Origin of the sequence: Nitrosomonas oligotropha (assembly GCF_900106555.1) — a bacterium.
Lineage (GTDB): Bacteria > Pseudomonadota > Gammaproteobacteria > Burkholderiales > Nitrosomonadaceae > Nitrosomonas > Nitrosomonas oligotropha_A.
In genome coordinates this window covers 1-57,671 of record NZ_FNOE01000001.1, presented here as the reverse complement: position 1 = coordinate 57,671, position 57,671 = coordinate 1, and the positions used below count along the sequence as shown (strand labels likewise).

Here is a 57,671-nt window from a genome sequence, read left to right as displayed (position 1 = left end):
CTCCCACCAGCACGCACACCGGGATGTTCAAAAATCGGGCAGAGTTGAATTGTACTTGCGGTATGCTCTGGACTGGCTGTATCCCTATCGGAAATTTAAGCGAGGCATCCGGCAGGGTATACCAGCCCGGCGCACCCAAAACGATTCTTGCGACACGTTCCGGATAGGCAAACATGTAACGATGCACAAACTGCGCTCCGCCTGAATAACCGAATAGATACAGCTTGTCTGGGGTGGCGCCCGTTAACTGCGCAACCTCGCTCGCGATTGCATTAAGCACGATATCCGCGCGGTTGCCTTTACGCCCCAGCCGCTGATAATCGGGAAAACGATCTGCGGGAAAATAGGGTGCGATCATCACAACGCCATATTTCTCAGCATAAGCAGCGAATTCTTTAGCGTGCTCGCGCACATTGCGCGAAATACCATGCACCGTAATAAAAATTTTTGCAGCATTTCCACCTTGCCGCGGCACATACAAAAAGTACTTCTGGCGCGAATCCATTTGCAGTGTGCGTTGCAACACCACGCCACGTTCCATCGGTTTTGAACGCGGCACAATACTCGTAGCCATAGTGCAAGATAGCGGTAATAGCATCAATATGGCTCCCCAAACAATCCCTTTCAAATCGCGACCGGCTTGCTAATACCGAAAAACCGCGCAACCGGACCATCATTGGACAACAGCGCAGCAGGCGGACCCGCTTCCAGCAAGCGGCCTGCTTCGAGATACCAGACTTCATCAGCGGCCATGATATGGTCTACATGATGCGTCACCATGAGAACAGTCCCTTGATAGCTAGCCAGTATGCGATCGATGACTTTACCGGCTTGGCTGTCGAGATTGGCATCCGCTTCATCCAGCAGCAACAGCGGAGGATTTCCCAGTAAAGCACGAGCCAGTGCAATACGCTGACGCTGGCCTACCGATAAATTCAATCCGCCTTCCGCAACCCGGGTTCTATCTCCTTCCGGAAACGGCGCCAGCATTTCATCAATCCCGCACAGTGCACGGACTCTGGCCACTTCCTCATCCGGTGCATTACGCCAGCGATAACGTAAATTTCTTTCGATTGTGCCTCGTAACAAAGGCAGATCTGGGCCAACCATACCAACAGCTTGGCGCACTGAATTCAAGCTATGTTCCGCCAGGTTTTGCCCATCGAGGAACACCTTGCCTTCATGCGGATCGATCAGCCTCGCAGCCAATAACAACAACGTCGATTTGCCCGCGCCATTGGGCCCTACCACTGCAACCACTTTACCCGGCGCTATGGTACCGCTCAGCCTATTCAATCCACCCGTCACGCTGACTGAATCAAACTGTAAACCGCCTGATCTTACGGTCAAATCGGGCGCATTAGTCGTTTGCGCCATCAGGGATGGACTATCCAAAAATTCCTTAATTCTTTCCCGTGCAATACTAGCGCCATGCCAATATTCCTGAATACGTCCCAAGTCACGCAAAGGCGGCAGCAGAATACCGACAATAGTAATGGCCGCGATAACCGCACCGACACTCGCAGTACCGGTTGTTACCGCAAAAATACCGGCCAGCAATGTGGTTGCGGATGTCATGGCGGCGGAAAATTCAGTAACACCCAGAATCTGACCGGCTATACGCGCGCGAGCAACCATCGAGTCCTGCAAATACTTTCCTTGACGGATAATGTGCTCACGCTCCCGATCCACTTGGCCGAATACCTGCACAACCGCGATGCTGGTTACCTTTTCATTCACATTGGCTGCCAAATTGGATAAGCGGCGCCGCGATTCTTTTGCCGCAGCGCGCATGCGCTTGCCGAAAAGGTAAGTCAACCATGCGCCCATAGCGAGCGATACAGTTACCGTAACAGTGAGCTGCCAATTGATCATTCCCAACAACAGTAATGCGGATACGGTTGAAACGCCTGCTACGGTCATGCGCGCCAATCCCATGCTGATCCAGCGCCGTAACGATGTCATGTCGCCGACAAAGCGAAGTGATACGCCGCCACGGCTGCGCTTTTGTAATGTCCGGGGAGTCAAAAAACTCAAGCAGTCGTACAACAAGATCCGCACTTCGGCAGCATAGTGCTGCCCCATTTTTTCAGCATCAATACGTTCGGCCATGCGCAGCCAGCCAATACACGCGGCTGCCATAATCAATCCTGCGACCAGCCATACCACACGCACGTCCAACACCGGCTGTTGCGCGGTCAGAAAGCCGTCGAATATTTCCCTCACCAGCCACGCCGTGCCAATCGCCAATGCCGCTTGCAATAAGCCATTGGAAACCAAGCGGATGAACAGAATGCGGCGGTAGCCGTGAAGTATCGGAGGAATTTTCATTGTGCGGACTTAATAATGTTGAGAGTGATGTACGCTTCGTACACTGGCTAGCCTGCCAATATTTTCCGCAGTGATGAAGCTTGCAGCGGAATATGCAGCGCACTGGCGATCGTTGGAGAGCTGAGCTCGGCCTTATCAAACACAGGTAATCCGGTGGCATATTCTGTCTCAATGATCGCCAGAGGAGAGGCTGTCAACCGGCCGCTGACCGCGCTTACCGGCAGATTCTTACGCTTTAAGTGCTCTATACCGGCTACTGCGCCCATGGCATCGCCCGCAGCGAAAATCATGCTATCCACGGATCGTGCAAAGACCTTGGAGTCCAGCAAAGCGGCTGTTTCGCGCTGCAACAAACCATCGGCCACTTCCAGCACAATCGCATCCACTTTGGCTGCGCTAAGATGCATAACCAACGTTTCCACGATATGGCCGGTTTGCTCCGGCGCAAGCAGATATGTCGAAGGAAAACCGGCGTGCGTGAAATCCAGCGTTAATTTGGATCCGGCATCGGTCATGAGCCAAGTATCCCTGCCGGAACCGGTGCCGGTCACTTTTGCCGCGCCTACGGTATAGCCCGCATTAACCAGACCTCGAATCAAAGTGGCCGCAGTCGTTGTTTTGCCGGCATTCATCGCCGTTCCGGTTACCGCTATTGTGTAGGGGCGTGGAAACAAACTGACCAGTTTAGGCAGTGCGGTATCGCGCAAATTGATGCGCTGATTATGGCTATCCAGCAATAAACCGATAGGTTCGATGCTGGTGGGCGCTTTGACACTGGCGTGACGGTAATTAACACGTGCTGCAATGCCGCCGGATGCCACCAGATCGCATGCCTGCAAATCATCCGGCACTTGCGCCTCAAACTGATCGGGCGCATAGCGATCGCCATAGCAGACAATGATTTCGTCACCTGCAAACAGCGCGGAACGCCGTCCGTGCGCCAATTCCAGCCCGCTATGGTGGCCAATCTTGGTGACCTTCGCCAGCACCATATCGCCAGCATCGGGAATTACTTCGTCCCCCTGCAACAACGCCGCTGCTGCGTCCAATTTTAAGTTGCGCGGCGTATAAGCAATCTTCGCTTGCAGCAAACGCTCTTGACTGATAAGTAAAGTGTTCATGGTAAATTCCTTTATCGGTAAATTCCAAAAAATGCCGGGGTAGCCAATTTTTAGAAAATAACTCCCCTGCTTCCCAAAACGGGCGCGATACGGCCTGTTTTGGGAAGTTCCACGAGAAGCTGAAATTGATAAACGGGAGGGATTAAAAACCCCTCGATGTGCGGATGCTAGCTCAGTACGCTAACATCATCCCAGCTGATGTGATCCGGTTGCACGCCGACTAGCGTGATTGATACATCGGAACCGAAGTTCACAATGAAATTGGTGCCTTCCTGATGAATATCGGTAATAAAGCTGGCCAAGTGTTCCCTCGACGTCAAGCCAAGTCCGGTATCAAAAACCAGCGTATCATGCTCCAGCGAGCTGAAATCATCGATGCGCAAATGCGATGCATCGCGGATTACAAAATCATCGGAACCACGCCCGCCAGAGCAGTCTTCACCGGCGCGCACTGCAATCGCATCATCGCTGTCGGTGGGTGAAAATCTCAGCAGCCCGGAAAACTTTGGCACCGTGCCGTTGGCACCTGGTGAAACTGTCCATTGCTCCGAAACACGTAAGTAAGTGCCATCGCTATCGACGTCGGCATAGCGGGTTATTTCCGTGCCGAAAGGTTTGACCTCGGTACGAACGACCTCGGTTCCTTCCACTACGTAGGTTTCACTGCCGTCATCATCGATCGATTTTGATTCCCACACGCCATCATCCAGCTCAAATGCAGCCGTTACCTTACTATCCACAATCGTGAACTTAAAAGCTTTGTGCTCGTGCCCGGATGAATCATCATCACGTCCGTCATGTCCTGAACTCATTTTTTTCTCCTCATTGATAAAAGTAACAAACACAGTACAACATTTAAATTAACAACATATTTCTAAAAATACCTTTCTATCCAACATTCAGTTCGAGAATTTACTGGTGACGTACGCGTAATAACCGCCGCCTTTCTTGGCTCCGTATTGCACACCATGACAACCGGGATCGCACGGCAGCATAGCCACCACTTCATCGGTTGTTGCCAAATTGGGGCGCGTATCGACGATGGTAATCGTACCGGTCAGCGTATTCGCCGTAACCATATTTTTTCCATCCGGCGATACCGGCGTTTGGATCGGTAACGCGCCGACAGGACCCGAGATGGCACCGGATAGCGGATCGTAATGCTCAATCAGGTTAATATGCTTGATAACGGTATGTAATTTCATGTCGACCACCGTGATGGTGCTATCCAGCAAATTAGCGACATAATACTTGCTGGCATCCGGCATCATGCCGGTGGCCAGCGGATGGCTGAAATGTCCGCTCACGGGCAAAATGGCATCGATGGAATTTGTTTTGAAGTTATATTGCGTGGTATCGCCGGATAGCACATTCGGTGTCACCATGGTTTTGCCGTCATGACTCATCCAGTGCGCGTGCGCATTGTCCCGTCCAATATCCATCCGGCGCAGCACTTGAGCAGCCAGTGGACTCAATTCCATCACGGAATCCGTGCGGGTATCGCCATTGTTAGTAATATGCAACCTATCCGTATCGGTCAGCGTCATCACATGCGCTGGCGCTTCACCAACGGATACGTTGCGGATCAGTGCGCCGGTCTTGCGGTCATAAACCGTCAGTTTTTTGTCAAACCATTGCGTTACATAGATCACGTTCTGATCCCTATCCGTCCACATATTGTGCGGATTGTTCATTTTGATCGAAGGCAGCGCCACCTTGCGTGTTACTTGCCAGTTAGTGCCATCAATGCGGACACGGTTCCCGGTTTGGATTTTCCCGAAGTCATCTCAAATTGCGTCGCCGCCCAGATTTCCCCAACCGCCGGGATTGCGGGATTTTGCAACGCGGACAGATTGATGTCATTGTCATAGCGCGCATTCAATACGGCTGGCAAATTGACGACACCGATATCGACACGCACATCAACGTTGGGATAAGTGATATGCCACTTTGCATTACTGGCGTAGTTCTGCCAATTGGCTGGATTGGTCGCAATGAAGAATGTCCGTAACAACCGTGTAGCGAGATCGCTGCTGCTTGGAACCGTAATACCGTTGATCAGGCTGAGTGAAGAACCCAGATCCAGTCCGGTAGTTGCCGGATCGTCCACAATCACCGCGCCAAACATGTACGGGTGAATACTGCAAGTAAAGACATACAATCCCGGCGTCGTCAGTGTCAGACTGTCGCCGCCTTTCTTGGGATCGGTATTAAATGGCATGCCTGCCGCGCCAGTGGGGTAAATCAAGCTGGTTCTGGTATGTACCGTATTTGAGTTACCGGAAAAATTAACTTGCACGCCCGGTGTGGCGACGGCTATCGAACGGTTACCTGCAATCGCCGATCCGGTGTCAAACCAGCGGCCCGGAATATCGGTCAGCGAAAAATTAACTTGATTGCCGTCAGCCCAAACATTGCTTGCTGACAAAACCAAGACTGTTGAGCAGCAAGCAATGACGCCCGTAATCTTTCTGACGACTGATTTCTGAAACATATCAAACCCCTCCTTTGATTTAACTAAAAACTGCAGCTTTCACCTTCAATTTAACTCTTCATTCCTGAAGGCTATCTTTCTCTATCTTTATTTTTGTGTGATATTTTCCCGCATGGAAAGAACTATACGTGGGAAAAATTTCCATGTCAATATTTTGTGTGATATTTTCCCACAACATGCTAAAATGATTTGCAATCATTAGTTAATGGCGTTTTACTTCCTCGTGGACAATTGTTATGCATGGTGTTCATTCAACCAATTCAAATCTTTCACCGGCACTGATCACAGCAGTGCGCCGGGTATTACGTCCATTCATCAAACTGATGCTGGCCAAAGGAATCACCTATCCCTTTCTGACGGAAATGCTGAAAGATTTATATGTCGAAGTGGCGGCAAACGACTTCAAAATCGGTGATAAACCTTCCACGGATAGTCATCTCAGTTTGCTGACCGGTATTCACCGCAAAGACATCAAGCGATTGCGCCATGGCAGTTATGCCGACACCGAAACCACGCCACAAGCGGTTTCACTCGGAGCCCGGCTGGTCAGTCTCTGGAGCAGCGATCCCCGTTATCTGGACGAAAACAATCAACCCAAACGGCTGCCACGATTCGCCCGGGAAGGTGGTGATATTTCTTTCGAGGGATTGGTCGCCAGTGTGAGCTGCGATATCCGTTCACGGGTTGTGCTGGATGAGTGGTTAAGGCTTGGCGTTGCTCACTTCGACGAAGAAAACCGCGTTTGTCTCAATACGGCGGCGTTCATTCCCGCTCATGGCTTTGACGAGAAAGTTTTTTATTTTGGCCATAACTTACACGATCACGCAGCGGCGGCAACCAGCAACCTGCTCGGTCACAGTCAGCCTTTCCTGGAGCGCAGTGTTTACTACGATGGATTGAGCGCCGACTCAGTCAAAATACTCGCTGAGAAATCCGCGCAACTGGGCATGGAATCCTTACTTGCAATCAACAAGACCGCCTTGGAACTGGAAAAAAGCGATGCGCAAAAATGCGAACCGAATTACCGCATGACATTTGGCATTTATTATTACAGCGAGCCGGTCGAACCGGAAAAAGCCCCCGGGCCAACAAGCGATTCGCATTCCTAGCACAAGAACTTGAATCTATCCGAATGAAAAAAATTTCATTAGCGGCGATATGCCAAACCAGCTTGCGTCAATTCGGCATCATCGCTTTGACATTCTCATGCGCGGTCAGCGCATTCGCGCAAAATAACTGCGACAGCAACGCTTCTCTCGTTAATCCTGCCATTCTTGCCCACTCCGGAATCGGCGGTACCGGCGCGGCTCAATCCGGCATTGGCGGGACTGGCTTGCACGATGGTGGAATGGGTGGCACCGGCAATCCCCAAGGCGGAATCGGTGGAACCGAAAACATCGCAGACGATGGCGGTATCGGCGGTACAGGAATTGTGGGCGTTATCACCGGATTCGCCAGTATTTGTGTCAACGGCATTGAAATTCAGTACAGCTCCGGCACAACCATCTCTATGGATGGCCAGCCAACCACCGCACGCGAACTGGCCGTAGGCCAAGTCGTTGCCGCCCGGGCGCTCGGTACAGGCGATAAACTCACTGCGCGCAACATTGCAGTGATCCATGCCGCAATTGGTCCGGTCAGCCACTTCGATGCCACGAAAGGAGAAATGCAAGTATTGGGGCAAACCGTAAGGGTCGGACAAGGCGGCGAGCACGGTAATTTCTCCCATCTGAAAAACGGCGATTGGGTACAAATCAGCGGTCACCGGCTTTCCAGCGGCACGATTGCCGCCTCGCGCGTCGAGACCATTGCACCGCGTGCGGAAGCCAGATTAAACGGCCATATCACACAAATTGACGAACAAGGCATTGAAGTCAATGGCACCCGTATCCATCACGACGCCAAATTAATGCCGCAAGGTCTGGCAAAAGGCATGGAAGTGTCGATCGCCGGCCGTTGGGATGGCCTGCAAATGAAGGCGCATCAGGTTCAAGCGGAACCGACCCGCCAGAGTATCGGCAATGTCGATCATGTCGTGATCGAAGGCTATATCCATGCGCTGGATGGTAACGAATTAAACCTGAGTAACCGGATTGTCACGTTGGATCCGGGCAGCTCGGTTGCCGGCAACGCAAGGAGCGACCTCAGACTAGATCAACGCATTCAGATCAGCGGCCGGCCCGGTGCGGATCAGCGAATCAATCCCGAACGGATTGAACTCAAGCAAGAAGTGCCGGTGCAACTGCAAATTCTGGAAAGAATCGGCAACGATGGAATCGACACCAGCGATCACGGCAAAAAAAATAACTCCGGTAACGAGCATGAGGCCAAATCGCTTCAAAATAACAAAAGCGAGCAGAACCAGGGCAGCGGTTCTGGCTCGGATCATAAAAGTGAATTAAAAAAGGATACCGGGGACCATTCAGGCAAGAATCACGCATCCGGAGGCGATTCTCATGCCAAAGACGCAGCCATCCCCGCCAGCCGTGAGGAGAAAACAGACCATTCCGGCTCTTCCGGAAGCGATCATGGTGAAAAGCCGCAAGATAACCGCGAGCAGAATCTTTCCGGTCACGGCTCCGTGGATAAACCCGAGAAGCCCACGGAGATGCCGGATCGCTCCGAAAGACCAAGCGACCACAAAGACAACCTCCGCGACATTGATACCCCGGATAGAGATCATACCCGCGATAGGGATCATATCCCGGATAGAGATCATGTCCTGGATAGAGACCAAATTCGCGATCATAGCGGTCATCAAGACAGGGACTTCAGTCATCGCGACAGGGATTTTGATCGCTGAGCAAGCACGCGCGATCAATGGTTTCTCAAATCTAAATCAGTAAAATACTTATTAATTTTTCAAATTGTTAGTTTTATCCTATGTAAGATAATTACACTCAACAATGTAGGAAATAACCCCATACATGTCGAGCACGAAACTAACCCCAACCATAGCAAGTCTCCATGCGCCGATTCCTATCATTTCAGCCATTTCAGTTCATTCTCTTTCTATCCATTGCCTGTAATTCCCCCGCAGTATTTGCGAATGGGTTCAGCTTCAGCACTGCAACCGACTTCACAACGGGCAAATACGGCGGACCATCCGCAACCGATATTTGGTATGTCCCTTTCACGGCTCGCTACGACAAGGGCCGGGCATCCTTCCGGGTAACCCTTCCGTATCTCAATATGACCGGGCCGGGCAATGTGCTGGGGCCCGGGATCGGCGGGATCGATGGCAGAGGAACCATAATTAATGGAGGTGGTGTGAGCGGAGGCTCCAGTGGTGGCGGTATTGTTATTTGCGATGAACTAAACATCAATTGTCCGGTGATTATCTCCGAAAATGGAAACAACTCAGGCTCAGGTGGAAACTCCGGCTCCGGCGGGGGTGGTGGAAGCGATGACGATGATGATGGCGGCGGTAGCGGTAGCGGCAGTGACGGTGGTGACGACGATAGCGGCAGCGGTGGAGGCAGCGATGACGGCAGTGGCGACGACAGCGGCAGTGGTGGCGGGGGCAGCGATGACGGCGGCGGAGACGATAGCGGCAGTGGTGGCGGAGGTATTGACGACGGCGGCGGTGTTGACGATGGCAGTGGCGGAAGTGATGTTGGCGATGATGATTCAACGGATGCTATTGGCAAATTAAGGCAACTTAAAGTAGGCGCGCTCGGCCTGGCGGGCGGCATTCCGTTGGGCGGTTCCGCGCTTTCAAGCACAAGCCGCTCGGGGCTGGGCGACATGGTTACCGCCTTTAGCTACAACTTAATCGATCATGCGCCGACCGGTATCGCCTTTGATATCACCGCCCGGTTAAAAATCCCCACGGCCAGCACCAGCCAGAACCTGGGTACCGGCCAGGTCGATTACGCAATTCAAGGAGATCTGTATAAAACCATCTCGAATTTCACACTCAGCGCAACTTTCGGCTACCGGATACTCGGCAATCCGTCCAATGTAACGTTTCACAACGTATTTTATGGCGGAGCCGGAATCGGTTACCGGCTATCCGGAACCGTCACTGTGGGAACGAGTTACAACATGGGACAATCGCCCGTGCGGCTGCAAGACAGCAGAGACCTCACGCTCTATCTTTCCCAAAGAGTCAGCAACAATATCAGACTCAACATTTATGGCTTGAAAGGTTTCTCGGAACGCAGTCCGGATTGGGGTGGCGGTATTAATTTACGCTATGTTTTTTAAGCCACCCGGTCAAATATGCAACAACCCATCCGCTTTGCGTTTCGCCAGTAAACAAATCAGATCGCAGGCGATATGCGCGGCGGCGAGCGCCGTGATCTGGCTGTGATCGTAGGGCGGCGACACTTCCACGATATCCATGCCGATCAGATTGATACCGGTAAAACCGCGAATAATCGCCAGTGCCTGCGCGGTAGTCAATCCGCCGCACACCGGCGTACCGGTGCCCGGCGCATACGCCGGATCGAGGCAATCGATATCGAAGGTAAAGTAGGTCGGACGATCGCCGACGATACGTTCAACTTCGGCGACCACCGCATCGGTGCCATGCCGATGCACCCAGGTCGCATCCAAAACATGTATGCCCATGAAGTCGTCATTCCAGGTACGGATACCGATTTGTACCGAATGTTTGGGATCGATCAATCCGTCCTGCACGGCTTTATAAAACATCGAACCATGATTCAGCGAACTTGGCGTATCGTCTGACCAGGTATCGCTATGCGCATCGAAATGAATCAACGCGAGCGGCGCACCAAACTTTTCCGCATGCGCTTTCAGCAGCGGATAACTGATATAGTGATCGCCGCCAAACGTCAGCATGCGCGCACCCGATGCCAGAATATGCCGGGCATGAGCGGCAATCGTTTCATGGATCGTCATCGGATTATGCACATCGAGATAGCAGTCGCCAAAATCGATCACGGCGAGATTCTCGAATGGATCGAACCCCCACGGATAAGGTTTCATTGACGCCACTTCCGCCGACGCCAAACGAATGCCCTGCGGCCCGAAGCGCGTACCGGAGCGGTAAGTCACCGCCAGATCGAACGGAATACCGCTGATCACCAGATCGGCCCCGGTAATATCCTTGCTGTAATTGCGCCGCATGAAGGACAGCACGCCCGAAAATGTCGGTTCGCGCAGCATGGCGTAAGGATTCTCGCGTGCGATCGCGCCATTGATTTTGATGTGGCTGTTATCCGTCATAGTTCAATCCCTCTTCCTTTGTCGTTGAATGCGCTGGCGCAATCTTGTCACTTCAGCACCAGCTGGCGATGATAATATGATTGGTCACTGCAAATTCAAGATTTTGTGATGCGAACAAAAGCTCATGCCATCGATCATAGCTAATGGCAGCCGGATAACGTTATAATCCAGCGCGTTTTGGAAACACTTCTGTATGAAAGATACGATGCAACAGTCAACCTATCGCAAGCATTTGAGCGTCATACTGCTGACCGCCGGTTTGGTCAGCGGTTGCGCTTCGATGTTTTCCGGCACTTCGCAGCGTTCACCCGATGCGGGCAATCAACGCTACCCCAATCTCACCGCACCGTACAACAAACCTTACAAGATAAAGGGCGTCACCTACTACCCGATGCGCTCGGCCGCCGGCTATCGTGAGATCGGCCATGCTTCCTGGTATGGTTCGGAATCGGGCAATCGCACCGCGATGGGAACACGCTTCGTCCCGCATGGCTTAACCGCCGCGCATAAAACATTGCCTTTACCATCGCGCGTCCGGGTGACCAATTTGCAAAACGGCCGTCATGTCGACGTTCTGGTCAATGACCGCGGACCGTTCAAGAAAGGCAGAATCATCGATTTATCACACGGCGCGGCCAAAAAGATCGGCTTGCACGGCGTAGCCAAAGTCAAGGTCGAGCATCTCGACGAAAAAATCAGCCAGAAATAGAACCTTCAGCGCATTACCGCTACGCCGCACAAATGCCGTAGCGCGGCAGCAATTCATGAATCACATAAAAGCGGTGCACTTGCAGCGCGTCGTGAAACAGTTTCCAATGGCTGGTCAGAAAGTCAGGTTTGAGTTCAAACTTCTGACTTTTATCGTTCGCAACTCTGATCGTGCCCAGCGCCTTGTGTTTCCAAGAGCCGGGCCCTTTAGCGATATACGTGAGATTGACCGGCGGGAAATTGAAATAACCGGTTGAGATACGTTCCAGCCACGCCTGATGCCGGGCATTTTCCTCTTCGTGTTTGATATTGCGGAACAACGCTTCGATTCTGGCTTTATCGGTAGCCTGCAAACCGGGAACATCGGCATTCGCATTCCTGAGGCGGAAACGCTGCATAGCCATGACCATTTTTTCCGCAGCCTGTAGAAAAATCGCCGCGTTATCTCTAACGACTTTGTTCTTATGGTGATCTTTGTAACTCCACTTTAAATAGGGACGATCCGGATAGGAAAGCGCGGCGCCGTGACCCAACGGCAAGGTATCGCCCACCAGCTTACTGGCGACATCATCAAACGCGTCGCCAAAGAAATCCTTCAGCCGGGCCGCCAAGTAATTGCCGGGATTGTCCTCATCGTTCAGCTTACTGATATCGTTGTTCTTGTGATTAACTCCGGCGAAACCCTGATGCGACCAGGTATCGGAATAAACATGCAGGGTAATGCCGAGCCGCTGCAACGCGTGCGGACTGTTCTTGCTATTGATGCACGCGGCTACCATGTCTCTGGCAATGGGGCTATCCGGTTTGCAGACGATTTTGTCCATGAAGGTATCCAGCGGATTCTGTCCGGCATTCGCCTCATTATTACCCGGCAAAAAATGGAACGGCAGCCATGCCTGGTGGTTGGCCAGCTCGTCAAAATTTTTGTAATCGAATGTTTTATGCGCCGAACTGATATGTTCATACATGGAACCGTCGGTGAAGCGAATCACACCGGAATTTGTTGCATCATCGACATATTGCGAAGCATAGGCAATGATATCCGCTTCTGGGTGATCAAAACCGGCCAATCGCGCCAGCACATAAGTGGTCGCATGATGAAAGTCTTTTTGCATGATTGTCCTTTTACTCGATTGAATTATTCTGCTTTCGTAAAATAGCCGATGCAGGTTTTTTGCTCGGCAGGGGTCATGAAGCCTTTGTGCTCGTAACGAACCGGCAAGCCTAATTGCTTCAGCTTATCGCTCCACAACGGGTTGTAGGGCATCAACGCGCACGACTTGACGCCTTGTTGATCGAGAAATGCGGCGATTGCGCGGAGGTTGTCTTCAGTCGCCGTTATTCCCGGAATCAGCGGAATTCGTGGAATCACCGGGATTTGCGCATCCTTGAGCAGGCGGGAGAAATTATCCAGAATGCGCTTGCTCGAGTGCCCGCAATACTGTTGGCTGGCCGCCTCATCCATCAGTTTGATATCGTAATAGATCAAATCCAGCCACGGCAGCATTTCATCCCTGAAGCGTTGATAATCGAAAAACCCGCTGGTTTCTATCGCCGTGTGAATGCCTTCGCGCTTCAAGGCTTGCAGCAATTTACTGGCGAACCCCATTTGCAACGTCGCTTCGCCGCCCGACAGCGTGACACCGCCGCCGCTTGCAGTAAAAATCGGTTTGTCTTGCAACAAACGGTACATCAGCTCGTCCACCGTGTACCACGTGCCAATGTGTGTGCCATGAATATCGGTTTCGGGCTTGACCGCTCTGCCTTCGGGATTCTGGCACCAAACGCAGGAAAGCGGACAGCCCTTCAGAAACACCGTGGTGCGGATACCGGGGCCGTCTTCGCTGCAATCGCGTTTGATGTCGAAAACCAGCCCTTTTTCGTTGCTCATAAAAAATCCTTCATGGCCATCTGCACGTTCATGCCAATCGCACCGAACTTGAACATATGTCCGAAATTGCCGGTAATCTGCACCAGATTTTCAATCAGTAATTGCGCGACATCGACATTCGGACGCCCGGCCAATCCCAAAATCGCCTGGGTATCCTTAAAGCGGATCATCAGATCCACTTCGTTCGGATCGCGCTCAATCCGGTCCGCTTCCGTTTCGCTGAGCGCTTCGGTCGTAACGATCGCCGCCGGGTTCAGTTGCCGGCCAAAAGGCGTTTGAATATAGAGCGCCTCCGGATCGGGGCAGAATTTGATCAGCACATTCATGTCATCCTGCGGTTTGCGGGTGCGGATCAGGATTTTTCCCTGATAGTAGCGGATACCACCGGCAACATTGGGATCTTTGATGACGAAATTGTTTTCAAAAAAATGCTGCGCTTTTTTCGCTTGTGATTCACTTAAACCCGGATTGATCAAGAAGCCAAAACCGAGCTTGATCATTACGGCCATGCCCGCAGCCAGCATCGTGCCTTCCATGCGGTTCAACAATCCGCTCAGCGTGCCGTCCGCTTCGCCCAACTCGATGCCGGATTTCAGAATATAGTGAATACCGCCGGGTAACGCGGGAATAGTGGCATGCATCGTTATGCTCCTATGGTTTCATGCTGCTCAACACCGCTTTTCATATCGAAATTGGCGCGATCGATGATTTCCTGCCGCATCAACGGACTCAAGGTGACATAGTAAGCGGAGTAACCGGCCACGCGGATCATCAAATCTTTGTATGGTGCCAGCGCTTTTTGCTCGGCTTCGCCCGCACCGGCCTGGCTTGCCGCCGTTGCGGCGGCGTTGGCCGCAATGAAATCTTCGATCGAGGTCACGCACAGCTGCACCAGCACACCGTCCTGATCCATAAATGTTTTCATATGCGTGGCAAAAAGCTCTGTATCTTCGTTGAAATAAGGTTTGCCGCGCGGCGTCAGACTAAGATTGTAGGTGTAGCCATTCTGCACCGTGTCCGCGTCGACGCTCGCTACCGACAGCATGTGATCCAACAGCATGACCGGATCGCCATTGGCTTTGACGATGCCGGGGCACGGCGTGATACCGCTGGCGAACGACGCGCCATTGCTACGGCCGTTCGGCGTGGCCCGGCTCAGCATGCCGAAACCGGCATGGTTGGTCATGCTCCAGTAACCGGTCAGGTAGCGTCCGCCACGGTGCGTGCGGTACTTGAAAAATACCTCCTGGATCATTTTAGTCAACAGGCGTGTGTATTTAACCGCCATCGCGTTGTTGTAGATACCGCCGGGCGTCTCATCGACTCCGGCGCCATACTTCGGCGCTAAGCGGATCAAGCGCATGCACTCTTGCAGCCGTTCTGACGCCATCGCCGCCGGATGCGTGCGGGAACCGCTCGCCAACTGCCGGATACGGTCCAGCCAGGTTTTGACAAAATTGTGCGCTTCCGCCTCATTACTAACCGATGGGCTGCGGCCGAAATCCGCATCCAATACCGCGATCAGCTCCTGCGCCGACATTTTGCCGCCGAACACCAGCGCATCGATCACACAGAACGAATCGATCACATCGGCAAGCCCGATAATAGCCACCCCGGAAGAATTATATTTTGCACCGCCGGAAGCAACGTCGCGAAATTTGGCGCCGTTTTCCCCTGGTTTGTTCGTGGGGCCGTCGAATAACCCCGACAGCAGCGGCGATGGCCGGACTTTTTCCAGCGTGCGCCCCAGATAATTGTTGAATTGCACGCAATGACGCGCCATTTCGTCGAGCTGAAAGCGGAAGCTGTCGATGAAATCCTGCATCGATGTCATTGCCGTCAACGGCGGGGACGTGTAATCCGTCTTGCCGTAAAACAAATTGGGATCGTTTTTGCCGATGCCATCGCTACGGTGCTTGCCGCCGAACATCGCCAGTTCCAGTACTGCCGGGAGCACCAGCAAGGTGGAACCGGTATGACCGTAATGTTTATGGTCGGCATTCTGTTCGATGCAACCAATCGATGCGTAATCGTGCGCATCCGCCAACGCTTCGTCAGCCGTGACATGATCGTGCTTGGCATAATAATTCGCCATGCTGCGGATCACCGGCACATCGCCGTGCAACGCGGGCGTCGCGCGGGTAACCAGATTCACCTGGCAAATGCGTTTCAGATAAGGGGAAACCTCATGCGCCGCCAAAGGCGTGCCATCCGGCGCGCGATGATGAACATCCTCATGATAACGGGCATGCACATTCGGATCTCGGATGGACAGCATTTCCGTCGCTTTCAGGATGATGTAGGTCATGTCGTTGACCGCATCGACCGTCTGACCATTTTCCCAGCACGTACCGCCCACGGTCAGAGCTTGATTCGAACCGCTACCGGCAAACAACACTTCCGCGCTTTCTGGCGACAATGGCACATGATCGGAGCAGCGCAAAAAGAAGTGACACATCAACTCAACCGCCCGCTTTGTATATGCCGTTTTCGCCGCTTCATCCGGTTGCGACTGCCAGTCACGCAGATAGAACTCATTCAGCGTCTGATCCAATCGTCCCAGCGAGAGACCGAAATTGGTATTTTCCTGCAACAGCAAATGGTAGCAAATCCAGACGACGGTCATCGCTTCCGCCAGCGTGCTGGCTGGTTCTGCCGGAACCTTGCGGCAAATGGCGGCGAGCTCGTTATTTCCGGCTTTTTCGGCGGCATCGGCCAAATGGCCGACATAGATCTTGGCGCCCTCGTACACGGCGATAACGCTGCGCGCAAATTCAATTTTTTCCGGCGTATCCGCAACACCGCTCGCGATATCCTGCTGCAACTGCGCAATCAAACCATCAAAACCGAACTTGAGCACCCGGCTGAAATCCGGTGCGGTATGCGACACAGCCGTAGCTTTATCGGATAGATAAAACGCAACCCGCTCAAACAGCTCCTGGCATTTAGGCGTCTCACCGGCTTCTTTTTTAAGTGGAGGATCAATGGACGGTTTGCCTTCGCACATTCCGCCGTCGACCTCATCGCGCTGATCGTTCTTGTAATCCGCGGTATCGTAATCGCTATAACGCGCCGCCTCTTGTACCGTGCGCCGCTCCAGCCAGAAAGGAAAGATTTCTTCATTCAGCCGCTTGGCCACTTCCGGTTTGATCTTGAACGGATTTTGCGGCCGTTTCGCCAGCGTTTCCAGCTCAGGCCAGATGCAATAGCCACTCATATCCATATACACAACCGGCCCGACAAAGCTGGTGGTGGTTTGTCCCGGCAGCAGATCGGTGCTGCGCACCAGCGGGGTTTTGTGGCTGAATACATGTTTCAACGCCTGCGCGCGGCGCGTCACCGGCGGCAGCGCCGCACGATCGGGCTGGCGCAGAAATTCAGTCAGTAAACGCGGCAGTTCATCGCAAACCTCCGGTATCCATTCCGGATCGAACAACTGATTGCGCCAAGCCTGCACCACCGGGAAGTCGCCGAGTTGGATATCGCTCAACGCAAGATCGTGCAATGTCTTGATCTTATCGGGTGTGGTATTGGGAATAGGAAAAATAGCAATATTGCCAAGTGCGGACGTATCGGCCGTTCCGTGTTCCAGATCGATCCGGATGCCGCCTTGGTTGTATCTGTCATTACTCATGATCATCCTCCGCGCTGATTAACTCAATGTATCCAATCCGATTGCCAGCCGGTGATACTGCCATGCATCATCAAGCAGCAAAAAATAGCCAAACAGCTGATAGTGATACTCTGCAGGATCGACGGACGAATGGAATGGCCTATCCAATGCCGTGGAATAAATCAATTGCCCCAAATAAAGGCCATCGGCGATCTCAACAATTTCATCGAGACAAAAACCGATCGGAACCGGACCGCCGATCATGGGAAAGCGGTAGTGAAACTGAAACACTTTTTTCTTTTTTCCATCGCCATTATTCATGGGTAAAATCGACTCCCGGTCGTCCACACCGAGAAAAATGTAGCCTTGCCGCGCAAACGGCGATGGTCCAGCCGCCGATGCCGCTTGCAGCGCTGCATCCGGAATCCGGTAATTCATATCGACAATCCGCATCAACGGATCCGCCGCAATGACACGCTTGTCCTGAATATTGTAGCCATCTACCCAATGCGCAGCCGCTTCATTTTCCCAGAATGCCTTGTCTTCACCGGACATACCACGATCCCAAGCGCCGCTTTTCAAATGCTGAGCGTACACACCTTCAGCATCCCAATAATGCGCTTTGTTTTTTTCCACCAGCGTGTAATGCGGCGCGCTGGCCAGATGTGTTTTCAGCGCATGCACACGCTCGGGATAGCGCTCGGCCAGATCACTGCTCTCATCAAGCAGCATGCTCAGTTTCCGCCCGGAAATTTTTTCATACGATTTGCCCGCCCACGGAAAAATATACTTGCCGATGCTGTGCCAAATCAGGTTGAGCACATTGGGTGTACTGTGTCCCAGTGCCAGATCGCTCGCAAGCCGGCCGGGAAAAAGATATTCATCGTCCGGTTTGGCATTGAGATCGGGACAAAAGGTTTCAGTAAAACCGCAATGCAGATTCAGCGTAGCGCCGTGGTAATAATCAAAACCAACCGTGCGTGTTGTTTCACCGTACCAATCCGCCGTTTCATCGCTGTCGATACGGATGTTAAAACCACGCGCGCCGTGCCCCTGAAATAAGCCATTTTCCACCGTTGGCGCAACGCCCCGGCGGAACAGGCGGTTGAGTTTCTCGAAATGTTTCAGGTTGTCTTGCGGATTGCTCTGCGCGGAAATTTCAGCGCTGACGCGTTGCAGCATTTGCAAAATCGACTCGCCTTCGCGCAGCAATTGAGTCACATCGCCATCTTCCGCGCCTTTGGGCGACTCTTCCAGAATGAAAGTAGTGAATTTATGTTTGAGCGCTTCATTCTGCTTCCAATCATCAACCCAATCAGTGATTTCCGGGCAGTGCTGCACCCCCGCCGCCGCGGCTTTCTCACCCTCAGACACGCACGCAGTGGATGCCGTTTGCGCATATCCCAGCTCGTTGAAGCCGATTTCGCCCGGGCGCGGGCGCAATTGCGGAAATGCATCGTCTGCATAAAATGCCTTGGCATATGCCGGATCGACCATCAAGAAAAACCCGTTATTCTGATAACCGTACGGATCCTTTTCATCCATCCAGCCCATGGGAAAAATTCGTTTGATATTGTCGATCATCGAGCAGTATGGGTAGTTATCGCCGATCGATACGACGTGGCCATTTGGCAAAACCAAGGCTCCCAAGCTGTAATGCTGCGTGGCGAACACCAATTGACCCAAATAAATACCATCGTCGATGCGAACGATTTCATCGATCAAGCGCGTCATGGGGTACACCGGACCGAGGTCAGGCCAGCGGTAATTCAGTTGATACACTTTCTTACCTTGCATTTCCGGAACCACGGAAGTGCCCATGTTGCAAAGAAAATAACCGCCGGTTTTACTATAGGGAATGGCTTTCTCTTTGGCCAAATTTTCCGTCAGCAGCTGGCAGTCAAATCCGCGCGCATCGGGACGCATCGGCCGGTCTTTCAGTTTCCATAATTGCGTCAGCGCGGGCAATCCGATCGCTTGCAGCGCAGTGGGATCGGGCGGTTCACGGAAAAAATTGCGCCCGATACGCACAGTAGCCGGATCATAACCGCTCATTGTTTTCGCATCGTTATGGGTTTTTGCTGCCACTGTTTCGCGCGATACCGGCTCAAAGGTTTTCCCCATCCACAAACCGGTATCGGCATACGTCGCATTCCAAGCGGTAGCCATCCATTCGATAGTGGCCATCATTGATCTTTCCTTGCCGAGCAACTGGGCCGCTTCCTTGAAATAATCGCTATCCCGTATGGAAACGGGGATGCCGATCATCGGCCCGCTGATGACTTCCGCACTGCCGCATTTAAATAAGGTATCGAGCTTTTTATGGACTTCCGGCCAGCGCTGACGCTGATGGTTATCTGCCAGGATGCGCTGGTACTCAGCCAGTAGCACGAAGAAACTGCCGTGATACTCGTTTTTCAGAATATCGCTTAATGCCTGAGCCAGTGATTGCTGTTCATCGCTGGAGCCCGTTGAGAAATTGCTACTGTTCAGAAAAGCTGTCATGGATCTTCCCCTTACTATTTCCTAGTTAAGTGAGACTGAACGGCACGAATCTACATGGACAACAAACCCATCAAACTACAATTTCATCTTACCAATCTTTCCAAAAACTTTTGTAATTATGCAAATGAACATTGATCATTATCAACAAATCCTAAGTGTTTTGTCGATAGCAATGCTCTTTTTCATTGCTTTCCAAGGCTTTTCTGTTTTCCCGGTTCAAATAAGAAGTCTTTTTACCTTATTCCATTTTGATATATCATTATCCCTATCAGGGGATAGAAGAGTTGCTTAAAATCTGAAAATGGACAAAGATTTTTTAGAAAACCGGGAAAGGATGAGCATGCGGAATATACCGATTGACCGCGCTACGGCTATGTTGTCAGTTATTAGAGAGTTTCAACATCTGCCGCCCAAGGACATTGAAATGGTCGCAGCCGCTTGCCAATGGCACCGCTATGACGCGGGGAATGAAATCGTGCGCTATCACGATCACACCAATAGCGCATTTTTCATTGTTCAGGGTGAAATCCGCGTGATGTATCACAGTCTCTCCGGACAGGAAGTGATCCTGTGCGATTTACCCACCGGCGAAATGTTTGGCGAGCTGACGGCAATCGACGGCCACCCCCGCTCCGCCACAGCCATCGCCAGAACCAGCACGTTGCTGGCATCGATGCCAGCGCTGGAATTCAAAGATCTGGTGTATTCCAACCGGCTGATCGCCGAAACCATATTGAAACGTTTGACCGGACAAGTCCGCCGTCTGACCGAACGTGTGTACGATTACAGCACATTGGCGGTACGCAACCGGATTCAATCGGAATTGCTGCGTCTGGCAAGAAATCACATGACTTCGACGAATGTCGCGATCATTTCTCCATCACCCACTCAAACCGAAATCGCCAATTTGGTCAGCACCCACCGTGAAGCGGTCTCGCGTGAACTGAATAATCTCGTCAGAAGCAACCTCATCCTGCGCCAAGGGCATGATTTACATGTGCTCGATATCGCCAAACTGACTCAAATGGTCAATGAGGCCCGCGGCAGCTTCTAACTGTCTTCACTGTTGTAACATTCCCGGCGTACCATGCCCGATTATTTGTTAAGCCTTGCTTAAATGTGGCAAACTTCGCAATTGAACTTATTACGGGTACTTTAATTCGTGTCTCCCTACGAGCTTTTCATTGGATTGCGTTATACGCGCGCCAAAAAACGCAACCACTTCATCTCGTTTATTTCACTGATCTCCCTGATGGGCATTACCTTGGGGATGACTGCGCTGATTACCGTCATGTCGGTCATGAACGGCTTTCAGAAAGAAGTGCGCACCCGCATTCTGGGCGTTGCATCGCATGTGCAGATCGGCAGCGTGCATGGCAATTTAAGCCATTGGCAGCAAACTGCGGAAGAAGCGGCTAAACATCCCGCCGTCGAAGCGGCCGCCCCGTTCGTCCATGCGCAAGGCATGCTGTCGCATAACCAAGTGGTGCAAGGCGTAATCGTGCGCGGTATTTTGCCCGCAATGGAAGATAAAGTGGCTAATTTCTCCCATTCGATGGTCAGCGGCGCGCTGGATAACCTGGCGCCGGGAGAATTCGGCATCGTGATCGGCATGGAGCTGGCGCGCATGATGGGCACTTTCGTCGGTGACAAAATTGTTTTGATTTCACCGCAAGGCCAAGTCACGCCCGCGGGCATTTTGCCAAGACTGAAACAATTCACCGTCGTCGGTATTTTTGATGTGGGGCATTTTGAATACGACTCCGGCTTGGTCTTGATTCACATGTTCGATGCGCAAAAATTGTACCGCATGGAAAACGACGATGTATCCGGCGTGCGTTTGAAGCTGACCGATTTGTTTCAAGCCCCCAGAGTGGTGCAAGAATTACCCGCGCTGCTGACTATCGACAGTCATATCAGCGACTGGACCAAACAGCATGCCAATTACTTCCGCGCCATCCAGATCGAAAAACGCATGCTGTCGCTGATTCTGGCGTTGATCATTGCAGTTGCGGCATTTAATATCGTTTCGACTTTGGTGATGGCGGTAACCGATAAGGAATCGGATATCGCGATTCTGCGCACACTGGGCGCCAGCCCGCGCAGCATCATGAAGATTTTCATCGTGCAGGGAACGTTTATCGGCGTTTTCGGCACGGTACTCGGCGTGGCCGGCGGCATGCTGCTGGCCTACAACGTCGGTGAAGTGGTGGCGTTCATTGAAAGCCTGTTCAACGTGCAATTCCTGTCGCGTGAAATTTATTACATCAGCAAGATCCCAACCGATCCGCAGATGGCGGACATTACCACTGTTGCCGTCACTTCGTTTGTTTTGAGTCTGCTGGCCACGATTTATCCCAGCTACCGGGCGTCCAAAGTAAATCCGGCGGAGGCCTTGCGCTATGAATGATGTGGTTATTTCCTGCCGCAACCTGACTAAGCAGTTTTCGCAAGGCGATCTGGCCGTTCCGGTGTTAAAGGGCGTCAATTTGGATTTGATCAAGGGCGAGATGCTCGCCATCGTCGGCTCATCCGGCTCCGGCAAAAGCACGCTGCTGCATGTGCTCGGCGGATTGGATGCGCCGAGCAGCGGAGACATCCGGATTCTCGGACAGAATATCGCGCAGATCAGTGAAGAGCAACGCTGCCGCTTGCGCAACGGTTCACTCGGCTTCATTTATCAGTTTCATCATTTGCTGCCGGAATTCAGTGCGCTGGAAAATGTCGCCATGCCGCTGCTGATCCGCCGCCTACCCAACCAGGAAGCCTACGACCGCGCCGCCGATATGCTCAAACTGGTCGGCTTGAGCCACCGCCTGACGCATACCCCCGGCGAACTCTCCGGCGGAGAACGCCAGCGCGCTGCGGTGGCACGCGCGTTGGTCACACAACCGGCCTGCATTCTGGCGGACGAACCGACCGGGAATTTGGACCGGAAAACGGCCGAGCATGTATTTGATTTGATGCTGGAGTTAAATCATAAAATCAACGCCAGCCTGATCGTTGTCACGCACGATACGCGCCTGGCCAATCGCGCTCAGCGCATCCAGCAATTGATCGACGGCGTTTTATGCGACATATCCGATGCGTCATGATCCTGTAAACAATCCAATGATTTCTGATTTATTTTTGTAACCGGCTTATGCGGACTTTATATACGTACATTATGGTCTTCCCCCAGCGCAGCGCCTTTGTGCTCGTTGCGCTGCTGATTGCCGGTATTGCTGAAGGGCTGAGTCTGACCGCTTTACTGCCTTTGATATCGATCGCAGTCGGTGAATCCGGCGGATCGGGCGATTCCGGCATCGGCAAATTCATGGAAAAAGCGCTGCAAGATATTGGCATCGATCCCACGCTGGATACCATTCTGATCATCATCGTCGGCGGCATGTTTTTCAAGGGATTGGTGCTGCTATTGGCCAACCGTCAGGTCGGTTATACCGTTGCGCATGTGGCCACCGCATTGCGTCTGGATCTGATCGAAGCCTTGCTGGCCAGCCGCTGGCAATATTATTTGCGCCAGCCAGTCGGGTCGCTCGCCAACTCCATCGCTTCGGAAGCTTACCGCGCCGCCAATGGTTTCGAGCATAGCGTCAATGTGCTGTCACTCATGGTGCAGGTGCTGGTATACGCCATTGTCGCATTATTCATTTCATGGGAAGCCACACTCGCCTCGCTGATTATCGGCTCGTTTCTATTGTTTGTGCTCAACAGTTTAGTCAGCGCCACGCGCCGCGCGGGCACGAAGCAAACCCATTTGTTGCGCGATTTGCTCGCCTACCTGTCGGATGTGCTGAGTTCGGTGAAATCACTCAAAGCGATGGCGCGCGATAACGTAGCCGATGCTATCTTGCGCGAACAAACGCAGCAACTGGAAAAAGCCACGCGCCGCGAAGTGATGAACCGGGAAGCATTGAACGCGCTGCAAGAGCCTATTCTGGCCGCCCTGACCGCTAGCGGTTTGTATCTCGCCCTGGTGGTATGGGAGTTGTCGCTGCCGGAAGTCATGCTGATGGTATTTTTGCTGACGCGTATCCTCGGCTTGTTGAACAAGACGCAGCGGCGGCACCAGCAACTGGCCGCGCAAGAAAGCGCCTACTGGGCGTTGCGTAAGGCCGCTGAAGGCGCGCGCGCAGCCGCCGAAAGAGCGACTGGAACACTGCAACCCACTTTGCAACAAGGCATTACGCTGCACCATGTGCGCTTCAATTATGATCGCAAAGTGATATTTAGGGACCTAAATATCGAAATACCGGTGAATACTTTTACCGCCGTGATGGGGCCATCTGGTGCCGGCAAAAGCACACTATTGGATTTACTGTGCGGCTTAACCGAACCACAATCCGGCGAAGTCCGCATCGACGGGGTTTCACTGCATGACATCAATCTGCGCCAATGGCGCCACATGATCGGCTATGTCTCGCAAGACACCATTTTGTTGCACGACACCATACTGAATAACATTCTGGTCGGCGAACCAACGCTCACCGCCGACGATGCCGAACGCGCACTGCGCCAGGCCGGCGCCTGGGATTTTGTCAGCGCGCTGCCGGATGCCATGCTGACCGTAGTCGGTGAACGCGGCGGATTGCTCTCCGGTGGTCAACGCCAGCGGATTGCAATTGCCCGGGCGCTGGCGCACAGCCCGTCGTTCCTGATTCTGGACGAGCCCACCAGCGCACTGGACCCGGAAAGCGAGCGCACCATCTGCGAAACACTGCAAAATCTATCCAAGGATTTGACAATTATCGCGGTCTCGCACCAACCGGCAATCATCAACGCCGCCGACCGCGTGTTCATGCTTTCCAATGGGGAAGCAGAAGCGTTGTCGCAGGAAGTGCAGGTGTAATCAGATTCCGAGGTTTTAACGCGAACGCTGGAGAAGCTCTGAAAAAGGTAACGCGCGCGATGATCAGGCAAGGCGAAATCAGGTAAAAAAGCGCAATTTACATTGGGTAAATGAGCATTTTGAGCCTGATTTCAACACAGCTTGAGCGAGCGCAGTCGTTTTTCAAAGCTTCCCTAGGTTATTGCACCGGAATCGTGCGCGCTGATAGCCGATAGCTTAGCTGCAACTCCCGTAGTTCGAGCAAGCGCCACTTGTAGCCGGTTTCTTCGATCAGCCTGGCTGCTTTGGTGATATGTTCATATAGTAAATCCCTTCTGGCTCAATCTTTTCTAAGGGAAATCGAAGAGAATTCTCTCGCTCCGCAATCTGCAACCGCGCCATCATCACGCAATGCCATGAAAACAAAAACGGCGAACGAAGCACGTGCTTCCAATTCGCCGTTCGCTGGAAGTAACATTCACTCCCAGTTTTTTACAAAGCGCTAGAAACCATCCCCGCAGCCGGGTTTGAATTTCCAGCTGTATGCTTATTTTGCTTTTTTCAGTTCATCGCATTTAGCGATAAAGGCTTCGCGTGCAGCTTCGTCGTTCTTGAATTCTGTCAGCGATGATTCCATGCCTCTTCCTGAACAATTTTCCGAACTTGCTTCGGGAACTCCGCCGCAACCGATCAGGGCGATACTCAGGCCAATAATACAAACGATGCTAAATTTAAAATTCATTTACAATCTTCCTCTAAAAATCTAAAAATACACTATGGCTTGATGGTTATATCCGATTTCTCAATCGTTTGGCGTTGGCCCTGCCACACGAACCTAACAGTGCAATTCTACCTGAATTCTCATGGTCTTAGTATTTCTCCGTGTCCATTTCAGGCAAAACGGAACAAAAGAAGGTATTATTTTCATCCTCGCTAGACCGCCTTTATATAACCCGTCCAAAGGCATAAACACAAGATCACCGCAGTTTCCCGGAGATTATTCGCATGTCATGGAGCTTAACGAATTGGCACCGTAACCGGATCCTTCAGCACGAGGGCATTGCCGATGCCGTCTGGCAAAAATTGATTCATTTGCGTTGCCTGAAGGGACTCAGTCTTGAAGAGCTCTTGCGCTTGCGCGAGTGCGCCACGTTATTTCTGCATGACAAGAAATTTTACGGCGCGCATGAATTGGAAATCACCGAGGAAATTCGTGCCACGATTGCGTTGCAAGCGTGCATTCTGATTCTTAATCTTGACCTGGATTACTACCGCAGCTGGAGCCAAATTATTGTGTATCCCGGCGAATTCATGCTGGATTACGATTACGAGGATGAATTCGGCATCGTGCACCATGTGCAGCACGCGGCGTCAGGCGAGGCTTGGTCTGACGGGCCGTTGATTCTTTCCTGGCAAGATGCACTGGAACCGGTTTCACACTTGGGAGAAAACGTGGTGATCCACGAATTCGCGCACAAGATCGACATGCTGTACGAGGGCGCCAACGGTTGCCCGGAACTGCACGCCAATATGAGCGCGTATACCTGGCACGAAGTATTCAGCACGGCCTACAAGAAATTTTGCCGCCAGGTCGACCGGCAACAGGAAACCGTGATCGATCCGTACGCGGCGGAGAGTCCGGCGGAGTTTTTCGCGGTGCTGAGCGAAGCTTTTTTTGAACTGCCGCTCGTCACGCAGGAACATTTCCCGTCCGTGTACGAGCAGCTCGCGCTGTTTTACCGTCAAGACCCGGCAAAACGCTGGCGCTGATACCTGCTGGTTATTTCATCGGTATCGATGCGTATTGATCCACGGCGGCAAGGTCAATTTCCGCGTATGCATTGACGACAAAATCCGCTTTTTGCAATTTGCCTGGATCATACGTTGTACTGATCGCGATGCAACACATCCCGGCGCTTTTTGCGGCATCGATCCCATGCGGCGCATCTTCGATGACGACGCAATGTTCCGGCGCTGACCCAAGCTGTTGCGCAGCATACAGAAAAATATCCGGATTCGGCTTGGAGCGGTAACCGACTTTGTCGAGCGTATAGATTCTGTTTTCAAACAACGCTGAAAGATTGAGGTGCTGATCGACGAGTTTCAGCAGATCCTGATCCATCGCCGTTGCGACACAGGTTTTGTAGCGGCTGCGCACGGATTCGTAGAATGGCAGAAAGCCCTCGATAAAAGCAGTCTCATGAATAAAAAGCTCACGCACGATATCCGCACGCTCGCGCGCCAAGGCTTCGGTATCACCATCGAACCGGTACGCTTGCCTCATGACTTCCACACCTTCGGCCAGCGTGCGCCCAGTAAGCAAGGGTTTGATCCGTTCCCGATCATAGACAAAGCCCCGGCGTTGTAGAAAAATCGCCTGCCCCTTGTCCCAGATCGTTTCAGTATCAATGACAATGCCTTCCGCATCGAAAATGATGGTATCAATCATGGCACCGTTCTCACATTACAGCCGTTCATGCAGCGCAGCTCATCGTTTGTTTTCTATTTACCCTTTTTTAATAAACCGCCGACGCTGCCGAATAGCTCGCTGAAGGTTTTCTCGCCGATGGCACCGTACGCCAGCAGCGCCGCCAGCATCATCGCGACAAAGAAGCTGAATTCAAGCAAGCCGAATTTATCGTTGACCATCAGATAAAAACCCAGTCCCGAAAGCAAAGTCACGAAACCGATAATGACAGGGCCAGTTTTCCAGCCGCCGGACTCGGTACGGGATTCTGGCGTCCGCGCGGGGAGATCGGGATATTCAGCACCGGCGTGCTTCTGCATCACCGCCAAAGCCGATAATGCTTTTGCCGTAGCCCAGGAAAATAACCGCGGGCCGTAAAAAGCACCGCTGCTTTCATCAATCTTGTCTTTGAGGCTATGCATGGCTTCATGCGCCAATGCGCTTTTTTTGTCGTCGACGCTTTCCGATCCCAGCAACAGCTTCATCAATAAGGTATCGGCCATCACCATGAACCCATAACCGCCGGTTTGGCCATCCGTAACCTGGATTTGGTCAATCTCCACCCATTCTTCCCGCAACCGGATGGCTTTATCAGGGTTGCGCAGCAGCCATTCGATCGCTTGCTTCTCCTGCTCCGGATACCGGCTCAGGTTATTAGCGCGGGCGATTTGCAATACCAGTGCGGCATAGATGGTATGAATGCCTTGCAACGGCCCCGGCGCGCCGAATGAGCCACGCACTTCATCTCCACCCTCGTGATAGTAAGCCTCCACCAGATGTTGCAGGCTCTCCTGAATCTGGGTCTGATACGCGCCGGGGTAGGCATCGTAAGCATCGAGCAAGGCGTTCAGCGCAAAACACGTGGGCATCAGCGCATCGGGTTTGCCGCGCGCATAACCCCAGCCTTTGGTATTTTCATTTCGGCGGCCCAGCAACCACACGAACGCCAATTGCAGAGGCTGTTCGTCGATTCCCTTACCCGCCTTGATGAGTGCCTGGATCGCATAGGTAGTTCGCACCAAGTCCGGAATATCAACAGTTTCACCTTCGTCCGTGGTTAATTCCCGTGGCCATGAACCGGCATCCGGACCATCCAATGTCTGATGTTTCAGCAGAAAATCAACCGCGCCGCGGATCGCGCCGGTGCCCGCATTGCAAACCCCGCTATCGATCAACGCAATCACAGCCTCGGCTGTATTTAATACATTGACATGACTGCCGCGCCGTTCGCCCCATCCTTTGGATTCTTTATCCTGTTGCTGCTCCAGCCATCGGCCCGCATGATTGATAATTTCAGTGATCCGAGTCATGGAATTCCCCTTTCAATTTCTTAGCCCCCGGTATGTCCGGGCGCACACATGAAGTTATTGCCGGAATGATGTCAACCAATCAATTTGCAGTATGGCAGGATGTACGAATGCTGGGAAGTAGATCACGCAAGCGATAATTTTTACAGAAATCGCCATGAAATGACAAAATACCGGTTTGTGCAGGCTCACTAAACCTTCTGGACTAACAGCAGAATATGAAAAAAACCGGTTGGACACTCATCATCGCCACGCTGGCGCTGACTGCGTACCTCATCTTATGGCCGGTACCGGTAGAGCCGGTGAGCTGGCAAGCACCCGCCGCGCCGGGGTACAGCGGCCCGCATGCAGCGAACAACCGGCTTAGCGGCATCCGGTTAATCGATCTGGGCGATGAAACCGGGCCGGAACATGTCGCATTGGCGCGTGACGGCAAGCTGTATGCCGCAATGGCTAGCGGCAATATCGTGCGCATGAATCCCGACGGCACGGCGCAAGAAGTATTCGTCAACACCGGCGGGCGTGTGCTGGGTTTCGGCTTCGATGCCGCCGGCAATCTGATCGCCGCCGACGCCATGAAAGGATTGCTGTCGATCGGACCGGATCGCGCTGTCCGCGTTCTGATTAACACCGTGAACGGTGGTCCGATCCGCTACGCCAATGCGGTCGTGGTCGGGGCCAACGGCAAGATCTACTTCACCGACGCCTCAACCCGGTTTGCGCCGAAGGACTGGGGCGGCACTTTCGCAGCTAGCATTCTCGATATCATGGAGCAATCGTCCACCGGGCGCGTTCTCGAGTACGATTCGGCGCGCAAAACGGCGCGCATCGTGGCCAGGGGATTGAGTTTCGCCAACGGAATCGCACTCTCGCAGGATGAACAAACGCTGTTCGTCAACGAAACAGGCCGGTATCGCGTGTGGAAGATCGCCGTAACCGCCAACGATCTCGATGTTACACAAGGTTCGCCGCAAGCTGCCGTGCTGCTCGACAATCTGCCCGGCTACCCGGACAACCTGATGCGCGGCCTTGACGGCAGACTCTGGCTCGGCTTCGCCAAACCGCGTAACCCGGTCATCGACGCCATGAGCGATAAACCCTTGCTGCGCAAAGTCACGCTGCGCTTGCCGCGGGCATTGTGGCCGGTGCCCAAGGCTTATGGCCATGTGATCGCATTTAACGAAGAGGGCACGGTAACCGCCGATCTGCAAGATCCCATCGGCGCTTACCCGGAAACCACCGCCGTGACCGAAACGCCCGAGCGGCTGTATATCCAAAGCCTGCACGCCAAAGGATTGGGCTGGCTGGCGCGCTGAACCGGTGAAACCAGAATTAGCGGTGCAAAACGTAACGCCGGTATTCGCAATTCCCCACATGAATATCCCGCAATTGAGAATCTGCGATGCCGCCCTCAAAATAGGCGACGAATACCCGCATCGTTTCTTCGTGGGCGACTACTAGCAGGGTTTTCTCCGGCTGCGCTTTTAGCCAATCGATAAAGCGCAGCACGCGCTGCTTGTGATCCAGCAACGACTCGCCGCCATTCACGCGCGCCCGCAGCGGATCGTGACTAATCGCGGCAAAATAATCCGGTACCGGTCGGCTCTCGAACCCCGAGCGGATATCCGCAAGATCGGCGTGCACCTCGATTGGCAAGGCATGATGGCGATTGACGATTTCCGCCGTCTGACGCGTGCGCGGCAACGGTGAAACGATAATGCGCTCAAACGCCGCATCGCGCAGCTCATGCGCCGCCGATTGCGCTTGCGCGATGCCGGTTTCCGTCAAATACACATCCCTGCCAGGATCGTCGTTACACAAGCCGAGGTCGTTGTAATTCGTGCGCCCGTGGCGCATGCAGTAAACATTCATACACCGTCTACAAAAAATTTATATCATCAGTGACACTTGCGTAAAACATTTTATCTCTATCCTATTAGAGAGTAGTATGAAACGTGCAGTTAAATGATTTTTCACAACAAAGGAGTAAGATGATGGGTTCAATCAATCAAGTTAAGCAATATTTCCATTCTTCTTTAGTTGCACTATCTCTCGGCGCTATCGCACTGTCCCCAGTGTCAGCAGCGGCAGAAACCTTTGGCAGCACCACGGACACATTGCTTCGGGGTAGTGTCGGCGGCAGTTTTCCAGGGGATTTTTATGGCGGTTCTCTGTCAGGCGGCTTTCCAATTGTCTTGACAGAAGCAGAAGCGCGCAGCTCGGTATTGGGAGCACCCGACGATCGTTTTTTATCGCTACCGGGTGAGCCTGGCGTTTCGGGCACAGCTTTCACCGGCGCTTATATTGAAGTAGGCTTTGGTGCCAATTTTAGCGCGAACAACATACTCAAAATCTGGGAAACCGGAGATAGCGGTGAGAGCGCGCAATTATTTCTCTGGACTGACAATGGCGGTAATATCCAACCGACCGTTACCACCAATGCAGCCGGTGTAATTACCTTGGATCTATCCGGTTATGCGGGTATCCTGGCTGGACTCGGAGCTACGGCATTTACCAAAGTAGGCATCGGCGGTCTTGACGTATTGGGCGCCAGTCAAGGATTCGACCTCGATGCGATTTCTATCTCACCGATACCGGAACCTTCCACCTATGCGCTCTTACTGGCTGGTATTGCAGTACTCGGCTGGAATGTTCGTCGTAATAAATTAAGTTAATTTGCAATACCTCATATCCCGCAGCCAAGCTGCAGGATAGCGCCAAAGATTACACGCAGCTCCTGAATTCTCAGATCATCTTTCACAATATTTCTCCGATTTGCTTGAAACAAGCTACCCGCAACTCATTGTTATTAATATTATCAGTGATCATCTGTATTTGAGCGGTGACGTAGAAACTGCCGGATGCGAATCAAAATATCCATGCATCCGGCTACCGCATGTATCGTGGTAGCTACCGCCATTTCTTGCAATTATCTTTTGTTGTAAATGGCTACCCCCCCACCCGGGCGATAAACCGAATTGCCACTCACCGGTCATGGCCGGTATTTTTCCATTTCTGTTTTCAGCGCTGTATGTCGTCAAAGCAAGTTGGTAGCTTAGGTCGGATAGCAAAATGATGTAATGGTGCATAGGGAAAACTATCGAGATGCCCAACTAGAATTAGACGTCTGAAATGACGCAATATAATACGTATTAATTTGAGTTAATAAAATAAATCATATTCTTATTTCATATTTTTCTGTGAAATTGGGTCGTTCGATTTTCAATATAGCACATATCACTAAATTCATAAGTCGCTGGAAAAAGCCATTCTCAATTACTCACCCCAACTTCTGCATCAATTCCTTAATCCTGATCACCCGCTTATTCACATCTTCTATTTGTACCAGAACTTTCAGCCGGTCCTGGCCGGAGAGGGAGTATTCGCGACTGCTTTGGATCAGTTGGATGATTTTCAGCGGGTCGATCGGCGGATTCGGGATGAATTGCACTTGAATGCTGTCGGCGCTGGCGTCGATGCGGGTGATACCGAGCGGTTTGGCGGCGATGCGCAGGCGGTGGCAGTCGAGCAGGGCGCGAGCGGGGTTGGGCAGCAGGCCGAAGCGATCGATCAGTTCGCGTTGCATGTCGTCGAGCTGGTCGTTGTCGGCGCAGTTGGCCATGCGTTTGTACAACACCAGGCGTTCGTGGATGTCATGGCAGTAATCCTCCGGCAGCAGCGCTGGCACGTGCAGGTTGATTTCGGTGGCAACACCCAATGGGTGCTGCATGTCTGGTTCCTTGCCTTGCTTGAGCGACTGGATCGCGGTGTCGAGCATGGTGCTGTAGAGGCTGAAACCGATTTCCTGCATTTCACCGCTTTGCGATTCAGAGAGTACCGCACCGGCGCCACGGATTTCCAAGTCGTGCATTGCCAGGTAAAACCCGGAGCCGAGTTCTTCCATCGCTTGAATCGCTTCCAGGCGTTTTTTCGCTTGCGCGCCGAGCGCTTCTTCCGGCGGGGTCAGTAAATACGCGTAAGCTTGATGGTGTGAACGGCCGACGCGGCCGCGCAACTGGTGCAATTGCGCCAGGCCAAATTTGTGTGCTTCGTTGATGATGATGGTGTTGGCGCTCGGAATGTCGATACCGGTTTCGATGATGGTGGTGCACAGCAGGATGTTGAAGCGCTGCTGGTAAAAATCACGCATCACATGTTCCAGTTCGCGTTCCGGCATTTGCCCGTGCGCAATGTTGATGCGCGCTTCCGGCAGCAAGCCGCTGAGTTTTTCATACATTAATTGAATGCTGCTGACTTCGTTGTGCAGGAAATAAATCTGCCCGCCGCGTTTCAGTTCGCGTAAGCACGCTTCGCGGATGATGCCCATCGAAAAGCTGGTAACGAAGGTGCGGATCGCCAGACGGCGCTGCGGTGCGGTGGCGATAATGGAAAAATCGCGCAAACCTTCCAGCGACATCGCCAAGGTGCGCGGAATCGGCGTAGCCGTCAGCGTCAGTACGTCGACTTCGGCGCGCAGTTTCTTCAGTTGTTCCTTTTGCCGCACGCCGAAGCGGTGCTCTTCGTCGATAATGACCAACCCGAGATTCTTGAAATGCACGTCTTTCTGGATCAGTTTGTGCGTGCCGATGATGATGTCGATCTCGCCTTTGGCCAACCCGGCAATCGCTTGCGTTTGCTCCTTGGCAGAGCGGAAGCGGGACAGCTCGGCGATCCGCACCGGCCATTGATCGGCGATCAGACCGAAGCGGTCGGAGAAATTCTGGAAGTGCTGCTCGGCAAGCAGCGTGGTCGGCACCAGCACCGCGACTTGCTTGCCATCGGCGACGGCGATGAATGCCGCGCGCAACGCCACTTCGGTTTTGCCGAAACCGACATCGCCGCAGATTAACCGGTCCATCGGTTTGCCGGAGGTCAAATCCGCGATCACAGCCTGGATCGCGGCGGCCTGATCCGGTGTTTCCTCGAAGCCGAAGCCTTCAGCGAACGCTTCGTAATCATGCTGCTGCAATGTAAACTGGTGGCCTTCACGCGCCGCACGCTGCGCATACAGATTTAACAATTCCGCAGCAGTGTCGCGCACTTGCTGCATCGCCTTACGCTTGGCTTTGTCCCATTGGCTGCTGCCGAGCTTGTGCAACGGCGCGGACTCTGGTGCGCCGCCGCTGTAGCGTCCGATCAAATACAGTTGCGACACCGGCACGTACAGTTTGTCGCCGCCGTCGTATTCCAGCGCCAAGAACTCGCTCATCTCGCCCGGTCCGCCTTCGCCGACATCCATGCTGACCAAGCCGAGGTAGCGGCCGATGCCGTGCTGTTCGTGTACCACCGGATCACCGGGTTTGATTTCCGATAAGTCGCGCAAGAGGTTGTCAGTCGACGCGGATGATTTGCGCGAATCCCGCTCGCGGCGGCCGTGCACGTGCGTGGCGTACAGTTCGCTTTCGGTGATGAACGCGATCTTCGGAGCTTGACCGACAAAGCCGGTATGCAGCGGCGCGACGCCGAGCATGAACGGTTCCTGGCTGCCCAGAAATGCGGCGAAATCCTGGCAAACCACCGGATGCAGATCGTATTGCTGCAAATATTCGGCGACCAATTCGCGTCGTCCCATACTTTCCGCCAGCAGCAGCACGCGCCCGCCGGTCATCTTGAATTGCGCGGTGAACACCGCCAGTTTTTCCAGCGGATTCTCCGCGTGCCGGTTGACCTGCACCGAAGGCAGCGGCGTGGTGGTTCTGGGCGCGGCCAGTTTGACATCCTGCGCATCCGCCAGAATCTCAATGCGCGCGTACGGTTTTAATTGACCGAAAAAGCTATCGCTGGATAAAAATAATTCCTGCGGTGGCAGCAACGGACGATCGCTATCGCCGCGCAGTAATTGATAGCGCGATTGTGTGTCGTGCCAGAATTCATCCAGCACCGGACGGACATCCTGATGCAGGCAGAGCAGCGTGTTTTCCGGTAAATAATCGAATAGCGTTGCTGTTTGCGTAAAAAACAGCGGCAGATAATATTCGATTCCGGCGGGCGTCAAGCCTTTGCTGATGTCTTTGTAGATCTGTTTCTTAGACGGATCGCCTTCGAATTTCTCGCGAAAATTGCCGCGAAAGCAGGTGCGTCCGGCTTCGTCGAGCGGAAATTCACGCGCCGGTAGCAGGCGGATTTCGTTGACCGGATAAATGCTGCGCTGCGTATCGACATCGAAGGTGCGGATCGTGTCGATTTCGTTGTCCAGCAAATCGATGCGGTACGGTAGCGGGCTGCCCATCGGAAACAGATCGATCAAGCCGCCGCGCACACTGTATTCACCCGGCGAGAAAACCTGCGTGACATGCGAATAACCCGCCAACGTCAATTGGCTGCGCAGCGCGGCGACATCCAGCGTTTCGCCTTGCTTGAGGAAAAACGTATGCGCGGCCAGATATTCGCGTGGCAGCATGCGGTACAACGCGGTGGTGAGCGGTGCTATTAGCACATCGCAAGCGCCGCTCATCACTTGATACAGCGTCGCTAGCCGCTCGGACACGAGATCGTGATGTGGTGAAAACGTGTCGTACGGCAGTGTTTCCCAGTCCGGTAATAAATGTGTCTTGAGTTCGGGCGCAAAATAGGGCATCTCTTCCAGCAGTCGCTGCGCATCCAGCGCGTTTGCCGTGATGATGGTGACCGGTTTGGCCTGTCGCGCCAGTTGTGCGAGAAACAGCGCGTCACTGGAGCCATCAAAGTGAGCGTAACGTAAAACGGTGCCGGGTGCGGGTAGGGTGTGCTTTTGTTGCATAGTGAATGTGCCAGTTGCCATGCCGGAAAATGGAGCGCGTGCGCAGAAACCGGCGTGAAATCGAAAGCGTCATATTATATGCCAGTTTCAAGATGCCTTTCTTTTAGGAACAAATTGCGGTGGCAGATTGATTATAAAAGTGCAAATTGTTGTGTTATTTGTCATTTGAAATTGTTTTGGATAGCGCTATTCTTAATACGCTGGTCATAAATGGCTGGTATTTATCGTAGAATGATTGTTAATCAAGAAAATAGCTTAGTTGGCGGAAAGAATATGAGCGCTTTCATGAAACTGAATATGTGGCGATTGGAACAAAAAATAATGCTGTTTACGTACAGGATAATTGCGGTGGCGTGTTTGACGGCACCGGCTTTTGCGCAAAATGTTTCCGTCACGGCATTAACCACCGAGAATCAACAAAAAATTGAATTGGCCGTATGGAAGTACGCCATTGATACACCATTATTGTTGAATACCATTGACTGGTTTCGCGACCTGACGCGCAATTCGCGCGAATCGGCCGCCGTTGCCGAGCTTTCCCGTCTGGAGTTTATGCGCGCGCAGCTCGAGCTGGATAAAAACCGCCGCATTCAATTGTTTGAGAATTGCATTGCGATTGCTAACCAGTCACTGGCGCTGAACGCGAATGACGTGCGCGGACTTTTCTGGAAAGCCGCCGCGATGGGAAAAATGGCCGAGGATAGCGGTATTGTGCATGCGTTGAGAATGATCGGGCCGATGGAAAATTTGCTGCTTAAAGTGGTCTCATTGGACGAGAAATACGAGAACGCCGGGGCGCACCGCGCGCTGGGCCGTATTTATCACAAACTGCCGGGATTTCCCATCAGCTTTGGCAGTAACCAAAAAGCCCTGATGCACATGAAACGGGCGCATGAACTGTTTCCGCGCGATGTCATCACACGCGCTTTTTACGCCGAACTGCTGTATGACGTCGGCAGGAAGGAAGAAGCACGCAAACATGCGGATTTTGTGCTGGCAACGCCGATTGCCGACGAAGATGCGCTGGAATTTTCCGAATATGTCGACATCGCGCTGGATGTGATCAAGAAAACCGGCGGCTCTGAATTCAACAGAGTAGGCAATTACTAGTTTCCGTCCGAACACCGGCTATCGCCCCACTGCGGCGCTACACCCGGTTTTCTTTTTTGCTCGAACTCACTTCTCCACTGAGCAAATCAGCTACACTACTGCATCTCTCTAATATCCTGGCAAAGTTTTATGACAGAAACAGTGATCGATTTGATCCGCCACGGGCAGCCTGCTGGTGGACGCCGTTATCGCGGCCACGGTGTGGACGATCCGCTCAGTGAAAAGGGGTGGTCGCAAATGTGGCATGCCGTCGGAAACTATAATGATTGGAACCACATCATCACTTCTCCGCTGCAACGCTGCCAGGCATTTGCATTCGCTCTCGGAGAACGTCACGGCATCAACGTCACGGTTGAATCGCGTTTCAAGGAAGTCGGATTCGGCGAATGGGAAGGGCTCAGCCACGATGAGATCAAAATCGGCCGTGTTACTGACTATCAGGCTTTCCTGCGCGATCCGGTCAACTGCCGCCCGCACGGCGCGGAACCGCTCGATGATTTTATCCAGCGCGTCAGCTCCGCCTATGAAGAAGCGATTGAACGATACCACAGCAACCATTTTCTGATCGTCGCGCATGCCGGCGTGATGCGCGCGATCATCGCCAAAACCGTGCATGCCTCACCGGCTGGGCTGTATCGAATCAAAATCAGTAACGGCGGCATCACGCGCATTCGCCAAACCGAAACCGGCGGCGTGCTGGAATTGCTGAATGGGAAGTTGTCCGGTTGAATAGCAATCATCATCTTTGATGAGCGATATGGATCTCCCATAAGATCCAGAGTCTGACAGCAATAAAGTTTAAGTAATAGGCATTTCTTACTTTCTAATATATTGCTTTATATAATAAAATACCTATAATGTACATATCTTATGTACATTATAGGTTCTCCCATGACTTCAGTGAATGTGACCGAATTACGCCAGCATTTACCCGAATACCTTAAACAAGTGCAAGCAGGCGAAGCAATTGCAATCACTTTGCACGGTAAAACCATCGCCCATATCATTCCCGATCACGCAAAAAGCGAACGAGAAGCAGCACTGAGTCGTCTGGATGCACTGCGCGGCACGGTTATTGTTGGTGACATCCTCGCGCCTCTGGATGAAGAATGGCTGGGCGATGCTGATCATCTGTGATACGCATATTTTGTTATTCTGGGCAGATCGCCGCGAGCGCTTGACGATAGCCGCTCAACAAGCTGTCGAGCATGGCTTGGCGGGTGGTAAGTTGGCCTGCGCCGCCATCAGTTTCTGGGAAATCGCTTTGTTGTTCCGTAAGAACAGATTGGTATTGCCTGCGCAATATACACCTGCCTCGTATATGGAAGATATTGTTACGTCACTGGAGTTGCAGGTTATTTCGATTACACCGGCAATCGCTGCGCTAGCTGAGAGCGGTATTATTCCACATGGCGATCCGGGCGATAGGTTGATTGCTGCGACTGCCATTGCGCATCAAGCGCCGCTTATTACGGCTGATGAGAAACTCCATGCACTACCGGGTTTGCGCTGCATTTGGTGATACTGTTTCTAAATGAACAACAACCCCAGCCCAAGCCCGGCGGCGGTCGCCAGCAAGCCGAAAACGCATTGCCGGGCGAGTAATCTGCTGCCGATGAAAAAAGTCAGCCCGAGTTTGAAGCTGACGTTGGAAATGAACGCCAGCGAGATCGCGGTGATTGCTTGCGCGGCTTCCAGTTTGCCGTGTTGGTAAAAGTGCAGGCTGGAAAGCGTGATGGCGGCGGTATCGGTGAGGCCGGAGACGAGCGCCACGGCGTATAGTCCGCTGCTGCCGGCGATATCGGACAGCCAGGCGGAAAAAAGCAATACGCTGCCGTAAATCAATCCGAATGCGGCGGCGGCGCGGATTTCCGCGGGGTTTTTGATTTCCGGCAGCGTCACTTCATACTGCTGGCTGAGTTTGCGCCAGCCGAATATCATGACAACCGTGCCGGCCAGAAAACCGCAGCCCAGCACCGGCAGCAATTGCGGCAATATAACCGGGGAAGCGGCAGCGGCGAGAATGGCCAAGCGCAGCAATACCGTCAGGTTAGCGATCAGAATGACGGTCACGGCCAAGTTCGTGAAACTTTCGTTTTCCATGCTGCGGCGCGCGTATACCAGCGTCGTGGCGGTGCTCGACACCAAGCCGCCGAATAGGCCCAGCACCGCGCCGTGGCGCTGGCCGATCAATTGCAGCGCCACGTAACCGATCAAGCTGACACCCGATATCAATACCACCATTAGCCAGATCTGGTAGGGGTTGAGGGCTTCGTAAGGCCCCATATTTTTGTCCGGCAGGATCGGCAAAATGATGAACGTCAGCACGCCGAATTGCAGCATGGAAATCAAATCCCGGCGGCTGAGTTTTTCGGTGATGCCGTGCAGCTCCGTCTTGAAGTACAGCAAAACCGTGGTGATGATGGCGAGCATGATCGCCAGCGTGCCGTTGTCGTACCAGACCGAGGCGCCAAGGCAGTAGCACACCAGAATCGCGGCGATCGTGGTGGTGCCGGGATCGGCGTTGTCGTCCTTGACGCGGGAATACGCAGCCACCATCATCAAGCCGACGATGAATAAACCACCGAGCAATAACCACGGCGTGGCTTTTTCCGACAGCATTGCAGCTAACGTGCCGAACATCGCGACCAAGGCGAATGTTCTCAATCCAGCGCGTGAGCCGGGATTGCGTTCGCGTTCCAGCCCGATCAATAAGCCAATCGCAAGGCTGGTCAGGAAATGCGGTAAAGCGGCCAATTCGCCATTCAACGTGAATTCAGTGTGCATCGCCGGTCACCGGGTTATCTGCATGGAACCAATGTTCCAGCAGGAATTGTAAGGATGATTTGCCATTATACTCATTGATCTGCAATCGATAAACCGCATCGATCACATCCGGCAGCGGGTCGTTGTGGAAAAACAGAATGCCGTCGTAGGTTTCAGCCGATTTCCGCGCGGCTTGCGCTGCGTCACCGGCAGCAGCGGCATGCAGTTTTTTCAGCTTCAATTTCAAATGTTTTTCCCCGACGATGCGTTGGCTTTCGACATAAAAGCGCGCATTAAACGATGGCTGCGGGAAACCTTGGCCCCATACTTGCCGCTCGAGCATTTCCACCAGCTCCAGTTTGATTTCGGAAAGCTCCAGATCACCGTCGGTTTCAATCACACGAGTTAAGTCGGCGGGTGTCAGCAGCGTTTGCGCAACTTGCTCAAACGCCGCGCGGAATGCTTCAAAAGCATTGCTGTGAATGGTTAACCCGGCAGCGGCTGCATGGCCGCCGAATTTGCGGATTAACTCCGGGTGATGTTTGGATACCAGATCGAGTGCATCGCGCAAATGGAAACCGTTGATCGATCGCCCCGAACCTTTGATTTCGCCGTCGTTGCCGGGTGCGAAAATGATTACCGGGCGGTGATATTTATCCTTGATGCGCGACGCGAGGATGCCAATGACGCCTTGGTGCCAATCGGCATCGAACAGGCAAATGCTGTGGGCGCTCTGGATGTCCGGCTGGCACGCATTGAGCGTATCTTCCAGCTTGGCGAGCGCGCTTTCCTGCATGGCCGATTCGATTTCGCGCCGTTGCCGGTTCAGTTCGTCCAGTTGCTTGGCGATGTCAGTCGCATACGCTTCGTCATCGGTGATCAGGCACTCGATGCCGAGCGACATATCGTCCAGCCGCCCGGCGGCATTCAACCGCGGCCCCAGCATGAAGCCGAGGTCATAGGTGGAAATCTGCCGGGCATCGCGCCGCGAGACCTGCATGAGCGCATTGATACCGGCGCAAGACTTGCCTTTGCGGATACGTTGCAAACCTTGCTGCACCAGAATGCGGTTATTGCTGTCCAGCTTGACGACATCGGCGACGGTTCCCAGCGCGACTAGATCGAGAAAGCTGGCGAGATTGGGTTCCTGGCCTGCTGCAAAAGCGCCGCGCTGACGCAGCTCAGCGCGTAGCGCCAACATCAGGTAGAAAATGACGCCTACTCCGGCGATATTTTTGCTCGGAAACGGACAGCCGGGTTGATTGGGGTTGACGATCGTCAACGCATCGGGCAATTGGTCGCCAGGCAGATGATGATCGGTGATTACCACCGGCATGCCGAGACGGTTGGCTTCTGCGACCCCGTCGACGCTAGCGATGCCGTTGTCGACGGTGATCAGGATATCCGGTCGTTTGGTTTCGTATGCCAATCGCACGATTTCCGGCGTCAGGCCGTAGCCGTATTCAAACCGGTTTGGCACCAGATAATCGACGTTAGCGCCGAACTTGCGCAAGATGCGCATGCCGGTGGCACACGCCGTTGCGCCGTCGGAATCGTAATCGGCAATGATCAGAAGGCGTTTTTCTGCCGCGATGGCATCGGCTAGCAAGGCTGCCGTTGCGGTGATATTTTTCAGTTGACCGAACGGGATCAGGCGCGTCAGTTCGGTTTCGAGCTGGCCGGAATCCTCAATGCCGCGCGCGGCGTAAATGCGCGCCAGTACCGGGGGTAATCCGCTACCGCTGAGTATTTGGAAACTGTGCGGATCATACGGACGGATGGAGATTTTGGGCATGCGCCTGACTGTAAGAAAAAATTTCGAATGGTATTCTGTAAAAATTCAAAGTTCTAAACAAGGCAAGGCGCGAGTGAAAAATGCCGACGCAGCCTATAAAGGATAGGTGAGGAAGCATTTTTTGCGCGCAACGCAGCATGGTGACGAAATTTGAATTTTTATTCTGCTGGAGTTTCCACGGTTGCCTCAAGCTTTTCCACCTTGAGCACATGCAGGCGGCGGCTATCGGCGCGCTGTACGGTGAATTTAAATGGGCCAATGATGGCCGATTCGTTACGCACCGGTAAACGGCCGAACTTGCTAAGGACCAGGCCGCCAATCGTGTCGAAATCTTCGTTGCTGAAGTTTGCGCCCAGCACTTCATTGAAATTATCGATCTCGGTAATCGCCTTGACGCGATAGCGTCCGTCGGCTTCCATGACGATATTGTCCTCTTCTTCATTGAAATCGTATTCGTCCTCGATTTCCCCGACGATCTGCTCGAGCACATCCTCGATCGTCACCAGTCCGGCCACACCGCCGTATTCATTGACGACAATCGCCATGTGATTGCGGTTGCTGCGGAAATCCTTGAGCAGCACATTCAGTCGTTTCGATTCCGGGATGAATACCGCCGGGCGCAGCATGTCGCGGATATTGAATTCTTCCGGATCGGCGTAATAACGCAGCAGGTCTTTCGCCAGCAGAACGCCGATGATTTCATCCTCGGAACCTTCGATAACCGGAAAACGGGAATGCGCGGTTTCAATGACGAACGGAATGAATGTTTCCGGTTTCTTGCTGATGTCGACGACATCCATTTGCGAACGCGGCACCATGATATCGCGTGCCTGCATTTCGGAAACTTGCATGACGCCTTCGATCATGCTCAATGCGTCCGAGTCGAGCAGATTGCGCTCAAAAGCGGAGTGTAATAGGGTAATCAGTTGTTCGCGGTCTTCCGGTTTGCGGATCAGCATGGCGCCTAATCGCTCTAACCAGCCGCTTTTAGGTGAAGGGTCATCCATAGTATTTAAGAAGTTGAATGGGTAAAAATAAAAAAAGGAGATACATGATTATTGCGCTGCAACGGCACTGGCGGCTGCTTCACTGTAAGGATCCGCGTAGCCCAGCGCCGCCAGTATGCGAGTTTCCAGTTGTTCCATTTCCGCTGCATCTGCGTCTTCAATATGATCGTAACCTTGTAAATGCAAAATGCCGTGCACGGTCAAATGCGCGTAATGCGCCAGCAGGTCTTTATGCTGTTGCTGCGCTTCTTGGCTGACAACCGGCGCGCACAGCACGATGTCGCCGGTCAGCGGTTGCATTTCGTCATAAACAAAGGTCAATACGTTGGTTGCGTAATCCTTGCCGCGGAATTGCTGGTTTAGCTCTCGCCCTTCGGCTTCGTCCACCAGCCGCAATACGATCTCGGCTTCTTGCATCAGCGCGGCTTTGACCCAGCGGCGGAACTGCGGCCGGGTGGGGGCAATGGAACTGTCCGTTGCATATTGCACCATCAGTTTGAACGGTTTCTTTGTCTGCAAGGCGAATCAGGGTTCCTGCTTGTGTTTGTCGTGTTTCTCATAAGCATTGACAATGCGTTGTACTAAAGGATGCCGCACCACGTCCTCGGATAGAAAACGGGTAAAAGCGATGCCGCGTATGTCCTTGAGCACTTGTTGTGCTTCCACCAATCCGCTTTTCTGATGTTTCGGCAGATCGACTTGCGTCACGTCGCCAGTAATGACCGCTTTCGAGCCCAGGCCCATGCGCGTCAAAAACATTTTCATCTGCTCCGGCGTGGTGTTTTGCGCTTCATCCAGAATGATGAACGACTGATTCAAGGTGCGTCCGCGCATGAAAGCCAGCGGTGCGATTTCAATCGTATTGCGTTCAAATTGTTTGGCGGTTTTATCGAAACCCATTAAATCATATAACGCGTCATAGAGAGGGCGTAAATAAGGGTCCACTTTCTGGGTCATATCGCCAGGTAGAAAGCCCAGACGCTCTCCCGCTTCCACTGCCGGGCGCACCAGAATCAAGCGCGACACCAGGCCGCGCTCCAACGCATCGACCGCGCTGGCGACCGCCAGATAGGTTTTGCCGGTACCGGCTGGGCCGATGGCGAACGTAATATCGTGTTCCTGGATTTGTTGCAGGTATTGTGACTGACGCGGAGTGCGGCCATGCAAATTGCTACGGCGGGTTAACAAGGTGAGCGCGGCGGGTGGCTTGGCGCTGGCGCCGTCATCGTGGCCGCTGATTTGATCCGGTGTATCGTGCGGATTCAGAACTTCAATCAAGCCAAGCTGGATTTGCTCCAGACTGATATGCTGCTGCGATTGATTATAAAAATTGCGCAACGCCTGTGCCGCCAGTTGGGTTTGCCCGGATTTTCCCGATACGCTGAAATGTTCGCCGCGCCGGGAAATGGTGACATCCAATGCGGTTTCAACTTGCTTGAGATTCTCATCCAGTGCGCCGCACAAATTGGCGAGACGCTGGTTGTCGGCGGGTGTAAAAGAAATTTCCAGGGGTGTCGGTTTCAAAGTCGGCTGTTGCAGTTACGATAATGCGATTCTCTCAGCGGGCGCGATTCTTTGCAAGTGCAGAACCTTGCCGCGGATGTGTTTTTATTCATGCACAATTTCGCCGCGTAGCGTATGCGACCGTGCTTCGGTGATGCGCACGTTGACAAAACTGCCCACCAGCGCGGGATCGCTGGCCAGATTGACGACGCGATTGTTATCGGTACGGCCGAAAAACTCGCCGGCATTTTTTTTGGATACACCTTCCAATAACACACGCTGTATCGATCCAACCATCCCCAGGCTGATTTTGCGGGCTTGCTGGTTAATTTGCGCTTGCAAGCGTTGCAGCCGCTCCAGCTTCACTTCCGGTGGCGTATCGTCGGGCAGATCGGCGGCGGGTGTGCCGGGGCGCGGGCTGTAGACAAAGCTGTACGATTCGTCGAAATTCATGTCTTCGATCAGTTTCATCGTCGCGTTAAAATCCGCTTCGGTTTCTCCGGGGAAACCAATAATGAAGTCGGAGGACAACGAAATATCCGGGCGGATCGCGCGCAACTTGCGGATGATCGACTTGTATTCCAGCACGCTGTAGCCGCGTTTCATTGCCGCCAGAACCCGATCGGAACCGGATTGCACCGGCAAGTGCAAGTGGTTGACCAATTTAGGCAGCTGGCTGTAAGCCTGAATCAAACGCGCGGTGAATTCCTTCGGATGAGATGTGGTGTAACGGATGCGTTCAATCCCCGGAATTTCGTGCAGATATTCCAGCAACAGGGCGAAATCCGCAATCTCGCCGTCGTCCATGGTGCCCAGGTAGGCGTTGACATTCTGCCCCAGCAAGGTAATTTCCTTGATGCCTTGATCCGCGAGAATAGCGATTTCGGTCAGCACATCGTTCAATGGGCGCGACACTTCTTCGCCCCGCGTATACGGTACTACGCAGAAACTGCAATATTTGCTGCATCCTTCCATGATCGAAACGAACGCCGTAACCCCTTCGGTGCGGGCAGGCGGCAAATGATCGAATTTTTCGATTTCGGGAAAGGAAATGTCCACTTGCGAGCGGCCGGTGGCTTTGCGCGTTTCAATCAGTTGCGGCAAGCGGTGCAGCGTTTGCGGCCCGAATACCACGTCGACGTACGGCGCGCGGCTGACAATCGCTTTGCCTTCCTGGCTGGCGACACAACCGCCGACGCCGATCAGTAAATTGGGATTGTTCTCCTTCAGATGCCGCACCCGTCCCAGATCATGAAACACCTTTTCCTGCGCCTTCTCGCGCACCGAGCAGGTATTAAACAGAATGATATCGGCCTGCGCCGGATCGTCGGTGGATTCCATGCCATAAGCGGCGTGCAGGACATCGGCCATTTTCTCCGAGTCGTACTCGTTCATCTGGCAACCGAAGGTTTTGATATAAAGCTTGTTACTCACGAATGATTTAGCGCTGGGTTAAAAAAAGAAAAAACGTTTTTTCGGTTTCGGTATCTGTTGCCCTTCGCTTTCCGCTTCCTTGACTTCATTCGGCGTCAAAATCCAGACCCGGTGCAGATTGCCCATTGTATCCAATTGGTAGCGGATCAAACCGATATAGTTCGCCGTCGAGGGCAGAATAATCATATTATCGATCCCGCGGATCTGCCCGCCCGCGCCCATCGTCATTTGCTGCCCATTGATGGTGAAGTGCGGAAAAGCCACCGCTGTCAGGCTGCCCAATTGACTATTGGGAGGAAATTTCCGGGTTTGCTGGCTAAAAGCGGGGTGCGATAGCATGCTCAATACAAAAATCAATAGCAAGGATATCGCCTGCGTTTCTTTCATAGTTTTACTGAATGGCAACAGGATAAAAACAAACGATAAACGGTACGAAACAGGGGTTTGAATCTTGACCGGCGCCTGATGTTTCCGAGGGCCTTATGATACGCTAAAGAGAAATTCCGTATCAACGAATTTGTAGCTTTCACATTTATTGAGATCAATTTATGGGCAATCTCCAGCGAATCTATCAATTGCATCGCATATTGGCATCCCGCACTCTGCCGGTGTCGCACCAAACGCTCGAACAACTGCTGGAATGTTCCCGCGCCACGGTCAACCGCACCATCGAATCGTTGCGGCTGTATTTCAATGCCCCGATTCTCTATGACCGGGAACGCACGGCTATTACTACGAATCGCGCGATGCCGGTCTATTTGAATTGCCCGGTGTTTGGTTTGATGCGCAGGAATTGCACGCGTTGCTGACCATGCAGCAACTGCTGGAACAAATTCAGCCGGGCTTGCTTGCCCTGCAACTCAAACCGATGCAGGAGCGGTTGAAAAAGATACTGGCAACTCAGCAACTGAACGATCCGGATGCGGTCAAGCGCATCCGCATTTTGACCATGTTGAGCAGGCAACCGGCTTTGCAGCATTTTCAGTCTGCCGCCAGCGCGGTGTTGCAACGCAAGCAACTCGACATCGTCTACCACAGCCGCGGCCGCGATCAGCAAACCGAACGCATCGTTTCACCGCAACGTCTTACGCATTACCGCGATAACTGGTATCTCGACGCTTGGTGCCACAAGCGAGAAGCGCTGCGCAGTTTTGCCGTGGAACGCATCGCCGCGTGCCAGATGCTCGATCACACAGCCCGTAACATCAACGACAGCGAACTCAATGGCCATTCCGCTTCCAGCTACGGTATTTTCGCCGGTCAGGCAAATAGCGCCCGGCCCCAAAGCCGGGTGAGGATCGAAATCGCTACAGATTGATTGCATTAGTGTGCGCTTTCATAGCGGTTCGTTTCGGATGTATAGTTCAGGGGTGCGCAAGCGTGCTTTAATCCCGCTGTCAAATCTTCTCTTTTGATTACCTTAATTCCTAATCGCCATCAATTTTAGTGCAGCGGTACGGATTGTACTTCATGGTCATATTTCTACAAGCTTGGCGACCTCGTTGGTGCCCGGTCTCAAAATCGGAAGTAAAACGAAAAAATTAAGCAGCTGCAGCGAGGAAGATTCGATGCTTTGAATCGATGGAGGAGTTGATTTTTATTATCAGTTTGATGGTTTTAATGATGGCGAATCAGGGATTTGAACCCCGGACCAACGGATTATGTTCCGCATATAAAACCATTGTCACACAGCCCTAAATTTGGGAATTTATAAATGGGTGTGACACAAATTTGACGCAATGAATTTGGTATTTTGTTTGATCTGTCATTGCACAAAAACGATATCAATTTTACTCAGTAGAACAAGGTTATGCTTCACGTCGCCAGTCGATCCTTAAGTCTTTGCATGAGATTCATCCGCTCATGCAAAACCGCCAGGATGATTGGCTTTTCTCTGCCTTTTGGCTGCCAATAAAAAATATAGTGATGTTCACAATGCGTAAACAATAAATCTTATCTGTTTTTTAGAAATACTCTTGGTGTGATGCTGCCCTGGGCAATCTCTTGGAATCGTCTTAACAACAAGGCTTCATAATGTTTTGCCTGTTCAATTCCCCACGTATTAACCGTATAAAGGGCGATCGCTTTCAAATCCTCTTCAGCAAGAGCAGTAAGTTCGTAGCCGGGCATTACTTGGTGTTTTCGCTATATACTTCTTGAAAGATTTCTTCTACAGATTTCTTGCTGATTTTTCCGGCTCTAGCTGATTTAATGCGTTCGTCTAAAAGCATTTCCAATTCATTCAAAGCCATGTTCTCATCAGAAGATGTAGGCAGAATTTGAGCAAGCACATATTCTTTAATTGATTTTCCTTGTAAGGCAGCAACAGCCTTAATCTTTTGATGCTGTTCTGGTGTCAGATCGATAGACAAGCGGCTCATGTTATTTCGTCCTTTATTATTGAACAAAAACGAATATAGTATATGATAAACAAATACACAAATGTTCATATGTGTGGATAAAGTAACAACCCTAAGGGATTGGGAAATTTGTATATAACATCTTTATAGATGCAGCAATTTGTCTAGAATGGTTTTGTTTAATGGATACTAATGAAGACTCATTGCCCGTTTCTTTAGAAAACTTCTTAGCTGAGATTCTTCCAGATATTGATTCTGCACTTGCTAAAAATAGTGTACCTCTCCAACAGCGCATTTACCGTGCAACCATAATTTTCACCGAGCATTGTTTAGTCAGCATCGAAGGTGACTCAATAGCTAATTATCATAACAAACCATGGTTTAAAACATTTTTTGAAGCCATATATGCATGGTATGAAAAACGCTATGGAAATACATTGTTTTTATGTAGTGAAAGTACTTTAACTGGTGTGATCTCAATTTTTGATACACCATTTCTCGCCAAGATTCCATTAACTATAAAGGAATCCTCAGATTCGGAAAGCGCTTTTTGGATTTGCTTTCCTATTGAAGTGTTTCCCACAGAGAATTATCTGGATTGGGTAGAACAACCACCGAACTTTGATTCATTAACAATACTCGAGAAAAAACAACTTTCCTCAGACATAGTGACTATTGCCTCGGAGCTTCGGAGGATTTATGTCAATTTCATGACTGCCACTTATCAAAATGAAAGATTAGGTAAACTCGCTCAATGTGTATTACCAAATCTTGAAAAAGGTGCCGCTGAAGTTGCAAAGTGCAATCCGATTAGTTTATCTATGTCGATATGGGATCTGAATTTGGCTTGCGAAATGATTCTTAAAGTAATGCTACTGCAGAGATCTATTGATCCACCTAAAATACACGATGTTTATAAGCTTCATCAGATGATCGCTAGTGCTACATCTATCGAATTAAGCAATTTAGATAAATTCGTATCACTACTACCAAGTGAAAAAATTGCTATAAGACATCGCTATTCAGAAACATCTCCTCCATCACTACAGGATGCAATGTCGATATATCGTGCTGCACTATCTATAGTTAGTGGCTATAGCCATTGTTTGCAAAGAAAGTACACCTTTAACAATGCAAGATTTAAATTTAAATCACTTTTTCAATAGTTTTTATTAGTTAAAAATTACTCTTCTCTTATGGTAACTATAAATTAAGTATCCGATTAAAATGAAATCGCTTCCTGGGTACGCCGATGAATGTACTGCAGGAACTCGGCGGTTGGGAATCGGAAGAGATGGTAAGCAGATATGCACACCTATCGAAACCGCAACTCATGCAACATGTTGAGTTGGTTTCAAATTTTCTTGTTCTTGATGACGTAATTTTGTCACATCAGAAAGAAAAAGCGGTTGGGGATTAATCTAACACTTTGTTTTATTGGTGGCGAATCAGGGATTTGAACCCCGGACCAACGGATTATGATTCCGTGTGTTTTGCTATTTCTTGATGTTGATTGGCGTTCGTGAAATTGTAAAATACAAATAAAAACAACAAAGTTACAAAATGTAGCATATTATTAGTGTTGATTGATATTCCGCTATTCTGATATTATTTCCTTACACCAGCCTTACACGGAAATATTCAAAATGAAATGGGATAACTTCACCGCTGACAGAGTCGCTTCATTCAAGTGCAAAGAGGGTTCCAAGCAATCTATCTTTTGGGATGGAAAACAACCCGGTTTGGGATTGCGAGTCACTGCCAGCGGTGCAAAATCTTACATATTCCAAACCGAACTACACGGCAAAACCTTACGTATAACCATTGGCAATTATCCATCGTGGAGTATTTCAGCCGCACAAGAGAAGGCGGCTAGCCTTAAAGTAATAACTGATCAAGGCGTAGACCCGCGCCAAGTGGAGACAGAAAAGAGAGCTGCAAAAGAGGCAGCAGAAACCGCCAAGAAAGCGCAGGAAACACGCGAAACCGTGACGCTAGCAATGGCATGGGAAAAATATTTGACCGAACGTAAACGGTTCTGGAGCGAACGGCATTATTCCGATCACGTAAACATGATGCAACCTGGCGGAGAAAAGAGAGCGCGTAGCAGCAAATTGACAGTTCCAGGCGTACTAAGATCACTAGCTAATGTGCGTCTTATAGACTTAACCCAAGAACGAGTCCAAGAATGGGCAAACGAAGAGGGGGCAGTAAGAGCGGGACGCGCACGGCTTGCTTTCCGCCTGTTAAAAGTTTTTTTAACATGGTGTGGTGAACACGCAGAGTATCGAGATATGGTAGTAAGCAATGCCGCCAAAAATAAAAAGGCACGCGAGATTTTAGGCAAACCTGAAACAATGAACGGTGCTTTGCAGAAAGAGCAATTGCCGGCATGGTTCAATGCGGCAAAGCAACTGAATAGCCCTGTCATGGCGGCGTATCTGCAAGCCTTGCTTTTGACCGGTTCACGGCCTAATGAAATATCCACCCTAAAATGGGAGGATATAGATTTTCAATGGTGTCACATGACTATAAAGGATAAGGTGGAAGGATTGCGAGTCATTCCGCTGCCGCCTTATTTATCACATTTGCTGGCAATGTTGCCAAGGCGCAACCAGTGGGTATTCAGCGGCAATTCAGCAAGCGGGCACATCATTGATGCGCGCAAAGCGCATGAAAAGGTTTGTGCTATTGCAGGCGTGAAGCTGGATATATATGGATTCAGGCGATCATTCGCTTCTTTTTGCGATTGGGTACAAATGCCCGCCGGTATCTCGGCGCAGATACAAGGGCACAAACCAAGTGCATTGAGAGAAAAGCACTATATCCGCCGTGAGCTTGATTTGTTGCGCCTGTGGCACGTCAAAATTGAGCGATGGATATTAGAACAAGCGGGGATTGAATTTGTACCCACGCAAGCAGGATTGCAGATTGTTAAACAATAATTTTTATTACTTTATATTGATAAGTGTTAATTAACTATTTACAATATTTGCCGATGATAAAAACTTTCCGACATAAAGGAATCGAGACTTTCTTTTTAACGGGTAAGAAAGCAGGGATACAGCCAGCCCATGCCGAAAAATTACGCATATTGTTGACTGCATTGGATAGCGCAAAACAACCGGAAGATATGAACGCGCCAAGCTGGAAATTACACGGATTAACGGGCGATCTTGCCGGACATTATTCCGTTAAGGTTAACGGCAATTGGCGTATGACATTCGCCTTTGAAGGTGAAGATGCTGTTTTGGTCGATTATCAAGACTATCACTAAGGAATTTAACATATGAGCAAAATGCACAATCCAGCGCACCCCGGCGAAGTTTTAAGGGATTGGCTGCCGGAAGAGATGACAGTTACCCAAGCCGCCAAGGAATTGCAAGTTTCACGTGTCACACTTTCCAAGCTATTAAATAAAAAAGCCGGTGTAACCGCTGCAATGGCATTGCGCCTTTCAGCATGGCTTGGAACATCGCCGGACACTTGGCTAGGAATGCAGACGCAATGGGATTTATGGCGGGCAAAGAAGCAACCAAGGCCGAATATTAAACCGCTGGAACGATTACAAGCATAGCAGAGCAACCCCACCCCACCCCTAGCCGACGGGACGAAAAGCGGAGACCTTCACCGCCTGGGGTGACACCTTCATGAAGGGCATTTTTGAAGGAGTGTAATGGATAAATTCGCTGCTCTAAACAATATCGAAAATTATACTGATAAATTCAACGAAACAGGTTTTTTCCCTCATGCAATGCAGGTTTTTATCTTGGCGAATAGTAACAGCTTGCCAATACCAAAAGAGATATTGGACGCAATTGAAAAGGGGTTCGCAGAATGGTGGAAGTGTGACGGTAAGAAGCCACTTGAAGAAATCTTCAACTTGAAAGCAGGAAAAGGAAATACAACCGTACTAGCGAAAGGTTGGAAGAATTTGCGTAACAAAAGACTATTTACGATTATGGCCAAGCTGATGTTTTTGGGCTGGAAAGATAGAGATGCTTCAGAAGTAGCTTGCAGGTGGTTAGAGGAACAATACATAGCGAATCCAGAAAAATACAGGTGGTTAAAACATGCAAATACCGGGAGAAAGGGTGATAACGATACACAAGAAAAGAATTTTCTTTCGTCTGATTCTCTTTTGAAAGAAAAACGTAATAACAAAAAGCTATTCGCAGAATCGCAACGAGATGCAGCGGAAAGTATGATTTTTTGGGACGATCAGAAAAAACAAACGGTTGAAAAATTTTACCGGCAATTAGTTAACGTAAGTATCGAAAAAGAAAATCCGAAAACCACCGAAGAGCTTCTTAAAATATTGGTTAACTGAATCATTCAGCTTTCATTTCACGGAAATATAAAGCATTTCATTTCCGTGACGCTACAAAATATATGTGAATAATAGCGAACTATCTTCAATCAAGCCGAAAGGCAAAGGATAGTTTAACTATGGAAACAACCCCTTCTTCATTAAAGACAATCGGTTCTCATATTCAGCAATTTCCCCCGCTGGAACAGGTAACACGCCCAACAGTCCCAACAGAACAAGCAGCTTATTACTTCAACAGAAGACCCCAAACACTTCGCGCCTGGGCATGCCTAGAAAACGGGCCAATACGTCCATTAAGAATTAATGGTCGTCTGGCTTGGGGAGTAAAAGAAATAAAAAAAGCGCTAGGGCTGGGGGAATAACCATGACCACAAATACAAATGCCCTGCGGGAACAGGGCACTTGCGATACTGCTAATGACGCTGATCTGATTGTACCGCATCAAGATGTAGATAAAAATATTTCTTCGCCAAATTTTGATACTGTGGCAAATGAAACCGACAAAACCGATGAAACCGACTTTTCAACGATCAATAATGAAGAATTCATCAAGGGTATTTTTGGCGAAATAGTAGGAACTGAACGCCCGATTGTAGTCAGCTTTGCTGGAAACCCTGCTACTGTTGGCAAGAATTCATGGTTTGGAAAGCCGTGGATTGAAGGCAAAACGCAGCTACCCGATGACTGTAATAATTACATCAGCTTTGCAACTTTCAAACCGGATGACGATGGCAGATATAGACGGCTAAAAACGCAATTTTCCGGATTATTCGCCGTCATGCTGGATGATATTGGCGTCAAAGTTGCATGGGAGCGCGTCACGCTCGACCCAAGCTGGATGATCGAGACTTCGCCCGGCAATTTTCAAATTGGTTTTATATTGGACGCACTAATCACCGATCCAAAAGAAGCCGACATTTTGCTTAAATCAATCATTGATGCTGGTTTATGTGATCCAGGATCAAATGGAGCCTGCGCAAGAATAGGCCGCACCCCCATCGCTATTAATGGCAAACATAAAAATGCCGATGGCAGTCATTGGCGTTGTCAGTTAAAGGGATGGAATCCAGCGCGTCGTTATTCAGTTCAGCAAATTGTTGACGGTTTGCAGATTGAGCTGAAAGATTATTCGCAACAACGCCGGACGCAAGGCCGGAAGACCAATCAGCAAGCTGATCCGTATCAAGACGATGTTCATATCCCCCGTGCCGATGAAAATCCAATTATCACGGCATTAAAAAATTCAGGCCGCTATAAACAACCTTTAGGCAGTGGGAAGCATGATATTACCTGTCCCTGGGTAAATGGGCATACCGATCAAGTCGATCACGGCAGCGCTTATTTTGAGCCAAACGAATCGTACCCATTAGGCGGCTTTAAATGTCAGCATGGGCATTGTTCTGATCGACGTGTAAGTGATTTGTATGATTATTTTGAAATCAGCAAAAATGAAGCCAGGCATAAACCGATAATTCGCATTCAAGCAGGCGAGATACCGCATATCTGTGATGCGGCTGAGAGCGAAATGGCTAAAACGCTCAGGCATTATCAGCGCGGGGGGATTATCGTCACAATTGCCACCAATCCGGGAACGAAAGAAACAACCGTCAAACCGCTAACTTTATCAAGTTTGACGCGTGTGCTGGCAGGTGTAGCAATATGGCAGCGCTATGATAAACGCGATCAGGCATGGTATGTTTGCGATCCTTCCGAGCGGCATGTCCGAGTATTGCATGACGCAGACAGTTATCCGCATTTGCCAGTTCTGAATGGCATCGCCCGACAACCCTATTTAAGGCCGGATGGCAGTCTGATGATGAATGCTGGCCATGATGCGGTGACCGGCATGTTCGGTGTATTCAATGCCAAAAAATTTAACGTGCCAGATAAACCAACCAAACAGCAAGCGGAACAAGCGCTGGCCGAACTATCCGATCTGTTAAGTGAATTCGCATTTAAAACTGAACATGACCGAGCCGCTGCATTATCAGGTATTCTGACTGCCGTCGTTAGGCCATCATTATCACAAGCGCCGATGTTTCATATAAAGGCACCCAGTATCGCCAGCGGCAAAAGTTATCTATGTGAACTACTGACCGCCTTTGCCACACCACAACGAGGAACACCTCATGCTTTCCCTGCCGAAGATGAAGAATGCCGCAAGCTATTACTGGCTGAATTGCTGACTGCGCCTGCTGTGGTGGAATTCGATAACCTGACAAGTGACCTGATTCCGCATAAGTCATTGTGTACTGCGCTCACCAGTGAATTTATTTCCGGGCGCATACTAGGACAAAGCAAAACCGCTGAAGTCGGTACTCGCACGCTGTTTTTATCCAGCGGGAATAACGTTGACCCCGTGCGCGATATGACAAGGAGAACCGTGACGATTACCCTTGATCCAGCCTGCGAGACACCGGCAACCCGTGATTTTAAGAAACAGCCTGTCAGTGAAACCAGGGCTGACCGTGGTCGATTTGTTTCACTGGCGTTGACTATCGTGCGTGCGTGGATTTGTGCGGGAAAGCCTAAAACTGATTGCAAACCCATTGCCACCTATGCCGACTGGTCGGGTTATTGCCGACAATCTTTATTATGGCTAGGATTACCAGACCCGGCAGCCTGCATCTTTGAATCCATGAGTGACGATCCAGATCGTGAATTATTGGGTGAGTTCTTGCGCGTTTGGTTTGAACGTTTTGGTCATGCCCCTACCTCGGTTAAGGATGCAACCAACCGATTATATTCAAGTGATGACCTGCAAGAAATCATTCAGGATATCGCAGGTGAGCGCGATGGTAGTGTAAATCGTAAACGTCTTGGATGGTGGATCAAACGCCATGCGCGCCAAGTAGTCAACGGCTTGCGGTTAGTACAAGACACCGCAACATATAACGCAGCCAAATGGAAGGTGGAATCGGTTTAGTCGGTTTAGTCGGTTTAGTCGGTTTAGTCGGTTTAGTCGGTTTAGTCGGTTTAGTCGGTTTTATTCCGGCAGTTTGCGAAAAGTGTCACATGAAAAATAATAACCAGGAAGATGAAGCATTCTTCGGGATGTTTTGTCCTGCTGGTTTTTTATATCAGCGATTAAGTATGTCATTTGGCACAGATTGACACTACACTATGCGAACTTTTTAAACCTACTAAAAACATGACCGAAGAACAACGCCGCCAGCTTCAGCAACAGCTTTGGAACATCGCCAATACCCTGCGCGGCAAGATGAATGCGGATGAATTCCGTGATTACATTCTGGGGTTCATTTTTTACAAATACCTGTCCGAGAAAGTGGTGCGTTTTGCCGATTCGATTCTGGAACAGGATGGATTGAAGTTTGCGGCACTGGACGAGCACACCGAAGACGGCGCGGAAATCGTGCAAGCGGTGCACGATGCCGCCGTGTCCGAGCTGGGTTACTTTCTGAAGCCTTCCGAGCTGTTTCACGCCATTGCGATGAAAGGCAACAGCCAAGCGGATAGCGATGCGGATGGCGAACAGTACAATTTCATTCTGCCCGATCTGACGCGCATCCTGAAAAACATCGAGCAAAGCACGCTGGGCACCGATAGCGCGGACGATTTCAGCAATTTGTTTGAAGACCTGGATTTGACCTCTTCCAAACTGGGTGCCACCGAAAAAGCCAAAAATGCGCTGGTGACCAAAGTGCTGGTGCATTTGGACAAAATCGACTTCAGCCTAGCCGATGGCACGGCGGACGTGCTGGGCGATGCGTATGAATACTTGATCGGCGAATTTGCCAGCGGCGCGGGCAAAAAAGCCGGTGAGTTTTATACTCCGCAGCCGGTTTCCACTTTGCTCGCCAAACTGGTGACCGCGCAAAATAAGAACATCAAAAAACTGTACGACCCAACTTGCGGCAGCGGTTCATTGCTGTTACGCGTCAAACGCGAAGCCGATCACGTCGACAAGATTTACGGCCAGGAATTGAACCGCACCACGTACAACCTCGCGCGCATGAACATGATCCTGCACGACGTGCATTACGCCGATTTCGACATCTGCCAGGAAGATACGCTGGAACACCCGCAGCACCGTGATCTGCGCTTCGATGCGATTGTCGCCAATCCACCGTTTTCTGCGCATTGGAGTGCCAACCCGCTGTTCATGAGCGATGACCGCTTCAGCGTGTACGGCAAATTGGCACCGAGTAGCAAAGCCGATATGGCATTCGTGCAGCACATGGTTTACCAGCTTGCGGAGGATGGCGCGATGGCCGTGGTATTGCCGCATGGCGTGCTGTTCCGTGGCGCGGCGGAAGGCCATATCCGCCAGTATCTGATCGAACAAATGAACTGCCTGGATGCGGTGATCGGCTTGCCTGCCAATATCTTCTACGGCACCAGTATTCCGACCTGCGTGCTGGTATTCAAGAAATGCCGCCGCAACCCGGACAATATCCTGTTCATCGACGCCAGCCAGGCATTCGACAAAGTCAAAACGCAAAACATGCTGCGCCCGGCGCATATCCATAAAATCGTCGAAGCGTATCTGGCGCGCACCGGTCAGGACAAATTCAGCCATGTCGCCAGCCTGGAAACTATCAAGGCCAATGATTACAACCTGAACATTCCGCGCTATGTCGACACGTTTGAGGCTGAAGCGGAAATCGACCTGAACGCGATTGCCGGACAGCTCAAAGCGCTGGAAGCACAAAGCCAACAGACGGATGCGATCATTGCGGCGTTTTGTCAGGAACTGGGGATTACGCCGCCGTTTGCGGAATCAGGGAAATAAGCATGGATGTGCCACGGCTACGGTTTGATGGGTTCTCAGAAAACTGGATTAAAAATACAATTCAATATTTTATTGATAATAAATCAATAATTGGTCATTTGGATGGAAATCATGGCGCTTTATATCCAAAAAGTAATGAATTTTCAAAAGCTGGAATTCCCTATATTACTGCGAATGATTTTATAACTGGAAGAATTGATTTTAATAAATGTAAATATCTTCCAGAGGCAAAAGCAAAGCTATTTAAAAAAGGGATTGCAAAAAATGGTGATGTTTTGTTTGCTCATAATGCAACTGTGGGGCCTTGCGCTATTTTACGAACGAGTTTTAGTTATGTAATACTCAGTACGACAGCAACGTACTACAGATGTGATCTGAATAAAATTAACAACATATTCTTGTTATATTTTTTTCAGTCTGATTTTTTTGTTTCTCAGTACAGCAGCATAATGTCTCAATCCACAAGAAATCAGGTACCGATAACTACCCAACGAAAATTATCGTTAGCATTACCAATTCTTCCAGAACAAACCAAAATCGCCAATTTCCTCACGGCAATCGATGAAAAAATCACCCAGCTCACGCAAAAATGTGACTTATTAGCGCAATACAAAAAAGGCGTGATGCAGCAGATTTTCAGCCAGAAGTTAAGGTTTAAGGATGATGATGGGCGGGAGTTTCCAGATTGGGAAAGTGGTTTACTTGGAGATTTTTCTGAATTTATACAATCCGGGAAATCTAATAAGAGAAACGAAAATGGCGATTTTGTTCTTTATGGTTCAACTGGTGAAATTGGATTTTGTAGTCAGTTCGATTATCAAGGAAAAAATATATTAATAGCACGGGTCGGTGCAAACGCTGGTTATTTATATGAAGTTGATGGCAATTATTGTGTGTCCGATAACACGCTTATTATTCATTTAAACAAGCCCAACAATTATTCATTTTTTTACAATCTACTTAAATTCTTAAACTTAAATAAGCTTGTGTTTGGTTCAGGCCAACCATTAATTACTGGCGGACAATTAAAAAATCTCAATATACTTGTTCCATCAATACACGAACAAACCAAAATCGCCAACTTTCTCACCGTCATCGACAACAAAATCGCCCAAGCGCAAGCCCAGCTTGATGCCGTGAAGCGCTACAAAAAAGGCTTGTTGCAGCAGATGTTCGTTTGACGATTTGCTTCCTGCTGCGGTTGTGTTTATACTTTAGTTTAAACATTTGGTGGGTGGAGCATAATCATGAAAGACGTTATTCTGGACATTAAACAATGGGGCAATAATCTTGGGGTGCGCTTGCCCGCTGCGATTGCACGGGAAGCGCATGTGCACGTGGATCAACGAGTGAAGCTCACCGCCTCCAATGGCCAGATCATCATCACGCCGGTGCGGGATGAACCACTGACCC

Annotated in this window: 56 protein-coding genes (1 of these 56 running past the window's edge); 29 read left to right on the top strand and 27 right to left on the bottom strand. The window is 51.1% G+C overall.

What is annotated here, in order from left to right; genetic code table 11:
* The 6 genes from BLU57_RS00265 to BLU57_RS16385 form a co-directional block, all read right to left on the bottom strand.
* Positions 1-574: the 5' portion of an alpha/beta hydrolase family protein gene (locus BLU57_RS00265; RefSeq protein ID WP_256206045.1), read on the bottom strand. 245 nt of this gene lie to the left of the window's left edge; the window shows 574 of its 819 coding nt (coding positions 1-574); the start codon lies at positions 572-574; its stop codon lies beyond the left edge, outside the window.
* Positions 575-624: 50 nt separating this feature from the next.
* Positions 625-2,331 carry an ABC transporter ATP-binding protein gene (locus BLU57_RS00260; protein ID WP_090314815.1) on the bottom strand — a complete coding sequence of 569 codons (1,707 nt, stop codon included), beginning with the start codon at positions 2,329-2,331 and terminating at the stop codon, positions 625-627.
* A gap of 47 nt (positions 2,332-2,378) precedes the next feature.
* Positions 2,379-3,452, bottom strand: a complete 1,074-nt coding sequence (locus tag BLU57_RS00255) for a P-loop NTPase family protein (protein WP_090314813.1) — start codon at positions 3,450-3,452, stop codon at positions 2,379-2,381.
* Positions 3,453-3,619: 167 nt separating this feature from the next.
* The gene (locus BLU57_RS00250; RefSeq protein ID WP_090314809.1) at positions 3,620-4,264 is read right to left on the bottom strand and encodes a hypothetical protein; all 645 of its coding nucleotides are present in this window, start codon (positions 4,262-4,264) and stop codon (positions 3,620-3,622) included.
* Between the two features lie 87 nt (positions 4,265-4,351).
* Entirely contained in the window at positions 4,352-5,146 is a 795-nt protein-coding gene (locus BLU57_RS16390; RefSeq protein WP_256206046.1) for a YncE family protein, read from the bottom strand.
* 29 nt (positions 5,147-5,175) lie between these two features.
* Positions 5,176-5,946 carry a cupredoxin domain-containing protein gene (locus BLU57_RS16385; RefSeq protein ID WP_256206047.1) on the bottom strand — a complete coding sequence of 257 codons (771 nt, stop codon included), beginning with the start codon at positions 5,944-5,946 and terminating at the stop codon, positions 5,176-5,178.
* A 236-nt stretch (positions 5,947-6,182) separates the two neighbouring features.
* Between BLU57_RS16385 and BLU57_RS00240 the strand changes: the two genes are divergently transcribed.
* From BLU57_RS00240 to BLU57_RS00230, 3 genes are all read left to right on the top strand, one after another.
* Positions 6,183-7,055 (top strand): DUF6502 family protein, encoded by an 873-nt coding sequence (locus tag BLU57_RS00240; protein ID WP_090314807.1) that lies wholly within the window; start codon positions 6,183-6,185, stop codon positions 7,053-7,055.
* A 23-nt stretch (positions 7,056-7,078) separates the two neighbouring features.
* Complete coding sequence (locus BLU57_RS00235; RefSeq protein ID WP_090314803.1) at positions 7,079-8,749, top strand: DUF5666 domain-containing protein; 1,671 nt, start codon at positions 7,079-7,081, stop codon at positions 8,747-8,749.
* Positions 8,750-8,913: 164 nt separating this feature from the next.
* Positions 8,914-10,155 carry a hypothetical protein gene (locus tag BLU57_RS00230; protein ID WP_090314802.1) on the top strand — a complete coding sequence of 414 codons (1,242 nt, stop codon included), beginning with the start codon at positions 8,914-8,916 and terminating at the stop codon, positions 10,153-10,155.
* Between the two features lie 9 nt (positions 10,156-10,164).
* On the opposite strand, the gene speB is transcribed toward BLU57_RS00230, so the two are convergent.
* Positions 10,165-11,142: an agmatinase gene (gene speB, locus BLU57_RS00225; RefSeq protein ID WP_090314801.1), complete on the bottom strand. Its 978-nt coding sequence runs from the start codon at positions 11,140-11,142 to the stop codon at positions 10,165-10,167.
* A 193-nt stretch (positions 11,143-11,335) separates the two neighbouring features.
* On the opposite strand from speB, the gene BLU57_RS00220 reads away from it, so the two are divergent.
* Positions 11,336-11,851: a septal ring lytic transglycosylase RlpA family protein gene (locus BLU57_RS00220; protein WP_256206048.1), complete on the top strand. Its 516-nt coding sequence runs from the start codon at positions 11,336-11,338 to the stop codon at positions 11,849-11,851.
* Positions 11,852-11,870: 19 nt separating this feature from the next.
* Here the strand turns inward: BLU57_RS00220 and BLU57_RS00215 are convergent, their stop codons facing one another.
* From BLU57_RS00215 to BLU57_RS00195, 5 genes are read right to left on the bottom strand one after another with little or no spacing between them, the layout of a single operon-like run.
* Positions 11,871-12,965, bottom strand: a complete 1,095-nt coding sequence (locus BLU57_RS00215) for a DUF6765 family protein (RefSeq protein WP_090314799.1) — start codon at positions 12,963-12,965, stop codon at positions 11,871-11,873.
* A 23-nt stretch (positions 12,966-12,988) separates the two neighbouring features.
* Positions 12,989-13,741 (bottom strand): radical SAM protein, encoded by a 753-nt coding sequence (locus BLU57_RS00210; RefSeq protein ID WP_090314798.1) that lies wholly within the window; start codon positions 13,739-13,741, stop codon positions 12,989-12,991.
* On the bottom strand, positions 13,738-14,382 hold the full coding sequence (locus BLU57_RS00205; RefSeq protein ID WP_090314797.1) for a hypothetical protein: 645 nt from the start codon (positions 14,380-14,382) through the stop codon (positions 13,738-13,740). Before BLU57_RS00205 ends, BLU57_RS00210 begins: the two co-directional genes overlap by 4 nt.
* 2 nt (positions 14,383-14,384) lie before the next feature.
* Complete coding sequence (locus BLU57_RS00200) at positions 14,385-17,375, bottom strand: pyruvate formate lyase family protein (RefSeq protein ID WP_090314796.1); 2,991 nt, start codon at positions 17,373-17,375, stop codon at positions 14,385-14,387.
* A gap of 18 nt (positions 17,376-17,393) precedes the next feature.
* On the bottom strand, positions 17,394-19,859 hold the full coding sequence (locus BLU57_RS00195; protein ID WP_090314794.1) for a hypothetical protein: 2,466 nt from the start codon (positions 19,857-19,859) through the stop codon (positions 17,394-17,396).
* Positions 19,860-20,199: 340 nt separating this feature from the next.
* Between BLU57_RS00195 and BLU57_RS00190 the strand changes: the two genes are divergently transcribed.
* The 4 genes from BLU57_RS00190 (at position 20,200) to BLU57_RS00175 (ending at position 24,708) form a co-directional block, all read left to right on the top strand.
* Positions 20,200-20,913: a Crp/Fnr family transcriptional regulator gene (locus tag BLU57_RS00190; RefSeq protein WP_256334333.1), complete on the top strand. Its 714-nt coding sequence runs from the start codon at positions 20,200-20,202 to the stop codon at positions 20,911-20,913.
* A gap of 108 nt (positions 20,914-21,021) precedes the next feature.
* A complete protein-coding gene (locus BLU57_RS00185; protein ID WP_090314793.1) occupies positions 21,022-22,269 on the top strand; it encodes a lipoprotein-releasing ABC transporter permease subunit in 1,248 nt (415 codons plus the stop codon).
* Entirely contained in the window at positions 22,262-22,954 is a 693-nt protein-coding gene (gene lolD / locus BLU57_RS00180; protein WP_090314791.1) for a lipoprotein-releasing ABC transporter ATP-binding protein LolD, read from the top strand. Before BLU57_RS00185 ends, lolD begins: the two co-directional genes overlap by 8 nt.
* A 47-nt stretch (positions 22,955-23,001) precedes the next feature.
* Positions 23,002-24,708, top strand: coding sequence for an ABC transporter ATP-binding protein (locus BLU57_RS00175; RefSeq protein ID WP_090314790.1), 1,707 nt, complete (start codon positions 23,002-23,004; stop codon positions 24,706-24,708).
* Positions 24,709-25,027: 319 nt separating this feature from the next.
* Here the strand turns inward: BLU57_RS00175 and BLU57_RS15955 are convergent, their stop codons facing one another.
* Together BLU57_RS15955 and BLU57_RS00170 are read right to left on the bottom strand one after the other, a co-directional pair.
* On the bottom strand, positions 25,028-25,165 hold the full coding sequence (locus BLU57_RS15955; RefSeq protein ID WP_176776331.1) for a hypothetical protein: 138 nt from the start codon (positions 25,163-25,165) through the stop codon (positions 25,028-25,030).
* Between the two features lie 69 nt (positions 25,166-25,234).
* Positions 25,235-25,429: an entry exclusion lipoprotein TrbK gene (locus BLU57_RS00170; RefSeq protein WP_090314789.1), complete on the bottom strand. Its 195-nt coding sequence runs from the start codon at positions 25,427-25,429 to the stop codon at positions 25,235-25,237.
* A gap of 263 nt (positions 25,430-25,692) precedes the next feature.
* Between BLU57_RS00170 and BLU57_RS00165 the strand changes: the two genes are divergently transcribed.
* The gene (locus tag BLU57_RS00165) at positions 25,693-26,457 is read left to right on the top strand and encodes a M90 family metallopeptidase (protein ID WP_090314786.1); all 765 of its coding nucleotides are present in this window, start codon (positions 25,693-25,695) and stop codon (positions 26,455-26,457) included.
* Between the two features lie 10 nt (positions 26,458-26,467).
* On the opposite strand, the gene BLU57_RS00160 is transcribed toward BLU57_RS00165, so the two are convergent.
* A complete protein-coding gene (locus BLU57_RS00160) occupies positions 26,468-27,136 on the bottom strand; it encodes an HAD family hydrolase (RefSeq protein WP_090314784.1) in 669 nt (222 codons plus the stop codon).
* A 53-nt stretch (positions 27,137-27,189) separates the two neighbouring features.
* Complete coding sequence (locus BLU57_RS00155; RefSeq protein WP_090314783.1) at positions 27,190-28,464, bottom strand: prenyltransferase/squalene oxidase repeat-containing protein; 1,275 nt, start codon at positions 28,462-28,464, stop codon at positions 27,190-27,192.
* Between the two features lie 215 nt (positions 28,465-28,679).
* On the opposite strand from BLU57_RS00155, the gene BLU57_RS00150 reads away from it, so the two are divergent.
* Complete coding sequence (locus tag BLU57_RS00150) at positions 28,680-29,777, top strand: SMP-30/gluconolactonase/LRE family protein (RefSeq protein ID WP_090314781.1); 1,098 nt, start codon at positions 28,680-28,682, stop codon at positions 29,775-29,777.
* Positions 29,778-29,793: 16 nt separating this feature from the next.
* Here BLU57_RS00150 and BLU57_RS00145 read toward each other — a convergent pair whose 3' ends face one another.
* Positions 29,794-30,333, bottom strand: coding sequence for a histidine phosphatase family protein (locus tag BLU57_RS00145; protein WP_090314780.1), 540 nt, complete (start codon positions 30,331-30,333; stop codon positions 29,794-29,796).
* Positions 30,334-30,452: 119 nt separating this feature from the next.
* Here BLU57_RS00145 and BLU57_RS00140 point away from each other — a divergent pair, with 119 nt between their 5' ends.
* Positions 30,453-31,136, top strand: coding sequence for a PEP-CTERM sorting domain-containing protein (locus tag BLU57_RS00140; RefSeq protein WP_090314779.1), 684 nt, complete (start codon positions 30,453-30,455; stop codon positions 31,134-31,136).
* A 605-nt stretch (positions 31,137-31,741) separates the two neighbouring features.
* On the opposite strand, the gene mfd is transcribed toward BLU57_RS00140, so the two are convergent.
* Positions 31,742-35,200: a transcription-repair coupling factor gene (mfd, locus tag BLU57_RS00135; RefSeq protein ID WP_090314777.1), complete on the bottom strand. Its 3,459-nt coding sequence runs from the start codon at positions 35,198-35,200 to the stop codon at positions 31,742-31,744.
* A gap of 273 nt (positions 35,201-35,473) precedes the next feature.
* Here mfd and BLU57_RS00130 point away from each other — a divergent pair, with 273 nt between their 5' ends.
* The 4 genes from BLU57_RS00130 to BLU57_RS00115 all read left to right on the top strand — a co-directional run bounded on the left by BLU57_RS00130 (position 35,474) and on the right by BLU57_RS00115 (position 37,832).
* On the top strand, positions 35,474-36,310 hold the full coding sequence (locus tag BLU57_RS00130; RefSeq protein WP_090314776.1) for a TRAP transporter TatT component family protein: 837 nt from the start codon (positions 35,474-35,476) through the stop codon (positions 36,308-36,310).
* A 129-nt stretch (positions 36,311-36,439) separates the two neighbouring features.
* On the top strand, positions 36,440-37,039 hold the full coding sequence (locus tag BLU57_RS00125; protein WP_090314774.1) for a histidine phosphatase family protein: 600 nt from the start codon (positions 36,440-36,442) through the stop codon (positions 37,037-37,039).
* Between the two features lie 162 nt (positions 37,040-37,201).
* A complete protein-coding gene (locus BLU57_RS00120; protein WP_090314772.1) occupies positions 37,202-37,447 on the top strand; it encodes a type II toxin-antitoxin system Phd/YefM family antitoxin in 246 nt (81 codons plus the stop codon).
* A complete protein-coding gene (locus tag BLU57_RS00115; protein ID WP_256206050.1) occupies positions 37,413-37,832 on the top strand; it encodes a type II toxin-antitoxin system VapC family toxin in 420 nt (139 codons plus the stop codon). The genes BLU57_RS00120 and BLU57_RS00115 overlap by 35 nt, the downstream gene beginning before the upstream one ends.
* 8 nt (positions 37,833-37,840) lie before the next feature.
* On the opposite strand, the gene BLU57_RS00110 is transcribed toward BLU57_RS00115, so the two are convergent.
* From BLU57_RS00110 to BLU57_RS00080, 7 genes are all read right to left on the bottom strand, one after another.
* Complete coding sequence (locus BLU57_RS00110) at positions 37,841-39,097, bottom strand: MgtC/SapB family protein (RefSeq protein WP_090314767.1); 1,257 nt, start codon at positions 39,095-39,097, stop codon at positions 37,841-37,843.
* A complete protein-coding gene (gene recJ, locus BLU57_RS00105) occupies positions 39,087-40,871 on the bottom strand; it encodes a single-stranded-DNA-specific exonuclease RecJ (protein WP_090314763.1) in 1,785 nt (594 codons plus the stop codon). Before recJ ends, BLU57_RS00110 begins: the two co-directional genes overlap by 11 nt.
* Positions 40,872-41,029: 158 nt before the next feature.
* Positions 41,030-41,878, bottom strand: a complete 849-nt coding sequence (locus tag BLU57_RS00100) for an HlyC/CorC family transporter (RefSeq protein ID WP_090314759.1) — start codon at positions 41,876-41,878, stop codon at positions 41,030-41,032.
* 48 nt (positions 41,879-41,926) lie between these two features.
* Positions 41,927-42,397: an rRNA maturation RNase YbeY gene (gene ybeY / locus BLU57_RS00095; protein ID WP_371113134.1), complete on the bottom strand. Its 471-nt coding sequence runs from the start codon at positions 42,395-42,397 to the stop codon at positions 41,927-41,929.
* Between the two features lie 6 nt (positions 42,398-42,403).
* A complete protein-coding gene (locus BLU57_RS00090) occupies positions 42,404-43,402 on the bottom strand; it encodes a PhoH family protein (protein WP_090314757.1) in 999 nt (332 codons plus the stop codon).
* Positions 43,403-43,486: 84 nt separating this feature from the next.
* Positions 43,487-44,815 (bottom strand): tRNA (N6-isopentenyl adenosine(37)-C2)-methylthiotransferase MiaB, encoded by a 1,329-nt coding sequence (miaB, locus tag BLU57_RS00085; RefSeq protein WP_090314755.1) that lies wholly within the window; start codon positions 44,813-44,815, stop codon positions 43,487-43,489.
* 18 nt (positions 44,816-44,833) lie between these two features.
* Positions 44,834-45,202, bottom strand: coding sequence for a hypothetical protein (locus BLU57_RS00080; protein ID WP_090314754.1), 369 nt, complete (start codon positions 45,200-45,202; stop codon positions 44,834-44,836).
* 161 nt (positions 45,203-45,363) lie between these two features.
* Between BLU57_RS00080 and BLU57_RS00075 the strand changes: the two genes are divergently transcribed.
* Together BLU57_RS00075 and BLU57_RS00070 are read left to right on the top strand one after the other, a co-directional pair.
* On the top strand, positions 45,364-45,624 hold the full coding sequence (locus BLU57_RS00075; protein ID WP_090314752.1) for an HTH domain-containing protein: 261 nt from the start codon (positions 45,364-45,366) through the stop codon (positions 45,622-45,624).
* Positions 45,579-46,133, top strand: coding sequence for a helix-turn-helix transcriptional regulator (locus BLU57_RS00070; protein WP_143065032.1), 555 nt, complete (start codon positions 45,579-45,581; stop codon positions 46,131-46,133). The genes BLU57_RS00075 and BLU57_RS00070 overlap by 46 nt, the downstream gene beginning before the upstream one ends.
* A 635-nt stretch (positions 46,134-46,768) precedes the next feature.
* Here the strand turns inward: BLU57_RS00070 and BLU57_RS16165 are convergent.
* Both BLU57_RS16165 and BLU57_RS00060 read right to left on the bottom strand, forming a co-directional pair.
* Positions 46,769-46,945, bottom strand: a complete 177-nt coding sequence (locus BLU57_RS16165; RefSeq protein ID WP_218131607.1) for a type II toxin-antitoxin system RelE/ParE family toxin — start codon at positions 46,943-46,945, stop codon at positions 46,769-46,771.
* A complete protein-coding gene (locus tag BLU57_RS00060) occupies positions 46,945-47,196 on the bottom strand; it encodes a type II toxin -antitoxin system TacA 1-like antitoxin (protein WP_090314748.1) in 252 nt (83 codons plus the stop codon). Before BLU57_RS00060 ends, BLU57_RS16165 begins: the two co-directional genes overlap by 1 nt.
* A 161-nt stretch (positions 47,197-47,357) precedes the next feature.
* On the opposite strand from BLU57_RS00060, the gene BLU57_RS00055 reads away from it, so the two are divergent.
* From BLU57_RS00055 to BLU57_RS00005, 12 genes are all read left to right on the top strand, one after another.
* Positions 47,358-48,341, top strand: a complete 984-nt coding sequence (locus tag BLU57_RS00055) for a HEPN domain-containing protein (RefSeq protein WP_090314746.1) — start codon at positions 47,358-47,360, stop codon at positions 48,339-48,341.
* Between the two features lie 86 nt (positions 48,342-48,427).
* On the top strand, positions 48,428-48,595 hold the full coding sequence (locus BLU57_RS15720; RefSeq protein ID WP_256206051.1) for a site-specific integrase: 168 nt from the start codon (positions 48,428-48,430) through the stop codon (positions 48,593-48,595).
* Between the two features lie 226 nt (positions 48,596-48,821).
* Positions 48,822-50,120 (top strand): tyrosine-type recombinase/integrase, encoded by a 1,299-nt coding sequence (locus BLU57_RS00050; protein ID WP_090314744.1) that lies wholly within the window; start codon positions 48,822-48,824, stop codon positions 50,118-50,120.
* Between the two features lie 53 nt (positions 50,121-50,173).
* Entirely contained in the window at positions 50,174-50,452 is a 279-nt protein-coding gene (locus tag BLU57_RS00045) for a type II toxin-antitoxin system RelE/ParE family toxin (protein WP_090314742.1), read from the top strand.
* 12 nt (positions 50,453-50,464) lie between these two features.
* Positions 50,465-50,752, top strand: coding sequence for a HigA family addiction module antitoxin (locus BLU57_RS00040; RefSeq protein ID WP_090314740.1), 288 nt, complete (start codon positions 50,465-50,467; stop codon positions 50,750-50,752).
* A gap of 99 nt (positions 50,753-50,851) precedes the next feature.
* Positions 50,852-51,505, top strand: a complete 654-nt coding sequence (locus BLU57_RS00035) for a hypothetical protein (protein ID WP_090314738.1) — start codon at positions 50,852-50,854, stop codon at positions 51,503-51,505.
* A gap of 119 nt (positions 51,506-51,624) precedes the next feature.
* Positions 51,625-51,867: a hypothetical protein gene (locus BLU57_RS00030; protein WP_090314737.1), complete on the top strand. Its 243-nt coding sequence runs from the start codon at positions 51,625-51,627 to the stop codon at positions 51,865-51,867.
* A 2-nt stretch (positions 51,868-51,869) separates the two neighbouring features.
* Positions 51,870-54,431, top strand: a complete 2,562-nt coding sequence (locus BLU57_RS00025) for a hypothetical protein (protein WP_218131606.1) — start codon at positions 51,870-51,872, stop codon at positions 54,429-54,431.
* Positions 54,410-54,619 carry a hypothetical protein gene (locus BLU57_RS15950; protein ID WP_090314735.1) on the top strand — a complete coding sequence of 70 codons (210 nt, stop codon included), beginning with the start codon at positions 54,410-54,412 and terminating at the stop codon, positions 54,617-54,619. Before BLU57_RS00025 ends, BLU57_RS15950 begins: the two co-directional genes overlap by 22 nt.
* 37 nt (positions 54,620-54,656) lie before the next feature.
* Complete coding sequence (locus BLU57_RS00015; protein ID WP_090314732.1) at positions 54,657-56,258, top strand: type I restriction-modification system subunit M; 1,602 nt, start codon at positions 54,657-54,659, stop codon at positions 56,256-56,258.
* 2 nt (positions 56,259-56,260) lie between these two features.
* The gene (locus tag BLU57_RS00010; protein ID WP_090314731.1) at positions 56,261-57,439 is read left to right on the top strand and encodes a restriction endonuclease subunit S; all 1,179 of its coding nucleotides are present in this window, start codon (positions 56,261-56,263) and stop codon (positions 57,437-57,439) included.
* A 66-nt stretch (positions 57,440-57,505) separates the two neighbouring features.
* The coding region (locus BLU57_RS00005; RefSeq protein WP_090314729.1) for an AbrB/MazE/SpoVT family DNA-binding domain-containing protein at positions 57,506-57,671 on the top strand (166 nt) is incomplete at its 3' end.

Bases quoted from the DNA above. Each gene is read 5' to 3' on its own strand.
- BLU57_RS00260 (WP_090314815.1), bottom strand. From the start codon at position 2,331: ATGAAAATTCCTCCGATACTTCACGGCTACCGCCGCATTCTGTTCATC.
- BLU57_RS00255 (WP_090314813.1), bottom strand. From the start codon at position 3,452: ATGAACACTTTACTTATCAGTCAAGAGCGTTTGCTGCAAGCGAAGATT.
- BLU57_RS00250 (WP_090314809.1), bottom strand. From the start codon at position 4,264: ATGAGTTCAGGACATGACGGACGTGATGATGATTCATCCGGGCACGAG.
- BLU57_RS16390 (WP_256206046.1), bottom strand. From the start codon at position 5,146: ATGAACAATCCGCACAATATGTGGACGGATAGGGATCAGAACGTGATC.
- BLU57_RS16385 (WP_256206047.1), bottom strand. From the start codon at position 5,946: ATGTTTCAGAAATCAGTCGTCAGAAAGATTACGGGCGTCATTGCTTGC.
- BLU57_RS00240 (WP_090314807.1), top strand. From the start codon at position 6,183: ATGCATGGTGTTCATTCAACCAATTCAAATCTTTCACCGGCACTGATC.
- BLU57_RS00235 (WP_090314803.1), top strand. From the start codon at position 7,079: ATGAAAAAAATTTCATTAGCGGCGATATGCCAAACCAGCTTGCGTCAA.
- BLU57_RS00230 (WP_090314802.1), top strand. From the start codon at position 8,914: ATGCGCCGATTCCTATCATTTCAGCCATTTCAGTTCATTCTCTTTCTA.
- speB (WP_090314801.1), bottom strand. From the start codon at position 11,142: ATGACGGATAACAGCCACATCAAAATCAATGGCGCGATCGCACGCGAG.
- BLU57_RS00220 (WP_256206048.1), top strand. From the start codon at position 11,336: ATGAAAGATACGATGCAACAGTCAACCTATCGCAAGCATTTGAGCGTC.
- BLU57_RS00215 (WP_090314799.1), bottom strand. From the start codon at position 12,965: ATGCAAAAAGACTTTCATCATGCGACCACTTATGTGCTGGCGCGATTG.
- BLU57_RS00210 (WP_090314798.1), bottom strand. From the start codon at position 13,741: ATGAGCAACGAAAAAGGGCTGGTTTTCGACATCAAACGCGATTGCAGC.
- BLU57_RS00205 (WP_090314797.1), bottom strand. From the start codon at position 14,382: ATGCATGCCACTATTCCCGCGTTACCCGGCGGTATTCACTATATTCTG.
- BLU57_RS00200 (WP_090314796.1), bottom strand. From the start codon at position 17,375: ATGAGTAATGACAGATACAACCAAGGCGGCATCCGGATCGATCTGGAA.
- BLU57_RS00195 (WP_090314794.1), bottom strand. From the start codon at position 19,859: ATGACAGCTTTTCTGAACAGTAGCAATTTCTCAACGGGCTCCAGCGAT.
- BLU57_RS00190 (WP_256334333.1), top strand. From the start codon at position 20,200: ATGCGGAATATACCGATTGACCGCGCTACGGCTATGTTGTCAGTTATT.
- lolD (WP_090314791.1), top strand. From the start codon at position 22,262: ATGAATGATGTGGTTATTTCCTGCCGCAACCTGACTAAGCAGTTTTCG.
- BLU57_RS00175 (WP_090314790.1), top strand. From the start codon at position 23,002: ATGCGGACTTTATATACGTACATTATGGTCTTCCCCCAGCGCAGCGCC.
- BLU57_RS15955 (WP_176776331.1), bottom strand. From the start codon at position 25,165: ATGTTACTTCCAGCGAACGGCGAATTGGAAGCACGTGCTTCGTTCGCC.
- BLU57_RS00170 (WP_090314789.1), bottom strand. From the start codon at position 25,429: ATGAATTTTAAATTTAGCATCGTTTGTATTATTGGCCTGAGTATCGCC.
- BLU57_RS00165 (WP_090314786.1), top strand. From the start codon at position 25,693: ATGTCATGGAGCTTAACGAATTGGCACCGTAACCGGATCCTTCAGCAC.
- BLU57_RS00160 (WP_090314784.1), bottom strand. From the start codon at position 27,136: ATGATTGATACCATCATTTTCGATGCGGAAGGCATTGTCATTGATACT.
- BLU57_RS00155 (WP_090314783.1), bottom strand. From the start codon at position 28,464: ATGACTCGGATCACTGAAATTATCAATCATGCGGGCCGATGGCTGGAG.
- BLU57_RS00150 (WP_090314781.1), top strand. From the start codon at position 28,680: ATGAAAAAAACCGGTTGGACACTCATCATCGCCACGCTGGCGCTGACT.
- BLU57_RS00145 (WP_090314780.1), bottom strand. From the start codon at position 30,333: ATGAATGTTTACTGCATGCGCCACGGGCGCACGAATTACAACGACCTC.
- BLU57_RS00140 (WP_090314779.1), top strand. From the start codon at position 30,453: ATGATGGGTTCAATCAATCAAGTTAAGCAATATTTCCATTCTTCTTTA.
- mfd (WP_090314777.1), bottom strand. From the start codon at position 35,200: ATGCAACAAAAGCACACCCTACCCGCACCCGGCACCGTTTTACGTTAC.
- BLU57_RS00130 (WP_090314776.1), top strand. From the start codon at position 35,474: ATGAGCGCTTTCATGAAACTGAATATGTGGCGATTGGAACAAAAAATA.
- BLU57_RS00125 (WP_090314774.1), top strand. From the start codon at position 36,440: ATGACAGAAACAGTGATCGATTTGATCCGCCACGGGCAGCCTGCTGGT.
- BLU57_RS00120 (WP_090314772.1), top strand. From the start codon at position 37,202: ATGACTTCAGTGAATGTGACCGAATTACGCCAGCATTTACCCGAATAC.
- BLU57_RS00115 (WP_256206050.1), top strand. From the start codon at position 37,413: ATGAAGAATGGCTGGGCGATGCTGATCATCTGTGATACGCATATTTTG.
- BLU57_RS00110 (WP_090314767.1), bottom strand. From the start codon at position 39,097: ATGCACACTGAATTCACGTTGAATGGCGAATTGGCCGCTTTACCGCAT.
- recJ (WP_090314763.1), bottom strand. From the start codon at position 40,871: ATGCCCAAAATCTCCATCCGTCCGTATGATCCGCACAGTTTCCAAATA.
- BLU57_RS00100 (WP_090314759.1), bottom strand. From the start codon at position 41,878: ATGGATGACCCTTCACCTAAAAGCGGCTGGTTAGAGCGATTAGGCGCC.
- BLU57_RS00080 (WP_090314754.1), bottom strand. From the start codon at position 45,202: ATGAAAGAAACGCAGGCGATATCCTTGCTATTGATTTTTGTATTGAGC.
- BLU57_RS00075 (WP_090314752.1), top strand. From the start codon at position 45,364: ATGGGCAATCTCCAGCGAATCTATCAATTGCATCGCATATTGGCATCC.
- BLU57_RS16165 (WP_218131607.1), bottom strand. From the start codon at position 46,945: ATGCCCGGCTACGAACTTACTGCTCTTGCTGAAGAGGATTTGAAAGCG.
- BLU57_RS00060 (WP_090314748.1), bottom strand. From the start codon at position 47,196: ATGAGCCGCTTGTCTATCGATCTGACACCAGAACAGCATCAAAAGATT.
- BLU57_RS00055 (WP_090314746.1), top strand. From the start codon at position 47,358: ATGGATACTAATGAAGACTCATTGCCCGTTTCTTTAGAAAACTTCTTA.
- BLU57_RS15720 (WP_256206051.1), top strand. From the start codon at position 48,428: ATGAATGTACTGCAGGAACTCGGCGGTTGGGAATCGGAAGAGATGGTA.
- BLU57_RS00050 (WP_090314744.1), top strand. From the start codon at position 48,822: ATGAAATGGGATAACTTCACCGCTGACAGAGTCGCTTCATTCAAGTGC.
- BLU57_RS00045 (WP_090314742.1), top strand. From the start codon at position 50,174: ATGATAAAAACTTTCCGACATAAAGGAATCGAGACTTTCTTTTTAACG.
- BLU57_RS00040 (WP_090314740.1), top strand. From the start codon at position 50,465: ATGAGCAAAATGCACAATCCAGCGCACCCCGGCGAAGTTTTAAGGGAT.
- BLU57_RS00035 (WP_090314738.1), top strand. From the start codon at position 50,852: ATGGATAAATTCGCTGCTCTAAACAATATCGAAAATTATACTGATAAA.
- BLU57_RS00030 (WP_090314737.1), top strand. From the start codon at position 51,625: ATGGAAACAACCCCTTCTTCATTAAAGACAATCGGTTCTCATATTCAG.
- BLU57_RS00025 (WP_218131606.1), top strand. From the start codon at position 51,870: ATGACCACAAATACAAATGCCCTGCGGGAACAGGGCACTTGCGATACT.
- BLU57_RS15950 (WP_090314735.1), top strand. From the start codon at position 54,410: ATGGAAGGTGGAATCGGTTTAGTCGGTTTAGTCGGTTTAGTCGGTTTA.
- BLU57_RS00015 (WP_090314732.1), top strand. From the start codon at position 54,657: ATGACCGAAGAACAACGCCGCCAGCTTCAGCAACAGCTTTGGAACATC.
- BLU57_RS00010 (WP_090314731.1), top strand. From the start codon at position 56,261: ATGGATGTGCCACGGCTACGGTTTGATGGGTTCTCAGAAAACTGGATT.